This window comes from Corynebacterium sp. HS2168-gen11 (genome assembly GCF_024834075.1).
GTDB lineage: Bacteria > Actinomycetota > Actinomycetes > Mycobacteriales > Mycobacteriaceae > Corynebacterium.
Map to the genome: position 1 here is coordinate 230,687 of NZ_JANUXR010000002.1, position 45,532 is coordinate 276,218.

Annotated in this window: 38 protein-coding genes (1 of these 38 only partly in view); 18 read left to right on the forward strand and 20 right to left on the reverse strand. The window is 47.6% G+C overall.

Annotated elements, in window-relative coordinates:
* The 4 genes from dxs to dut all read right to left on the reverse strand — a co-directional run.
* A protein-coding gene (gene dxs / locus NXS99_RS02370) for a 1-deoxy-D-xylulose-5-phosphate synthase (RefSeq protein ID WP_259287066.1) crosses the window boundary here: on the reverse strand, nt 1-501 show its 5' portion. It extends 1,431 nt beyond the left edge of the window; only the first 501 of its 1,932 coding nucleotides appear in the window; its start codon is at nt 499-501; its stop codon lies off the left edge, out of view.
* Nucleotides 502-664: 163 nt separating this feature from the next.
* Entirely contained in the window at nt 665-1,900 is a 1,236-nt protein-coding gene (locus NXS99_RS02375; RefSeq protein ID WP_259287067.1) for a class I SAM-dependent RNA methyltransferase, read from the reverse strand.
* 224 nt (nt 1,901-2,124) lie between these two features.
* Nucleotides 2,125-2,868 (reverse strand): DUF3710 domain-containing protein, encoded by a 744-nt coding sequence (locus NXS99_RS02380; protein ID WP_259287068.1) that lies wholly within the window; start codon nt 2,866-2,868, stop codon nt 2,125-2,127.
* 58 nt (nt 2,869-2,926) lie between these two features.
* A complete protein-coding gene (gene dut, locus NXS99_RS02385) occupies nt 2,927-3,400 on the reverse strand; it encodes a dUTP diphosphatase (protein ID WP_259287069.1) in 474 nt (157 codons plus the stop codon).
* A 393-nt stretch (nt 3,401-3,793) separates the two neighbouring features.
* On the opposite strand from dut, the gene NXS99_RS02390 reads away from it, so the two are divergent.
* A complete protein-coding gene (locus tag NXS99_RS02390; protein ID WP_259287070.1) occupies nt 3,794-4,288 on the forward strand; it encodes a DUF3093 domain-containing protein in 495 nt (164 codons plus the stop codon).
* A gap of 214 nt (nt 4,289-4,502) precedes the next feature.
* Here the strand turns inward: NXS99_RS02390 and NXS99_RS02395 are convergent, their stop codons facing one another.
* Together NXS99_RS02395 and NXS99_RS02400 are read right to left on the reverse strand one after the other, a co-directional pair.
* Entirely contained in the window at nt 4,503-4,793 is a 291-nt protein-coding gene (locus NXS99_RS02395; RefSeq protein WP_259287071.1) for a DUF4193 domain-containing protein, read from the reverse strand.
* 267 nt (nt 4,794-5,060) lie between these two features.
* Nucleotides 5,061-5,960: an inositol monophosphatase family protein gene (locus NXS99_RS02400; RefSeq protein ID WP_259287072.1), complete on the reverse strand. Its 900-nt coding sequence runs from the start codon at nt 5,958-5,960 to the stop codon at nt 5,061-5,063.
* A gap of 221 nt (nt 5,961-6,181) precedes the next feature.
* On the opposite strand from NXS99_RS02400, the gene ppgK reads away from it, so the two are divergent.
* Nucleotides 6,182-6,937: a polyphosphate--glucose phosphotransferase gene (ppgK, locus tag NXS99_RS02405; protein WP_259287073.1), complete on the forward strand. Its 756-nt coding sequence runs from the start codon at nt 6,182-6,184 to the stop codon at nt 6,935-6,937.
* Nucleotides 6,938-7,521: 584 nt separating this feature from the next.
* A complete protein-coding gene (locus NXS99_RS02410; protein WP_259287074.1) occupies nt 7,522-9,210 on the forward strand; it encodes an RNA polymerase sigma factor in 1,689 nt (562 codons plus the stop codon).
* A gap of 291 nt (nt 9,211-9,501) precedes the next feature.
* On the opposite strand, the gene NXS99_RS02415 is transcribed toward NXS99_RS02410, so the two are convergent.
* The 4 genes from NXS99_RS02415 to NXS99_RS02430 all read right to left on the reverse strand — a co-directional run bounded on the left by NXS99_RS02415 (nt 9,502) and on the right by NXS99_RS02430 (nt 12,707).
* Nucleotides 9,502-9,903 carry a hypothetical protein gene (locus tag NXS99_RS02415; protein WP_259287075.1) on the reverse strand — a complete coding sequence of 134 codons (402 nt, stop codon included), beginning with the start codon at nt 9,901-9,903 and terminating at the stop codon, nt 9,502-9,504.
* A gap of 239 nt (nt 9,904-10,142) precedes the next feature.
* A complete protein-coding gene (locus tag NXS99_RS02420) occupies nt 10,143-10,544 on the reverse strand; it encodes a hypothetical protein (RefSeq protein WP_259287076.1) in 402 nt (133 codons plus the stop codon).
* 217 nt (nt 10,545-10,761) lie between these two features.
* Nucleotides 10,762-12,471, reverse strand: coding sequence for a DEAD/DEAH box helicase (locus NXS99_RS02425; protein ID WP_259287077.1), 1,710 nt, complete (start codon nt 12,469-12,471; stop codon nt 10,762-10,764).
* A complete protein-coding gene (locus NXS99_RS02430) occupies nt 12,471-12,707 on the reverse strand; it encodes a DUF3039 domain-containing protein (RefSeq protein WP_259287078.1) in 237 nt (78 codons plus the stop codon). Before NXS99_RS02430 ends, NXS99_RS02425 begins: the two co-directional genes overlap by 1 nt.
* 58 nt (nt 12,708-12,765) lie before the next feature.
* Here NXS99_RS02430 and NXS99_RS02435 point away from each other — a divergent pair, with 58 nt between their 5' ends.
* The 5 genes from NXS99_RS02435 (at nt 12,766) to NXS99_RS02455 (ending at nt 18,024) form a co-directional block, all read left to right on the forward strand.
* Entirely contained in the window at nt 12,766-13,374 is a 609-nt protein-coding gene (locus NXS99_RS02435) for a DUF3099 domain-containing protein (RefSeq protein WP_259287079.1), read from the forward strand.
* 45 nt (nt 13,375-13,419) lie between these two features.
* Nucleotides 13,420-15,051 carry a methyltransferase gene (locus tag NXS99_RS02440; RefSeq protein WP_259287080.1) on the forward strand — a complete coding sequence of 544 codons (1,632 nt, stop codon included), beginning with the start codon at nt 13,420-13,422 and terminating at the stop codon, nt 15,049-15,051.
* Between the two features lie 7 nt (nt 15,052-15,058).
* A complete protein-coding gene (gene dtd, locus NXS99_RS02445; RefSeq protein WP_259287081.1) occupies nt 15,059-15,493 on the forward strand; it encodes a D-aminoacyl-tRNA deacylase in 435 nt (144 codons plus the stop codon).
* 478 nt (nt 15,494-15,971) lie between these two features.
* A complete protein-coding gene (locus tag NXS99_RS02450) occupies nt 15,972-17,033 on the forward strand; it encodes a sigma-70 family RNA polymerase sigma factor (RefSeq protein ID WP_259287082.1) in 1,062 nt (353 codons plus the stop codon).
* Nucleotides 17,034-17,334: 301 nt separating this feature from the next.
* Nucleotides 17,335-18,024, forward strand: a complete 690-nt coding sequence (locus NXS99_RS02455; protein WP_259287083.1) for a metal-dependent transcriptional regulator — start codon at nt 17,335-17,337, stop codon at nt 18,022-18,024.
* A 335-nt stretch (nt 18,025-18,359) separates the two neighbouring features.
* Here NXS99_RS02455 and NXS99_RS02460 read toward each other — a convergent pair whose 3' ends face one another.
* Nucleotides 18,360-19,433: a DUF4192 domain-containing protein gene (locus NXS99_RS02460; protein ID WP_259287084.1), complete on the reverse strand. Its 1,074-nt coding sequence runs from the start codon at nt 19,431-19,433 to the stop codon at nt 18,360-18,362.
* A 277-nt stretch (nt 19,434-19,710) separates the two neighbouring features.
* On the opposite strand from NXS99_RS02460, the gene NXS99_RS02465 reads away from it, so the two are divergent.
* Together NXS99_RS02465 and NXS99_RS02470 are read left to right on the forward strand one after the other, a co-directional pair.
* The gene (locus NXS99_RS02465; protein ID WP_396124802.1) at nt 19,711-20,835 is read left to right on the forward strand and encodes a PAC2 family protein; all 1,125 of its coding nucleotides are present in this window, start codon (nt 19,711-19,713) and stop codon (nt 20,833-20,835) included.
* A 97-nt stretch (nt 20,836-20,932) separates the two neighbouring features.
* Entirely contained in the window at nt 20,933-23,473 is a 2,541-nt protein-coding gene (locus NXS99_RS02470) for an RNA helicase (RefSeq protein ID WP_259287086.1), read from the forward strand.
* Nucleotides 23,474-23,558: 85 nt separating this feature from the next.
* Here the strand turns inward: NXS99_RS02470 and NXS99_RS02475 are convergent, their stop codons facing one another.
* Both NXS99_RS02475 and NXS99_RS02480 read right to left on the reverse strand, forming a co-directional pair.
* Nucleotides 23,559-24,089 carry a carboxymuconolactone decarboxylase family protein gene (locus tag NXS99_RS02475; protein WP_259287087.1) on the reverse strand — a complete coding sequence of 177 codons (531 nt, stop codon included), beginning with the start codon at nt 24,087-24,089 and terminating at the stop codon, nt 23,559-23,561.
* Complete coding sequence (locus tag NXS99_RS02480) at nt 24,089-24,685, reverse strand: peroxiredoxin (protein ID WP_259287088.1); 597 nt, start codon at nt 24,683-24,685, stop codon at nt 24,089-24,091. The genes NXS99_RS02475 and NXS99_RS02480 overlap by 1 nt, the downstream gene beginning before the upstream one ends.
* Nucleotides 24,686-25,069: 384 nt before the next feature.
* On the opposite strand from NXS99_RS02480, the gene NXS99_RS02485 reads away from it, so the two are divergent.
* The gene (locus NXS99_RS02485; protein WP_259287089.1) at nt 25,070-26,011 is read left to right on the forward strand and encodes a hydrogen peroxide-inducible genes activator; all 942 of its coding nucleotides are present in this window, start codon (nt 25,070-25,072) and stop codon (nt 26,009-26,011) included.
* Nucleotides 26,012-26,355: 344 nt separating this feature from the next.
* Here the strand turns inward: NXS99_RS02485 and NXS99_RS02490 are convergent, their stop codons facing one another.
* Entirely contained in the window at nt 26,356-27,315 is a 960-nt protein-coding gene (locus tag NXS99_RS02490; protein WP_259287090.1) for a hypothetical protein, read from the reverse strand.
* A 145-nt stretch (nt 27,316-27,460) separates the two neighbouring features.
* Between NXS99_RS02490 and hrpA the strand changes: the two genes are divergently transcribed.
* Nucleotides 27,461-31,504 (forward strand): ATP-dependent RNA helicase HrpA, encoded by a 4,044-nt coding sequence (hrpA, locus tag NXS99_RS02495; RefSeq protein ID WP_259287091.1) that lies wholly within the window; start codon nt 27,461-27,463, stop codon nt 31,502-31,504.
* A gap of 299 nt (nt 31,505-31,803) precedes the next feature.
* Here hrpA and nrdR read toward each other — a convergent pair whose 3' ends face one another.
* The gene (gene nrdR, locus NXS99_RS02500) at nt 31,804-32,259 is read right to left on the reverse strand and encodes a transcriptional regulator NrdR (RefSeq protein WP_259287092.1); all 456 of its coding nucleotides are present in this window, start codon (nt 32,257-32,259) and stop codon (nt 31,804-31,806) included.
* A gap of 81 nt (nt 32,260-32,340) precedes the next feature.
* Complete coding sequence (locus NXS99_RS02505) at nt 32,341-32,667, reverse strand: hypothetical protein (protein WP_259287093.1); 327 nt, start codon at nt 32,665-32,667, stop codon at nt 32,341-32,343.
* A gap of 358 nt (nt 32,668-33,025) precedes the next feature.
* Between NXS99_RS02505 and lexA the strand changes: the two genes are divergently transcribed.
* Together lexA and NXS99_RS02515 are read left to right on the forward strand one after the other, a co-directional pair.
* Nucleotides 33,026-33,718 carry a transcriptional repressor LexA gene (gene lexA, locus NXS99_RS02510; protein WP_259287094.1) on the forward strand — a complete coding sequence of 231 codons (693 nt, stop codon included), beginning with the start codon at nt 33,026-33,028 and terminating at the stop codon, nt 33,716-33,718.
* Nucleotides 33,719-34,341: 623 nt separating this feature from the next.
* Nucleotides 34,342-35,124 carry a DeoR/GlpR family DNA-binding transcription regulator gene (locus tag NXS99_RS02515; protein WP_259287095.1) on the forward strand — a complete coding sequence of 261 codons (783 nt, stop codon included), beginning with the start codon at nt 34,342-34,344 and terminating at the stop codon, nt 35,122-35,124.
* Nucleotides 35,125-35,360: 236 nt separating this feature from the next.
* Here NXS99_RS02515 and ptsP read toward each other — a convergent pair whose 3' ends face one another.
* Nucleotides 35,361-37,061: a phosphoenolpyruvate--protein phosphotransferase gene (gene ptsP / locus NXS99_RS02520; RefSeq protein WP_259287096.1), complete on the reverse strand. Its 1,701-nt coding sequence runs from the start codon at nt 37,059-37,061 to the stop codon at nt 35,361-35,363.
* 330 nt (nt 37,062-37,391) lie between these two features.
* Between ptsP and NXS99_RS02525 the strand changes: the two genes are divergently transcribed.
* Both NXS99_RS02525 and NXS99_RS02530 read left to right on the forward strand, forming a co-directional pair.
* Complete coding sequence (locus tag NXS99_RS02525) at nt 37,392-38,384, forward strand: 1-phosphofructokinase family hexose kinase (RefSeq protein WP_259287097.1); 993 nt, start codon at nt 37,392-37,394, stop codon at nt 38,382-38,384.
* A gap of 207 nt (nt 38,385-38,591) precedes the next feature.
* Nucleotides 38,592-38,855 carry an HPr family phosphocarrier protein gene (locus NXS99_RS02530; RefSeq protein WP_259287098.1) on the forward strand — a complete coding sequence of 88 codons (264 nt, stop codon included), beginning with the start codon at nt 38,592-38,594 and terminating at the stop codon, nt 38,853-38,855.
* An 84-nt stretch (nt 38,856-38,939) separates the two neighbouring features.
* Here the strand turns inward: NXS99_RS02530 and NXS99_RS02535 are convergent, their stop codons facing one another.
* From NXS99_RS02535 to hflX, 3 genes are all read right to left on the reverse strand, one after another.
* The gene (locus tag NXS99_RS02535) at nt 38,940-40,517 is read right to left on the reverse strand and encodes an NAD-binding protein (RefSeq protein WP_259287099.1); all 1,578 of its coding nucleotides are present in this window, start codon (nt 40,515-40,517) and stop codon (nt 38,940-38,942) included.
* 203 nt (nt 40,518-40,720) lie between these two features.
* Nucleotides 40,721-42,007 carry a uracil-xanthine permease family protein gene (locus NXS99_RS02540; RefSeq protein WP_259287100.1) on the reverse strand — a complete coding sequence of 429 codons (1,287 nt, stop codon included), beginning with the start codon at nt 42,005-42,007 and terminating at the stop codon, nt 40,721-40,723.
* A 141-nt stretch (nt 42,008-42,148) separates the two neighbouring features.
* A complete protein-coding gene (hflX, locus tag NXS99_RS02545; RefSeq protein ID WP_259287101.1) occupies nt 42,149-43,768 on the reverse strand; it encodes a GTPase HflX in 1,620 nt (539 codons plus the stop codon).
* A 141-nt stretch (nt 43,769-43,909) separates the two neighbouring features.
* Between hflX and NXS99_RS02550 the strand changes: the two genes are divergently transcribed.
* Nucleotides 43,910-44,668, forward strand: coding sequence for a hypothetical protein (locus NXS99_RS02550; RefSeq protein WP_259287118.1), 759 nt, complete (start codon nt 43,910-43,912; stop codon nt 44,666-44,668).
* Nucleotides 44,669-44,753: 85 nt separating this feature from the next.
* Nucleotides 44,754-45,275, forward strand: a complete 522-nt coding sequence (locus tag NXS99_RS02555; RefSeq protein ID WP_259287102.1) for a hypothetical protein — start codon at nt 44,754-44,756, stop codon at nt 45,273-45,275.
* Nucleotides 45,276-45,532: the final 257 nt, after the last annotated feature.

Sequence of the window (45,532 nt, forward strand, 5' to 3'; positions counted from 1 at the left end):
GCGTTTTTCACACGCCGCAATATTATTCAATGCTTCCCAGCACATACCACCGGTTAAGGCACCATCACCAACAACAGCCACAACCGTACGATCCGTTTGGCCGGTAATTTCAAAAGCCTTGGCCAGGCCATCAGCATAGCTTAACGACGCTGATGCATGGGAAGATTCTGTCCAATCATGCTCAGATTCTTTCCGGGATGTATACCCTGATAATCCGCCTTTTTGACGCAAACTATCGAAACCATCTAATCGGCCAGTCAGCATTTTATGCACATAGGATTGATGGCTAGTATCAAAAATGAACGGATCATGCGGCGAATCAAACACGCGATGCAACGCTAATGTCAATTCAACAATGCCAAGATTCGGGCCGAGATGCCCGCCTGTGACGGATACTTTTTCCACTAAAAAGCTACGAATCTCCTCGGACAGTCGCTCGAGCTGAGCATAGTCGAGCGTCTTTATATCTGCTGGCGTAGAAATCGATGACAGAATACTCATGAGCGAGAAGAAACCTATGGTCACTTTCTATAAAGTCGTGGACTGCATCTGTTGAACACAACAAACACAGCGGGCATTAATGTCAATACTACTCGGAATGCTCCAAATTTTTTCAAACTTGAACCACCCATGCTACAAGCGTATGAAACGCTGCGGGCAAGTATTATCGCAACAACAATCCTATTGTTTCAAAGTGGTGTGTACCAGGAAAAGCATTACACAATTTAATCTCCGTTAAAGTATAGCCAGCTTCAGCAAAGCTACGAATATCGCGCGAAAATGTTGCAGGATCACAACCGATATGAATAATCATCCGCGGCGCCGCAGCAGCAATTGCCTGCACCACCTTGTGTCCAGCACCAACCCGAGGCGGGTCAAGCACCACAACATCTGGCGTTGGTAGCGTTGCGACGATGTCTTCAACTTTTCCAGTGTGGAACACCACTGCCTGCTGAAATACTTTCTTACCGGCTTTCGCTGCTTGAGCTGAAAGCTCGACTGAATGAATCTTGGCATCCTGACCAAGTGCGTCGATCAAAGCAGGCGCAAACGCTCCAACACCTCCGTAGAGGTCCCATGCCACAGGCGTTGTGTGCGCAGAAGTTACACGTGCGGCCCATTGGCGAATGATCTCACTATACGTTGGAATAGCTTGCACATGGGCTTGCCAAAATGCTGTCGCGGGTAATTCAAAGCGGTATCCACCAACGGTTTGGGTAATTGTCCCGCTACCTTCGAGTACCTTCAGTGTTTTTTCACTGCGCTTACCACGTGCCGCACGTTGTACTTCTACGACATGGCGGTTTCCGGCGTCGTCAAGCACTACAACGAGTTCAGCAAAAGGCGTAAAGCGTTGGGCATCTCGACCAACAATGCCATCGAGTAAACCATCCACGGCTTGACTACAAGGATGTCCAGTGACAATCGTATGCGCATGAGCGGTACGCATACCTGCTCGACCAGCTGCATCAATACCTAAACGCATGCGTGTACGCCATTTGGTATGCGGCGGCATTTCGAGAACTTCAATGCTTGGATGATCTGGAAGTTTGCCTAGACGCGATAATTGACCACTTAAGATTGCACTCTTGAGCTCAACTTCATGCGCAGGATCATAATCACCATAATCGCAACAACCAGCACCATGTGCTGCAGCTGCACAACGTTGTGCTACTCGATGCTGACTCGGAGTCAGGATTTCAACCACGCTTGCACGAGCAAAGTTCTTTTTCACATGCTCAATCTTGGCGCGAATGGTGTCACCTGGATAGGTATTGGGAAGAAATACTACGCAACCTTCAATCAGTGCAATACCTTCGCCGCCATGTGCTGCCCTTTCAATCGTGCACGTATACTCGGTGCCAACTGTTAGCTGGGCTTCACGCTGTTTGGTGGTCAAAACCACACCTCTTTGTCTTTCTGAATTACAGTATTGCTCGCATATAGAACGCGAATGTTACAGCTTAACTGGTTTTATCCGGTATCACCAACGAGTTCGCTGTACCCGTTGTTGCGGTACCAGCTTCTCACCTGTTCACCTACACAAGCTTCATCGGTGAATATGCTCGGACAATAAGCATACTCACCGATATTACGTCTTCGGTAACTACAGCTAGCGAACTATCATGCAAATGGATTTGGGTTATTTGGCACCTCAATCGCTTGCTGTGCACGTCGAGCCATTTCTTGCTGCACTTGATCGGCAAGAGGCTTTGGCAATGCAACTGGCAAAGAAGATCCTGCCAAAATTGGATCTTGCCCACGGTAGACGAAAGTACGTGCCACAATTTCACGACCAAGTTCAGCCATAGCATCAGCATGCTCTAATGGCGCAGCCAACGTCATACGCAGCATCCAGCGCGGCCCATCAACGCCCACGATACGCACAATGCCACTACCTTCTGGTGCAGTTCCCACAAGTTCACGCCCCCACGGACCTTGTTCTACCACCACCGTGAGACCTTGTTGTTCCATATCAGCGGTCAGCTCTGCAACGGTTTGCTTCCATTGCCCAGGCGTACGTGGTGCAGCAAAAGCGACAGGGGTGCAACGCCCATACTTTGTCAAAATATGCAACATAGTTGGCCCTTCAGGGCCCATCTCTACCTGCACTTCGCTGTTCATTGGCAACGGAATAATCAAAGAACCTAAATTCAGCGCGCCTTGACCAAAGTCCGAAAAATCAAAATCTTCAAACGGTACTGAATCACCATCGAAAGGTCCATGAGCACCAGTAATAGCATCATGGATCGGATCGTCAGGTTCTTCTGTCGCTTGCGCAGCTTCAACTAAGTTTGCGGCAAGCACCTGTTCATCAACGTGCTCGTCTTCTGATCGAGTGTTTTTGGAAAACGGCCAAATTGCCATAATAAATAGTCCTTATATTGTAACGTGCATAAATCAGTGAGCTCGGCGGCGCTACTTGTTATCCTACAGTTCCAGTTGAACCATAGCCGTTGGTTCCACGTTCAGTCTCATCAAGCTCATCCACTTCGATGAAATCAAACAGTTCAACTTTTTGTACGAGCAGCTGCGCGATGCGATCGCCTTTGCGAACGGTAATCTCATTGTTTGGATCAAGATTAATTAAACATACTTTAATCTCGCCACGATACTGTGCGTCAATTGTGCCTGGGGTATTCACAATGGACAGCCCATGTTTAAAAGCATTGCCCGACCGTGGATGCACCAGACCAACTGTGCCAACTGGCAATGCAATCGCAATACCTGTGCCGACAAGATCACGCTGCCCAGGCCGCAAGATGCAATCATGTGCTGCATATAAATCCACACCAGCATCGGCAAAATGAGCACGTGTTGGAATTGGTAAAGATGGATCCAAACGTTTCAGTTGCACACTGGTCACTGGGCGACAAGCATCATCACGCTCATAGGTCATATTCTAGGTCCGTCCTTACTCTCACAAACATTAAAATACTCATCTGTGCTGCTGTGTGAAGCTGTACTCATTATGCTGCCAAGATAACATAGGCACAACATCTATTCATCACTGCATTGCGATAATGCCAACCTGATCGAATTGAAATTATCCGGTAAACATCGCCAAGCTACACTCAGTTCCGCAATCTTGTACAGGTTGAACTGGAACACAGATGATGTCGCACTACTTACCCGCCAACTATACAACTTCGGCGATGGTGGCGTACAAGTATAAAAGTACGTGACAAAACACTGGTTGTCAGATCTGAAGCACTGCACAAATATTGCATGCAGGCACAGAATTATCCTCTCCTTAGCATCAGACTCAACACACACGCTAGACTAAGAAACTGTGAGTGAAAAGGAAACAAGCAATCCAGTAGTTTTATATGCCGAACGCCAATGGGTTCCCTGGTATTGGTGGCTCATCGCCGCATTCTTAGTAGCGTTGATTTCTGCTCAATTAAGCTTTAATCGCTCGATTATTTGGCTCTATGTACCAGCCGTGATCTTAACGATACTTGCAGTGTGGATCTTGTTTTCTATGTCCAATACACGCGTGCGGATTGAGCAAGAATCTGATGGCACACGCTGGCTTGTCACAGGTCAAGCGAATTTACCACACACAGTAGTGGCACGTTCCTTAGCCGTACCAGCAACTGCAAAGCGCAATGCCATGGGACGTCAGCTTGATCCTGCCGCATTTGTGGTGTCTCACGGTTGGGTTCCAGAAATGGTCATGCTTGTTTTGGATGATCCAGAAGATCCAACTCCCTACTGGTTAATTGCTTCCAAAGATCCTGAAAAACTCTTGGCTGCATTTGTTCCCGAGCATCAACAAGGATAACGACTGCTCAGGCCAATGGATTGGGATAGAGAAATCATACCTGCATGACTTATGTGAATGTGTTGGGGTATTGACGTGCATTGAACCCCACAACACACCATATACAAAACTCGGTGGTGATCATGAAAGATGATCACCACCGAGTTTTTGTTCATTGTCATGCTTCACGAGAATACATGACACGTGATTGCCGTATGCTGCACACTCACAGAGATTATGCACAGTCCTTACAGATAATGGTGCCATCATCTTCAACATGATCAATGCGGTTATTCCGCTGTACTAAGAAGCATGAAGAACAGGTAAACTCATTCGCCCGTCGCGGAATGACGGTAACGTTGAGCTCCTCACCAGTTAAGTCAATATTTGGGAGTTCAAAAGAATCAACAATTTCATCATCATCTAAGTCGTTTGATGAGTGTTCTGCTGCTTTGAGTCCTTCTAAGGAATCCGCCTCTAATTCGTCTTCAGCGCGGCGACGTGGTGCATCATAATCGGTTGCCATGTCGTAGACTCTCTCACTTTCTCGTGCACTCGTTGAAGGAAACGATGTCGTGTTTTCAGTGTTTCCCACGGTTGCGTGTGTATAACTGCCGATAGTTATACACGCATTTACCCCCGTTGTCACACGAACACGATAACAAATAATCAAACAAGTATAGAAAAATATTGCGTACGCTGCTATAATGTGCAAAAAATAACTGAACAACTAAGCACACATACCTGCATTTTAAAGGTTCTCGTTGCACGTATTATTCGCGATATCCAACCTTTAGATCTGCGTCGGCAAGCGCTCAAGCAACGCTCGATATTCTGTATCTAAACTTCGTGCCCATGCCGCGGTTAATGCACCGCTTGCGCCTAGAGTACTCATCGGTGGCATATGAATCTGCGCGCCAGCTTCTGCTGCAATTACAATACCGGCAGCATAATCCCATGGATTGAGACCATATTCATAAAAACAGTCCACCTGACCACTGGCAACGGCACACAGATCCAAGGCTGCACTTCCCCGCCGTCGAATATCACGCACCTGCGGTAAAACTTCTACTAACAACTCTGCTTGGCGACGTCGACGCTGTGCGTTGTAGCTAAATCCCGTAGCCAGTAATGCCTGCTGTAATGATTGTTCTTGCGTGACAAATAGTTGCTCGATCTGGCCATCTGCATGCTGTAGCCATGCGCCATATCCTTGCGCAGCAGCCCACATATCAAGGCTGTTACATTGACAGACGACTCCAACCACAGGTTCTCCATTGATAACTGCTGCAATTGACACTGCAGAATCAGGTTGCCCGTAAATGAAATTCACAGTGCCATCAATTGGATCAACAATCCATGTCACTCCAGATAATGACGTCGTATCTGAGCCTTCTTCACCAATCACACCATCTTCTGGACGCTTCGCCGCAAGCTGCTCAACGATATACTCTTCTGCCAAAGTATCCACGATAGTCACAGGATCAACACTACTAGTTTTCGTTTGCGAATATTGTCGCAAATCGCCAAGTTGAATACGTTTAGCAGCAATTTTTTGGGCCGTTTCGTAGGCGATTGTGGTCGCGACCGTCAAGAGTGTTGCGGCAAGATCCGCTGTGAGAACCCTATTGGTATGTTCTTGTGGGGTGGGATTTGCAAAGATTGTCGCAATGAAATTTGAATGATCGGACACCAAGGAAACCATCCTGTTCGTAAGTTCGAAAATGCTAGGCCTAAAGTTCGTAAGCGCTGGAGTTTGGAAACCAGCGCGAGAATCTTCCAGCAGCGCATGCTGTCTGTGATTCTAATTCACACGCAGATCACACCGAAATACAAGCAGGTTTGCAGAAAAGGCGATCTTTATCACGCCTGTACTCACGTCGAATTGTTGAAAACTGTTTTATGATTATCGGCATGAGCACTATTGGATTTGGTATTGACGTAGGAGGCTCAGGCATTAAAGGTGCCCGAGTCGATCTTGAAACAGGTGAATTTGTTGGCGATCGCATTAAAATTGCAACCCCCAAACCGGCAACTCCTGACGCAGTGGCAGCCACCTGCGCAGAAATTCTTGCAATAGCCGAATGGGAAGGCCCAGTGGGCATTACACTTCCTTCAGTCATTCGGGATTCGTTTGTGCTTTCAGCGGCAAATATTGATCCGACATGGATCGGTATCGATGTGCGTGAGTTGTTTGCACGTCACCTCGGTGCACAGCGAGAAATCAGTATCCTCAACGATGCTGATGCTGCAGGCTTAGCAGAGGTAAACTTTGGTGACCCAGCTGCAGCAAAAGGCGCAGTTATTCTCTTAACGTTCGGCACCGGCATTGGTTCAGCATTGCTTGTCGACGGTCAGCTATTCCCAAATACCGAACTTGGCCACTTAATCATCGACGGTCAAGAAGCAGAAAGCTTCGCTTCTTCTGCAGCAAAGGATCGCGAAGAACTTGGATTTACCAAATGGTCAAAGCTAGTTTCGATAGCATTAGCTGAATACGAGCGTTTGCTGAACCCATCATTATTTATTGTTGGCGGCGGCATCTCCCGCAAAGCAGATAAATGGGTACCAAAGCTCACTGTCACTACTCCGGTGGTGCCAGCCCAGTTACGCAATCGTGCTGGAATTGTTGGTGCAGCAATGGCCGTACAGCAGCATCTTCATCCTTAACAATTCCATTGCCTGTTTGACACTTTCGTAATCTTTCACTCAACTCTGTACTGAGCTTCGAATTAAAAGCCCAGTACAGAGTTTTTCTTTCACCACAATAGAAATCATTCGACCTGGTACCAACCTGCACCTTTCTTCAATAAGGGGCAGGCATATCCACATAAAGATTACCCCCAAGCCTTGACTAAATCGTGATTTTCGGCATTTGCTGAATAAATGTTTTATAATGGCACTTTGTTCAAGTAACCTGCTGGCAACAGCGGGATCACCAACGCATGACTTCATCGTCAGCCAACATAACGCGAGTTACTCTCAGGACTCCTGACAGACTCACCTACAGCAAACATTTCGGCTCGAGAAGATGTCAACGTTATCAACGCATTTATACTCTACCCAGAGGTAATTGCCACCGATAACGATAAATAAAAACAGTGCCTGTTACCGCTTTTGCATGTAACTACCATTGTTTTTCATGAAAGACATGACAAATTGTCAAACATTGCAAGCTCCTCGCCACATACGCTCAGGGCTGCTGTTATCTGACAATTGATCGAACGCGTACTAACGCCGAAGAAGGGGCATTTGTGACTGAAACTGCGAAGAAGGTAGCCAAGAAGGTTGCTAAAAAAGCCGTACGAAAAGCAACTCGTAAGGCAGCAACCCCACGAGCAGTCACTCCTGTTGAGGCTACACCCGAGATTTCTCACGATCCCGCACCAGTAACCACTGGTGACGCGACCGCTACAGCAGAGGCTTCCGAGCCAAAGACTCGTGCGAAGAAAGCAGTCGCGAAAAAGACCACCGCAAAAAAGGCGGTCGCGAAGAAAGCGGTCGCGAAAAAGACCACCGCGAAGAAAGCAGCGCCGAAAAAGGCTGCGCCTGTTGTCGATGACGAAGCAGACGCACCTGTGAAGAAAGCAGCGAAGAAAGTTGCGAAGAAGGCTACCAAGAAAGTAGCGAAAAAGGCAGCGAAAAAAGCCGCCAAGAAGACTGCGCCAAAAGCGACGACACAAGCCACTGCAGATGATGCGCCAGTCGTCATTGATACTGACCTTGATCTTGATTTAGATGCAGATTCACTCGACGATGATGACGACTTCCCTGTTGTCGATGATGATGACGAGGATACGTTCAGCTTCGACGATGACGATGATCTCGACGACGATTTAACGCCAGCACTTGACGATGATCTCGACGACGATGACGAAGACGATCTCGACGACGATGATGAAGATGATGACGACGAAGACGAGGATGACGAAGACGGATCTTCTGTCTGGGATGAGGATGAATCTGCAGCGTTACGTCAGGCTCGCAAAGATGCCGAATTAACTGCTTCTGCTGATTCAGTGCGCGCGTACCTGAAACAAATTGGTAAGGTTGCCTTGCTCAATGCCGAAGAAGAGGTGTTCTTGGCAAAGCGGATTGAAGCTGGTTTGTATGCAACGTATCGCATGGAGCAAATGGAAGAAGCGTTTAATAATGGCGATAAAGAAGCCAAGCTCACGCCTGCTGTGAAACGTAATCTTCGTGCGATTGCGCGTGATGGCCGCAAGGCAAAGAATCATCTGCTTGAGGCAAACCTGCGTCTCGTGGTTTCTTTGGCAAAGCGCTATACCGGTCGTGGCATGGCATTCTTGGATTTGATCCAAGAAGGTAACTTAGGTTTGATTCGTGCCGTCGAAAAATTCGACTACACCAAGGGCTATAAGTTCTCGACCTATGCAACATGGTGGATTCGCCAAGCTATTACTCGTGCGATGGCCGACCAAGCTCGTACGATTCGTATCCCTGTACATATGGTCGAAGTGATTAATAAGCTTGGACGCATTCAGCGTGAGTTGCTTCAAGACTTAGGCCGCGAGCCAACGCCGCAAGAACTGGCAAAGGAAATGGACATTTCCGAAGAAAAAGTTCTTGAGATTCAGCAGTATGCCCGTGAGCCGATTTCATTGGATCAAACGATCGGCGATGAAGGTGACTCGCAACTTGGTGACTTCATTGAAGACTCCGAAGCTGTGATCGCTGTTGATGCAGTCTCCTTCACGTTGCTGCAAGACCAGCTCAAGGATGTCTTACATACCTTGTCTGACCGTGAGGCAGGTGTGGTAAAGCTGCGCTTTGGTTTGACTGACGGTATGCCGCGCACCTTAGACGAGATCGGCCAAGTCTATGGTGTGACACGTGAACGTATCCGCCAGATCGAGTCGAAGACTATGTCGAAGCTGCGTCACCCATCGCGTTCGCAGGTACTTCGCGACTACTTAGACTAAATTCATTGCTTCAAATCCTCTTATGCCATCGATATATGCGCATAAGAGGATTTGTCGGTTTCAAGGCTGCTTCAAAATCTGGATCCTAGCATTGCAAATCCGATTGCAGACTTGATGATGCATCCATCTTGTGCAGCATCACGATAGCAATGCGCAAACTGGTATATGAAACAACGATATTTGCGCAACGTTTGGTTTTCATTTGAAAACACTCAACGCAGCAAAAATCGCTAGTACAAGAACGGAAAAATTGTACTAGCGATAGATAAAGGTATCTGCGATATCACACGATTATTGCAGTTTGGCATCAACTCGATCGGAAACGCACTGCTCGATTGCAGCTTGATCTTCCAATGTACCGCAATCGCTAGTGACGCTATACAAAATGTAGCTTAGATATCCAACAAAAATGCCAATAGCCACTGCACACGAAGATAAAACGACACCCAAAAATCCGAATAATTTGCGCGCTTGATCAGGATCATAATTTTTCGCCTTGAGTAAACCAAGCACCGAAATGACCAAACCTACGATCGCTACTGGAACACCGATAATCGAAAGTGCAATTGTAAGTGAAGCAGCCAGTCCCACAATGGAGAAAATAAAACCGACTAATGCCAGGTTGTTTTTCTCAGAGAGGCCAGCATCAGACGTGTAAGCGCTTGGCAAATCAGAGTTCGATGTATCTGACATAAATACAAATCCCTTTCAAGTATTGTTCAGTAGCTTCAGCTATTCGAAATCTAAGCTTGACGACGCAGCTGGCTTTCACAGTATCAAGATAACAACGCAAGAACTGGCTTGCCGTGAACACGGATACTTTGCTGAGCATTTGGTTTTCATTTGAAAACACCCAAGACCGCAAAATCGTGAGTAAAATAACGGATGAACTGTACTAGCGATCTGTCAGGGGTAACAGCACTCTCGAAAGATTATTGCTGTTGTATCTCGAGCTTCTGGGTAATGCACTGTTGGATTGCAGCTTGGTCGTCCAAGGTTAAGCAATCGCCACTGAAGGTATAAACAAAGTAGCTTACATATGCAAGAACAGCGCCAATCACCACTGCGATTAAGGATGTAACGATACCAATGATTGCAAATGTCTTGCGCGCATGTTCAGGAGCATAGTTTTTCGTCTTGAGTAAACCAAGTACCGAAATAACCAAACCAATGATAGCTACTGGCACACCAACAGTTGCGAGGACGAGCGTAATTGAAGCAAGCGTGCCCACAATGGAGAAAATAAAACCGACTAATGCCAGGGTGTTTTTCTCAGGTTCGCCGACATTCGATATGTGAGCGGATGGAACATCGAAATTAGATGTATCTGACATAAATAAAAATCCTTTTCAAGTATTGCTCAGTAGCTTCAGCTATTCGTCGAACAGCCTTAAGTAACCATAGTATTGCGATTATTACATCTCAATGACTGTTCTTTGTTATGCACACATAGGTAGAGCACGAGAGCATCACCTCTCTACGACATTGTTCAGCGCAGAGCAAAACAGTTATGTTTAGCATAGCAAAACACAGTGAACAACAATAGAGTCCTTACCAGCGCCGTAAGTAATCGATGCGTGCTTGCAATTGTTCAGCTGAGCACATTGCAGTTGGCGGTCCTCCACAACGGGCACGTACTTCTGTATGAATCGCACCATGCGGACGACCAGTACGTTGAGCGGTAATCGCGACAAGGGCATTTAATTCCTTGCGAAGACGTGGAATCTCCACACTCGCGAGTCGATCAATTGCTTCTTGGCGTCCTTTTGATTCATGAGCAAGCTGTTGTTTTTTCTGGCTTTCTTGCAATTGCCGTTGCCGTGCATTGAGCTGTTCTTCTTGACGTTTACGTAACAGTTCTCGCATCTGTTCTGCATCCAACAATCCTGGAAGGCCTAAGTAATCAGCTTCTTCGTCACTACCTGCCAGTGTTGCTGTGCCATAGGTAGAGCCATCATAGATCAAAGAATCAAGCTCTGCTTCGGCACCAACAGATTCAAAGCTTTGCAGTAAATCCGGTTCCGAGGTTTTGCGATTCGCCTGAGCCAATAGATCATCATCCCAGCCATCGGCTTCTCGATGTGGTTTACCAAGCACGTGGTCACGAGAAACCTCTAATTTCGATGCTAAATCTAAAAGCACCGGCACCGATGGCAAAAACACACTGGCTGTTTCCCCGGCGCGGCGCTTACGCACGAAACGACCGATAGCCTGGGCAAAGAATAATGGCGTTGATGATGATGTGGCATATACACCAACGGCAAGACGCGGGACGTCCACGCCTTCGGAAACCATGCGCACGGCTACCATCCACTCGTCGGTGTTGTCATTGAATTGTTCGATACGGCTGGAGGCTTGGGGGTCGTCGGAAAGCACGACTGACACAGGCGTGGATGACATGGTTTCTAAAATACGTGCATAGGCACGAGCGGTGGTTTTATCAGTTGCGATGACCAGACCTCCGGCGTCTGGAATGACTTTACGGAGTTGCTGGAGGCGTGTATGTGCTGCACGTAGGACTGCTGGGATCCAGTCGCCTTTGGGGTCGAGTGCCGTTTTCCAGGCACGGGAGGTTTGTTCTGGGGTTAAGACTTCACCAAGGCGTGCTGCATATTCTTCTCCAGCACTGGTGCGCCATCTTGCTTCGCCGGAATAGGCAAGAAAGACAACTGGGCGTACGACGTTGTCTTTAAGTGCTTCGGAATAGCCATAGGTGTAATCCGATTGCGACACAAGATGTCCTTCGCCATCTTGTTCGTACCTGACGAATGGGATGGTGGAGTCATCGCTTCGAAATGGGGTGCCGGTTAAGGCAAGGCGGCGTTCTGCGTGACGGTAGGCTTCGCGAATGCCATCTCCCCAGCTTTTAGCATCACCGCCGTGGTGGATTTCGTCGAGGATGACGAGTGTGCGTTTACTCGTGGCCACGGCATAGTGTTTGTACGGGTGCATGGCGACTTGGGCATAAGTCACCGCGATGCCATCGAATGCGGAATTCATCGCATCGGTGTTTTTGAAGTTGTCGTTAATTGCAAGTCCGACGCGTCCTGCTGATTCTGCCCATTGAGTTTTGAGATGTTCAGTTGGGACGACGATGATAATGCGATCGACGACGCGCTTCGCCTTCAGTTCAGTTGCAACACGCAGTGCAAATGTGGTTTTACCTGCTCCTGGTGTTGCGACTGCTAAAAAGTCTTGGGGTTTTTCGATGAGGTATTTCGTCAGTGCTTGGCGCTGCCAGACACGTAGATCATTACTCACTATTTCCTAAGGCTCCTATATGCTTCTTCGCAGTCTGGACACACTGGTGATCCTGGTTTCGCTTGTTTTGTCACAGGAAATGTTTCACCGCACAGGGCAATAACCATGCGTCCAGAGACAGCGGATTCAACGATTTGGTTCCGCTTCACATAGTGGAACATCTTAGGGGTGTCATCGTCGATGGTTGAGTCTTCCCGAATGTCGGGGCGTTGAATGGTTTCTGTACTCGTAGTCACCCCACCTATATTGCCCCAGATCCTTCATTTCCGCTAAGTCCAGAGTAGATTAATTTTTATGCATTCTGACGAGTCCGCGTTTCGAAATCGAAATTCCCACGCTCCCGGCGCCGCTGCCAATGGCGATCGTATTCCATTTGTCATTGATGCTGAGCATGCAGAACCAGCAGGAACAGAAACACAAGTGCCGGATTCAACGTGGCGGAACAAGTCGCAGCTATCGAGATTACGGTTACGCCAGAAGAAAAACGTGGCATTAGTCACTACTGCTTCGTATTCTGCGAGTGAGAATCGACGGAAACGGCAACGCCAATATGCGATCATGCAAGGTGCTCGCATTCCGTTTATTTTACTTTCTGCGTTTGCGTATATGTATTTGCATAATGTGTTACTCGCGACAGTGCTGTTTATAATTTCCGTCCCACTGCCATGGATTTCGGTCGTGATAGCCAATGGTGTGGGTGAGCCTCGTGATTCTCGCACACCGAATGTTTATAAACCAGCGGCTGCACGCTATGCCGCTGAAGCACTTGCAACCGCGCAAGCAGCTGCCATTCACAATAGCCAAGACACTGTGTTGGAGATTGAAGCGTCTCCTGCCTCCTCAGGTACAGTCGAGAACACGTCTGTCATCATTGATGTTGATAATGAAGATTTCATGGCATAGGAATAATCGACTTATTGTTGGTTGGGTGAGAAAAGGAGCACACGCATGGTTTCGTTGGTGAGCAATGACCTAGTTCAACAGTCTGTTTATACCAAAGTGGCACCGAAATTAACTGCTATCTTGCAGCAGCATCGCTTTACTGCTGCAGGTATTCAGGCTTTTTTGGGCATTCCAGTATACGAGGCGTTACAACGTGGTGAGCCAGCGGCAGTACTGTTTCACTTACAAGAACATGCCAACAAGCCACTTGCGGTATTACTTGAATTATTTTCGCTTCACGAGCCAGTTGCACCTGCACGCATTATTGAAGTGTTTGGCGCTGATTTTACACAAGAGCTTATTGATGCTGGCGTTCTTGGTCACCGCAGTCGATTGGTATCTGATGATGACTCTGACGTCGAAAAGCTAACTGCGCTTATCGACGTCACTGCGCATGTGATTCAGCACCATAACCAATGGGTTTTTTCTGATGTAGATGCCAGCCAGTTAGATAATTATATTCCCGGCACGGACCATGTGCTCGGAGTCGGTGCAGCCAGTTTGTCATTGCTGAAAACTACACCTAAAACCTTTGTCAATTCTGTCTTGGATTTAGGTACTGGTTCAGGCATTCAGATTTTAGGGCAGCTCGATTGCAGTCGCACGATTACGGCAACTGATATTCATCCGCGTGCGTTAGATTTTGCTGTGGCAACATTACTTGCAGCCTCTGATCATGCAGATGCGCCTGAAGATGAACAGCCACGTGGGGCAACGGTTGAATTACTCCAAGGGTCGTGGTTCGAGCCAGTGGCCGGTCGCAGTTTTGATCGCATTATTGCCAATCCCCCATTTGTCGTTGGTCCTGGCGTAATTGAGCATGTGTACCGCGATTCGGGTGTTGCACTTGATGGTGCAACGGCATTAGTCGTGAGCCAATCCATCGAATATTTACGCATTGGTGGTACCGCCCATCTATTAGGGGCTTGGGTACATCAACATGGCCAGTCTTGGCAGCAGCGAATTGCAAGCTGGTTGCCCGATTACGGTGTACGTGCGTGGGTATTACAGCGAGACGTCGTTTCTCCGCAGATGTATGTTGGCACATGGCTGCGTGATGAGTCGATTGATCCGCGTAGTCGGGCTGGACGAGCAAAAACCACACAGTGGCTCCAGCATTTCCGCGATGCGAATGTTGCTGGTGTGGGATTTGGTTTTATTGCATTAGAGCGCTTAGAAGATACTGTTGCATCTGATATTGTGGTCGAGACCCTAGAGCACAGCTTTGATGGCGATCTCGGGCCGGAAATTGAAGAATATTTCTTAAGGTCAGAATGGTTAAGCCATCAAGATACTGATCGAATGCTGGATACACAATATTTTTTGCGTCCATCGGTGGCGAAAGAAGATATTTATGTGGCTGATAAAGGCAATGAACAAGGGTTTATCGCTGAACTGATCCGTTTGAGTCGCATGGATGGCCCGCGTTGGAGCCACGAAATTGATGAACATCTCGCAGCAATTATTGCAGGACTGCATCCGCATGGGTTGTCTTTGCGAGAAATTATTTCATTATATGCCTATGGGCATCAATACGATGAAGCTGAGTTACAAGCTGCGATTATCGCGCCACTTGTCGATCTGATTCGACATGGTTTGATCCTGCCAACCGAATTGCTTCGCGACGGAGAATACTAGCACAATCATGAAAGCAGTCATTACCAGAGTAACTCAAGCAACAGTTCGAGTAGATGGAACAGTGGTAGGAGCTATTCAATGTCCCGAAACAACTGGACTCCTTGTGCTTGTCGGAGTAGGCCGTGAGGATGCCCCTGATGCGTGGATAACTATGGTGCGCAAGATTGCAGAACTGCGGATTTTGCGTGATGAACACAGTGTCGAAGAAATTGGTGCACCAGTACTGTTGGTGTCGCAATTTACCCTCATGGGTCGCACTGCCAAAGGACGACGACCTTCGTGGTCTGATGCAGCGCCAGGTGCGGAAGCTGAGCCAATTATTGAAAAAATTGCAGCGGGATTGCGCCAACGAGGCATTCATGTAGAGCAAGGACAGTTTGGGGCGATGATGAGTGTTGAGAGCATCAATGATGGGCCTTTTACTGTGCTCGTTGAATGCTAGCTGTTGGTTGTTCGTCAGCGCCGAGCGCGGCGCGGGTCTCGAGCGCGGAACTGAAGTGAGAGTTTCAGGTGCGGGTGAGGCGCCGAGTGCGACGATTATATTTCATGTATCAACGGTGCCGGCTGTACGAATGTTTATCAGTCAACACAGTATCAAATCAGATGATTGCTATTTACTTGAGATGTTTCCAACGCTTGTTTCACCTCCGCTACTCCTGAGCACCGATGGATGATGCTTCATCCAATTGCGTCGAAAAATCTTTGCTCAGATAAACAACCCGTAGGCAGCCAAGGTATATCTGAGCATGAAATATAGTCGATTTCATCGATACGATCTCACGTGTGGCTTACAACGCTGTAATCTTCAATATCGCCAATGACCACCATGTTTTACACTTTCACACCCATTCAGGAACTAAAACAGCTCTTGAGACGTTGAATAGATAGAACAAACTAAAAGTTGGCGAAGGAGCCTGATTATGACCACTCAGCAACAGTACAACGAAGATACCACTGACAAGCTTACGGTTGATCCTGCTCCCCTACGGGCTTTAGAAACAGTTTTGGATGACAACGTCACCATTGAAAATGTTGATGTAGGTTCACGCCGTGGCCATTCAAATGACAATCCTTCAGCAGATCTAGTGCGTGTGTATCTTAACGGTATTGGTAAAACCGATCTGCTCGAAGCGGAAGATGAAGTATATCTTGCGCAAACTATTGAAGTAGGCCTGTACGCCGAATACTTACTCACCGAATCAAACCGACACCTCACACGAGCAATGAAGCGTGACTTAAAAGTACTGGTGAAAGAAGGCAAAAAGGCACGTTCTCACCTGCTCGAAGCGAATTTGCGCTTAGTAGTCTCCCTTGCAAAGCGCTATACCAATCGTGGTATTCCACTGCTTGATCTTATTCAGGAAGGCAATCTTGGTTTAATTCGCGCAATGGAAAAGTTTGACTACTCTAAAGGGTTTAAATTCTCCACATATGCAACATGGTGGATTCGTCAAGCAATTACCCGTGGCATGGCTGATCAGTCACGCACGATTCGCCTTCCAGTCCACCTAGTTGAACAAGTCAATAAACTTTCACGAATCAAACGAGAGCTGTTTCAGCACCTTGGTCGCGAAGCAACACCAGAAGAACTTTCTGAAGAAACTGGTATCGAGGTTTCCAAGATCGAAGCACTGCTGCGCCAGTCACGCGATCCAGTTTCTCTTGACATGCCAGTTGGTGCTGACGAAGAAGCTCCACTTGGTGATTTCATTGAGGATTCTGAAGCAACCGATGCCGAATCTCAGGTGGTTGCCACGTTAAGACATGAAGATATTACAAAAGTAATTGCCACCTTAGAAAAGCGTGAACAAGATGTGATCAAAATGCGTTACGGCCTTGCTGATGGCATTCCACATACGCTTGATCAAATTGGCAAACACTATGGTCTCTCACGTGAACGTGTTCGTCAGATCGAACGGGAAGTCATGCGTAAGCTGCGCGTTGGCGATCGCGCTGACAAACTTCGAGCATACGCACAATAATTATTGTGATCTGCTAGACACTTGTATATTCACACTCTAAAGTGAACAGTAGCGAGCGATTTAGTACTTTCCAGCAATTAAATAGGTAATATTTATTCGCTTCGACTAGTTCTAAAAACATAGGCTATAATTTAATGAGTGTCTGATATACCTAAACTTGTGCCACCGAAGTTTGGTGATAGGCCAGTCATTCTTAAACATAACTATGGCCTAGATTTGCAGTTCATCAGCACAACGCAATAGATAACGCAGCTTCGTAAGTAGCTTACTTACAACGCAATACTCGAGAAAGGTCATGCACGTGAAGGATTTGGTCGATACCACTGAGATGTATTTGCGTACTATTTACGAGCTTGAAGAAGAAGGTATCACCCCACTTCGTGCTCGCATTGCAGAACGTCTCGAGCAATCTGGCCCAACTGTAAGCCAGACCGTCGCACGCATGGAACGCGATGGGCTCGTAGTTGTCGCACATGATCGCAGTCTTCAAATGACTGATCAAGGACGCGCCTTGGCAGTTGCTGTTATGCGTAAGCATCGTCTGGCAGAACGACTTTTAACTGACGTGATTGGCCTTGATATTCATCGCGTTCATGATGAAGCATGCCGCTGGGAACACGTCATGAGTGAAGAAGTTGAACGCCACATCGTAGCACTTTTAGACTCAGTTGATCGTTCTCCATTTGGTAATCCAATTCCAGGACTCGAGGAGCTCGGTGTCTTAAACCAAGATGAAGTAAAACCTGGTATCCGTAGCGTTGATCTGCCAGAAAGCGATCTGCGTCGAAAAGTACGCATTGTTCAGGTCAACGAAATCCTCCAAGTTGATCCAGATCAGTTCAAGCATCTGCAGCGTGCAGGGATACATGTTGGGACGATCGTAGAAATGGAACATCGCGATGGACGAGTCAAGCTTTTCCTTGAAAACAACGTCGTAGAACTCCTCGATGATCTTGCACATGCAGTGCGAGTTGAACTTCTCGACGACTAACCCTTGGACAAATTTCACACACGAGCATGAACACTTAGAAAAATTTGGTCGAATGATGCCAGGTTCATGTCTATTGTGTCATTACTTTCTTCACACTGAGAATCAGTACACAAGATCCTCTATGTTGGCCTTTTCAGTAAAGGTGGCAAGAAACTCTTGCCACCTTTACCCTATGGTTGCTCTAGTTGAATATTGAAGGCGTCACACACAAGCGTCGTATCACGCGTTGATGTACGAATTGTGTCCAGCGATAACGTGCATGACGTGCCATACGCCACCACCATTTTTGTCGCAACAAACCTACAACAACTTGCATGCAAGGTTGACGTAACATCTCACGCCGGAACATCGAGATACTGCTTTGTCATGATACTGCCTTGCTCCAAGACTCCCATGATGTCGATTTTCTTCTCCGGTTTGCGATATACCTGCATCACTAACTGCGCCAAGCGATGATCAGGGGTGTCAAATAATGCGGCTTCCAATGCAAACAATGCACGCGGCGTTGGCTTATGCACTAAAGCAGTTAAGGCATAGACGCATAGTCCATTACTGCGCACATCTCCTGCAAAGTTTCGTGACACCATCAAACCAATTGCTTTTGCAGCAGCCATATTGCCAACCAGCTCGTGCATATAAATATCACGTAGCCGTTTATTCGATAACAATGCAGCCAGATATAGCCGATCTTCTTCATTGGGCTCCCAATGCAATTGACTTGCTTCCTGCATGATTGCTTGCAACCGCAGCATATTATCATGGACAATAGCAGGCTCATCTGTGATTGCTTTTAACAGCACATTTCCATATTGTTTCGCCTTAATCGTTTGAGCATCAATCACAGACGCAGAAACATCATGCGGAGCCTTGAAATAATCAAGGGCATCGTCTTTTGAAAGCTCTGGTAAATAACCATCCGCGAGCAACTCTTGGGTGCTTTTTGCTTGACTAATCGCACCAACTTCTCCTTGTTTCCAAGCAGGCGAAGCAGCCAGTTTACGGAACACACCACTTAATACCTTAGCGGTGTATGGATGATAAAACTTCAATTCATACGGTGCTTGGGTATAGATTTCTGATACTTGCCAGCATGCTGCAACGGGACATTCACCTGTGATACTTGCAGTTTCAATAGCATGCAGTACCTCTTGAATAACGTCTCGATCTGTATTGTCAGTGACAATCACTGCAACAGTGACTGCAGATTGCACTGCGGCTAAGGCCGCTCCCGCATCTGGCAGATAGCGCAGCTTGTCAAAATCGATACGCAAAATTGGGCCAAGTGAAAAATAGTCGTCAGCTTTTTGGACAAACGAGGCAAACACAACAGATTCTCGAGGGAAATAGCCCAGAATACCTGGAATATTTGCCATCAGATCTGCTGGTAAATGTTCAATTCTCAAATTCATGTAATGATCATGACGGGAGTACACAATAAAGAAAAGCAGCAAATGTGCTACTTCGCAAATATGGAGATGTTTGATACTCTCATGCACCTTACATACGTCAGAAATTCGAAAATTTCATATCATTACAGTTGCTTTTGCTTGGAAAAGTATGATTCGATGATGCTCAATTTCGATTCTCTCGACAACTGCGCCCGTACCACTGCGCCCGTACATTTGCGTGAAAGTTCAGGTAGAATCGAACCCAGCTGAGCCAGTGACGACCAAGGAAGGACACACGATGGAGTACCCGCATAATCGCATGTATGACCTTGAATATCCAACCCCAGAAATCGGCTCAACACACGATACCGGAGTCAGTTTAATTATCGCGCTGCAAGGCTACGCGGACGCTGGCCAGGCAGTTACACTCGCCTCTGAACATCTACAAGCAGCACTTGATCACCGAGTAATCGCAAATTTCCATTCAGATGAACTCATCGATTATCGTTCACGTCGTCCTTTAGTGACTATTGATCAAAACTCGATTGCAGATTTCGAGCGACTTGGTTTAACAATGCACGTCATGCATGATGCCAAGGAACGTCCATTTTTATTGCTCTCTGGCCCCGAACCTGATCTTCGCTGGGATGCATTTTCAAACGTGATTGTAGAACTCATCGAACGTTTCCACGTCACACAGACTATCTGTCTATATTCTGCCCCAATGGCGGTACCGCATACTCGCCCTATGATTGTCAGTGCACATGGCAATATTGCGGAAATTTTGCAAACCTACCACACCTTGGACTCGAAATTTCAGATCCCTGGCGCAGTCTCACTCTTGATTGAAAAGAAACTGCAAGATAAACATCTGCCATTTGCGGGTATCACCGCACATGTGCCACATTATGTAGCCACAACCTCCTACCCTTTGGCTACGTTGCGTTTGCTCTCATCGGTGGAAGAAACTGCTGGTATTTCAATCCCTTTGGAATCTTTGGAACAAGACATCGACAACGTCGCAAAGCAAATTCAAGAACAAGTTGGTCAATCTGCAGAAATCGGCTCTGTTGTAGAACTACTCGAGCAACAATATGACGAATCTTTAGAACAACTCGAACAGGCACGACGCGAACAAAAAGCTCTCGAATCTGACGATAAAGATCCGAAGCATATGCCATCAGGCGAGGAACTCGGTGAAGAATTTGAACGATTCTTAGCAGATCTTCATGACGAAACGAATACGGATCCTCAGTATGCCGTAGCATCCGAAGACTCCCCTGCTGATGACACTGACAAAGCATCCGATGATACAGCGCGCGATGCACGACACGAGCATGATTCCACACCGCCTGCTGCTCATAAGCACGATTCTGAAAGCACTCATCCGCAGGACTCGTCACCGAACGACGAGCAATCTTAATCACTTCATTACCCTATGCTGGCACTACCCTCCTTGGAATGTGTCCATAAACCTGAAGATAGATGCACTTTTGCACACTGCCGACTAGTGTTAAAGAGTGACTTTATCTCGTTTATTGCCAGACCTTGCCGATGTTCCAGAAGATTATATCGATGAATCTATCTATGATTCATTCGTTGCTTGGACACGGCAACGAAATATTACGTTGTACCCGGCGCAAGAAGAAGCAATTTTAAATATCTTGGCCAATGACAACGTTATTTTGGCAACGCCTACTGGCAGTGGAAAGTCAATGGTGGCAACAGCTGCACATTTTATTGCGTTAGCACGTGGGCAACGCAGTTTTTACACGGCCCCTATTAAGGCTTTAGTTTCGGAAAAGTTTTTTGCCCTGTGCGATATTTTTGGACCAGAATCCGTGGGCATGATGACAGGTGATGCCACTGTGAATGGCCGTGCACCAATTATCTGTGCGACAGCTGAAGTTGTTGCCAATATTGCCCTACGTGATGGTGCCAATGCGGATATCGATCAAGTCATCATGGATGAGTTCCATTATTATTCGGAACCTGACCGTGGTTGGGCATGGCAAGTGCCATTGCTTGAATTGCCAAAAGCGCAATTTTTATTAATATCGGCAACGCTTAACGATACGCAGAAGTTGCAGGAAGATTTATCGGCGCGTACGAATCGTGAAACGCATTTGGTTGGAAGTGACGCCACACGTCCTGTTCCTTTGGAATTTGAGTTTGTGTACACCCCAGTGCATGAAACTATTGAAAACTTACTCAGCAGTAAAAAAGCACCAATTTACGTGGTGCACTTTACTCAAAAAGAAGCTGTGGAGCGGGCACAATCACTTCATGGTTTAAAGGTGATTACGGCTGAAGAAAAACAACGCATCGTCGATGAAATTGGAAACTTCAAGTTCACCACCACTTTTGGTAAAACGCTTTCAAGTTTGTTGCGTCGTGGTATTGGTGTGCATCATGCTGGGATGTTGCCGAAGTATCGTCGGTTAGTTGAAAAATTATCGCAAAGTGGATTGCTGAAGATTATTTGTGGCACAGATACTCTCGGCGTTGGTATTAACGTTCCAATCCGCACAGTACTGTTTACTGGTTTAGCAAAATTTGATGGCGCGAAGATGCGCATTTTAGCGTCTCGTGAATTTCATCAAATTGCAGGTCGCGCAGGTAGAGCTGGTTATGACACGGTTGGTACTGTGGTAATTGAAGCAACCGAACATGAAATTGAAAATTGGCGATTGCGGCAACGCGCAGGTCACGATCCTCAAAAGCTGAAAAAATTGCGGAAAAAAGCTGCTAGAGATGGTGAAATAACTTGGACTGAGAAAACGTATGAACGTTTGATCAACGCCGAAGCTGAACCGTTGATGAGTCAATTTCGTGTGTCTCACTCAATGTTATTGAATGTCATCTCTCGTCCAGGTGATGGTTTTGAGCATATGAAGCATCTGCTGCGCAGTAATCATGAAACTCGTGCGAAACAAAATACGTTGATTCTTAAAGCCCTTGAGATCTTTCGCAGCTTAGTCAATTCAGGTATTGTGGTGCGTCTCGAGCAACCAGATGCAAGTGGGCGTCGATACGCAATTACCCAAGAATTACAGCGAGATTTTGCGCTCAATCAGCCACTTACACCATTTGCCATCGCAGCTCTCGAACTGCTGGATCCACAAAGTCCAACCTATGCCCTTGACGTAGTAAGTGTGTACGAGGCAATTTTGGAAGATCCACGCGTGGTATTAATCGCACAGCAAAAACAAGCACGCAGTGAAGAAATTGCTACCTTGAAGGCTGAAGGCGTTGAATATAGCGAACGCATGGCGATTCTCGAGGAAATTACCTGGCCAAAACCTCTCGAAGATCTGTTGGAGCACGCTTTTGAGCTCTATCGTCAGCAACTACCATGGGCGCGCGAATTCGATATTCATCCGAAGTCAATTGTGCGTGACATGATTGAGCATGGCATGACTTTCTCAGATTTGATCGCAACTTATGGCATTGCTCGCGCTGAAGGTGTGGTTTTGCGGTATCTAACCGATGCCTGGCGAACACTTTCCCACTCAGTTCCAGAAGAATTCCGCACTGAACAGCTCGATGACATCATCATTTGGCTCGGAGAAGTGGTTCGGCAAGTTGATTCTTCCTTGGTTGATGAATGGGCACAGATGGCAGATCCCGATGCGCCAATTTCAGAAGAAACGCTGCAACGCGAATTGGCCTTTGGCATCGAAGACCCAACCGCACTTTCTGCGCAGCGACGTGCGTTTACGATCATGATTCGCAACACAATGTTCCGCTTGGTGCAATTATTTGCCTTTGAACGTGAAGAAGAACTTGCCCAAATGCTTGAATATTTAGACCCACAACCAGACTTTGCTACAGCACTCGATGATTATTTCGACGAATACGCCGACGTTGATCTTGGTCCCGATGCTCGAGGCAGTGAGTATTTCCGATTAGAAACAACTGGCAGGCTTTGGACAGTGCAGCAAATCATCAAAGACCCTGCTGATGATCACGCATTTAGTTTCAAGGCAACAGTCGATCTTGATGCTTCAGATGCAGCAGGTGAAGTACGCTTTGCCAATCTTGAGATTCTCTCCTCGTAACGTTAAAAAAATGTGCCAGTCATCATCAATCATGACTGGCACATTTAACTTTCAGTGTATCACCGAGCTGAGCACAATGAATTGCTTAGAGTGACAAAGCATCTTCAATTGCTAATGCCTGTGCGACACCAGTCACCACGCCTGCAATCTTGACTGTTTCAAAAATGGCGTCTTTCGTCACACCTTCAACTTCGACAGTCTTTTGATGTGCAATGGTGCAAAATTCACAACCATTCATGCTGGAGACTGCAAGTGCCCACAATTCAAAATCTTGCTTTTCGACGCCAGGGTTACCAATGATATTCATACGCAACCCCATACGGATTTGCGCAAAATCGTCGCCAAGCCAGTGCTTTGCACGATAGACCACGTTATTCATTGCCATCACCGATGCAGCAGCAAATGCGGCGCGCAGTGCTTCAGGGCTTAAGTGGTCTTTCGCTTCTGCAACAATTTCTTGAATGACCGTGGCATTTCGTGTTGCTGCAGCACAGGCAACAAACGTGCCCCATTTTTGCTGGTCAGTCAGCACAGTTGCTCGTGCGAGAGCATCAATATTGAGCTTGAGGTCTTTCGCGTACTCCGGCAATGCCGACTTCAGTTCCGCAATCGACATTACTTCAGGCCTTCTTTCATCTCACTGAAACGGTCGATGTTCTTGGTTGGATCGTTTGCTTTCCAGTTACATGCGCAAACTTCTTCAGACTGCAGCGCATCCAGCACACGCAAAACCTCATCGACATTACGGCCAACTGCATCTGGAGTGACGGACACAAATTGAATAATGCCATCTGGATCGATAATAAAGGTCGCACGATCAGCAACACCACCCTCGTTCTCCACGCCAAGGGCACGAATGAGTTCATGCTTGATGTCAGAGAACATTGGGAATGGGATCTCTTTCAACTCTGGATGCTGTGCACGCCAGTTAAAGTGAGAGAACTCATTATCAACGGAACCGCCGAGAATCTGAGTATCACGGTCTGCGAAATCTTCATTCAATTTGCCGAATGCTGCAATCTCAGTTGGGCAAACGAAGGTGAAGTCCTTTGGATAGAAGAACACAACCTTCCATTTGCCTGGATACTTATCAAGGGAAACTTCTTCGAAATAATCTTCTGGCTGGCTAGCATTTACGCTGTGCAGATCGCCGCCTTTGAGTGCAGTGAGCTTAAACTCTGGGAACTTATCGCCAATGGTAAGAATTGCCATGATGCCTCCAAATTGTTCAGTGCCGCTTCTGAATTTCACAAAAAGATAATCTTCGGATTCGCACTCGAAGTTTCTCATGTACTGATGAATCAAGAAGTCGACGCGATTGCTAAACGCTCATGAGTTAAGGCATTTTTATAACCTTAACCACATGCTGCATCCATACTAGACCATAATTTCCCTATTAGCAACGATTGCCAATATCATCCAAAACAGCTTCGCGAAACTGACGGATTTTACCCCCGTATTACCCCATTAGTCACACGGGCAAAAATTACATAACTAAAGTTAGCGGCACATAATTCATAATCTGGCTTTTTATTAATCCAAAATATGAAATTTGCTATTATAAGTAAATTCAATCCTTTGCTAAAGTTTACGTATATGAGCAATAAAGAATATCGGCCAACTCTCGCACAGCTGCGTACTTTCGTTACGATTGCTGAAAATAAACACTTTGGCACTGCCGCAGCAAAATTAAATATTTCACAACCTTCTTTGTCGCAGGCACTTGTTGCGCTCGAGACTGGATTAGACGTTCAACTCATTGAACGCTCGACCCGACGTGTGATTATTACTCCAGCTGGCGAGAAACTGCTTCCTCTTGCAAAAGCTACGTTAAATGCCGCTGATAGTTTTCTTACTCATGCACAAGGCGCGTCTGGAACGCTGGCGGGTTCGTTGACTGTTGGTATGATTCCAACGATTGCACCATATTTACTTCCAGAAATTATTGCGATTCTGCGCGAAGAATACCCTGACCTAACTTTTAACATCATCGAGGATCAAACAAAGCATTTGATCACCGCTTTACGTGACGGTGCAATTGACTGCGCTTTAATCGCATTGCCAGCAAATGCTTCTGGACTGAACGAAGTTCCTCTGTATACAGAAGATTTTGTCATGGCAATGCCACCACAACACGCCTTAGCAGGGCGCACCGACCTTACCTTGAATAATTTACGAGATGTTCGTCTACTTTTGCTTGACGACGGCCACTGCTTACGAGATCAGGTAGTAGATTTATGCCGCCAGGCGGAGTTTAACCCTATTCTCAGAGCTGATGCTGGTACCCGTGCATCGTCTTTAACCACTGTGTTAGAACTCATTCGTGCCGACATGGGTGCGACGTTAATCCCTGAATCAGCACATGCAACCGAATCCGAGCGCATGGGTCTTGCCACTGCAACCTTCGCACCGGATACAACTGCTTCACGCCAGGTCGGCATTGTGTTCCGTTCTTCTTCAACCCGAGGTGATGATTTCAAATTATTTGGTGATGTCGTTGTACGTTCCTTCCATAAGGTAGTGGGACGTCCTGAATAGGCTGCGAAGATCTTACGGGCCTTCTCAAACCTGAATAACTCCGGTGAAGAAACCTGCTTCACCGGAGTTTTTCAATGCTCAGAACTAGGAGATCCCTGCAAGTCTTCGCAGAAGCGATTACCACTCCCCTTGCCAATCTTTTCCCATGCTCACCATACAATCTGCCAATGCAATCGCTGGTAATCTCGGTACACACATCACAGATGTTTTTTTGACAAGAATTGTCTGTACAGAAATATGGCCAACACTCTGTATCATAAGGAAAACTGTCTAAATAAACAGTGCATATCTGTTTATTTTTCCCAATCTGTTTCCACTTGTGTGCATAAATTGCAGAACATTTACTACATCTGTGGGTAGCTCTTGTGTGCAATCTGACGATACAAATGAGTTGTTGCATGTACCCTAAACGGCACTGCAATGATCAAGCCAATGGTGAGCGTCAACCCTGTCATAAGAGCAAAGATCAAAGTAATCACGATCATAGTACCCACCACCGGGAAGTAGTTCTTGGCTACCAACACGGCACTGTTACCAAGTGCAGTCAAGATCGATTCATCAGTATCAATGACGTGTATGACCACAAACATGAAAAAGACATTGATAAATACCGCTTGAAGCATATTGCTCAGTGAGACTACGACAACCGCAATCATGCCATTTTCAACGAGCGAGAGCACAGCAATTAGCACCACAAACGACAACACAACCTGAATAATTCCAACTAATAAACCAGCAAGCAGTGAACGCATATATTTTGCATTCTCCCACACAGTGCTTAAGGAAAGCTGCTTGCCTCGGATCTGTAATAACGTTGCCGAATAGATCAGTGGGGTAACTAATGCTGTCAATCCATTGACCACAATTGTCATCGTAAAATCGCTTTGATTTTCCAGATTCGCTGTTGGATCAGCTGCATTTGCACCAGCTTGTAGTGTTTCAGGATCCAGGTTCGACAACGTGTAGTACGCCATCACGCCCACCCCAATAGCAACGAAAATGTACAACACGATAGCAGGAATCACCCACCACTTAGGCAATGCGAAGGTTGCTTTAAAGCCATAGGAGATAACCGAACTAAAATCAATCCCGCGTTCGCGAGTGGTCATTCGCGTTTGTGTGTATGGATTCTCAGCGGATTCATCCGAATGAAATGTAGATGTCCACGATGTTTCCGCTGCGCTGCCATCACCGTAAAATCCTTGGGCCTCATTACCATAGCGTTGCGCAAAAGCGGCTTGATCTTCTGGATGTGGTGTTGGCTGATAGCGAGGAAACTCATTGTCTTTTTGATCTTCAGACATCTTTATTCATCCACCTTTCGCTGGTCGATTATTGAAATCCATTCTTAAGTCACTTTAACAACAGTGGCCATAAAATGCACTGATAAGTCACCATTTCTCTTTAGTAGCGCAAAAGCTTTGACCGCAGGTAAAGTGGGCTCTAACTATGTCTGAAACATCCCATCCTCGCCCTCGCAATCGCCGCTCGGATCATCGGCGCAGAAACCTTGATTCCAAACTACAAGCACGCCGCACGCAGTGTCTCGAAGCATTGCAAACCACCACGCTTTACGACGCCGCCAAACTGCGCAATCGCGTGAACAAGGCACGTACGGCTCAGGCTTTTACAAGCCTTGAGCGCGATATTCGTGTGGCACAGCAACGCTATACAACTCGTATTGAGCATCTTCCAATTCCTGACTATCCTGCAAACTTGCCAGTTAGTGAGCGCAAAGACGATATTGTTGCGGCAATTCAAGCCAATCAAGTTGTGATTATTGCTGGTGAAACTGGTTCTGGTAAAACCACGCAAATTCCAAAGATATGTTTGGAATTAGGCCGCGGCCGGCGTGGGTTGATTGGACATACACAGCCGCGTCGATTAGCAGCACGTACAGTTGCTGAACGCATTGCCGAAGAATTGCAGCAACCAGTTGGTGAATCGGTAGGCTATGCGATTCGGTTTGATGATCAGGTCAGTGATACCACTGCGATCAAATTAATGACGGATGGCATTTTGCTTTCAGAGATGCAACGTGACCGTTTACTGCTGCGCTACGACACCATCATTATTGATGAGGCCCATGAACGCAGTCTAAATATCGATTTTTTGTTGGGCTATCTCAAACAGATTTTGCCGAAGCGACCTGATCTCAAGGTTATTATTACCTCCGCAACTATTGATCCGGAACGTTTTGCGCAGCATTTCGCGAGCCCAAGCGGCACACCGGCTCCAATTATCGAGGTTTCAGGACGCACCTTCCCTGTTGAGATTTTGTATCGTCCGCTCGAACGAACTGTTGGTGATACAACTGTAGATATTGATCCGGTTGATGGCTTACTCGAAGCATTAGAAGAGCTGATGGGCTATGGCGATGGCGATATCTTGTGCTTTTTTGCAGGTGAGGCTGATATTCGTGAAGCAATGGAAGCCATTGAAGCAAAACATTGGCGCGGTATTGAGGTAGTCCCCTTATTTGGTCGCTTAAGTAACCAAGAACAACACCGCGTATTCCAGCCGCATAGTTTGCGTCGCATTGTGCTTTCGACAAATATTGCTGAAACCTCCTTAACGGTTCCAGGTATTCACTTTGTTGTCGATGCCGGTACCGCTCGTATTTCTCGTTATTCAGTGCGCACGAAAGTCCAGCGGCTGCCAATTGAGCCAATTTCCCAAGCATCGGCAGCGCAACGAAGTGGTAGGTGCGGTCGTGTTGCAGATGGTGTTGCGATTCGGTTGTATTCAGAGCAGGATTTTGACTCGCGTCCGGCTTTTACGGATCCAGAAATTTTGCGTACCAATTTAGCCCAAGTTATTTTGCAAATGGCAGCGCTACAACTTGGTGATATTGAAGATTTTCCTTTCTTACAAGCCCCCGATACCAAAGCCATTCGAGATGGCATGGTATTGCTGCATGAACTTGGTGCCTTAGAGCAATTAGAAACCCGTGCGCACACACCACGTTTGACTCGAATCGGACGCGATATTGCGAAAATTCCACTCGATCCTCGAATGTCTCGCATGTTAGTTGCTGCCAATGAACTGGGATGTTTACATGAAATGCAAGTTATTGTTGCAGCATTATCCATCCAAGACGTTCGCGAGCGTCCACTTGAATTCCAAGCACAAGCTGATCAACTGCACGCTCGTTTCAAGGATCCCACCAGTGATTTTTTAAGCTACCTCAAACTTTGGCACTATATTACGACCACTCGACAACAGCTCTCGAGCAATGCATTTAAAAAACAGATGCAACGTGAATACTTGCATTACATGCGAATTCGCGAATGGTTCGATTTAGTCCGGCAACTGAAATCGATCAGCGAACAGCTTTCGTGGTCAACGCAGCAAGGCTACGCTTTAGATCCCATCGTGCCAAGCCAACCGCGAGCTACTCGTCACACCAACGACGATGACGGATTAAACTTTGCGTTAGAAACCGACCAGGCCACTGCTATTCACCAGTCCCTGATTACAGGATTACTCTCGCATATTGGCATTCGTATTGGCCAAACCAAGGAATATCAAGGCGCACGGAACACGCGTTTTTATATTTTCCCTGGCTCAAGTGTGGCAAAAACCAGTCCGCAATTTATTATTGCCTCGGAACTGGTAGAAACTTCCCGACTGTTTGGTCGAGACGTTGCAAGTATCGATCCGATCTGGGTGGAACGCTGTGCTCAAGGATTACTGAAACACCAGTATTCCGAACCGCACTGGTCGAGTAAAAAAGCAACAGCAATGGTCTATCAGCGCTCTACCTTATATGGTGTGCCAATCGTGGCTGATCGATTGGTCGCATACCAGCGCATTGATGCGCCAGCAGCTCGAGAAATGTTTATTCGTGAGGCGTTGATTGCAGGGCAATGGACTACCCACCACAAATTCTTCCACCGTAACGTCGAAAAGCTGCAAGAGGCAATGGAACTCGAGCATCGTGCACGACGTCGCGATATTGTGGTTGACGAGGAAACGCTATTTGCGTTTTATGATGCTCGTCTGCCGGTATCGGTCACAAGTGGACGTAATTTTGATCATTGGTGGAAGCGTCAGCAGCAACGCAATCGTACCTTGTTGGATTTTGATCCTGAGCATTTGGTCAACGATCAAGCGTCCGTAGTTACGGAGGAGGCATTTCCAACAACCTGGCATTCAAAAACCTTAAGTTTCGAATTGTCGTACCAGTTTGAGCCGGGTACTGAATTCGATGGTGTGACCATTCACATTCCTATTCCGATTTTGGCAGGTCTGGATGATACGGAATATCACTGGCTTGTGCCTGGCATGCGTGAAGAACTGGTCACTGAACTCATTCGTGGTTTGCCAAAGCATGTACGACGTCAAGTCGTTCCTGCGCCTGAGTACGCCAAGAAGGTCCTGCCGTTACTGCGACCACATGCACCTGAAACGTTGTATCAACAGCTTGCAACCATTTTGCAACAATTTGGTGGTGTGGGTATTGATGCCGGTGATTTTCAACCGGCGAAACTACCTGCACATTTACGAATGACCTTCGCTGCAATTGATAAACGCGGCAAGATTTTGGATCACGATAAGTCGCTGATCCAACTCAAACAACGCAAACAGCAACAAATTCGAGCATCTGTGGCTAAGGTGACTCAGGTTGTTGAACAACATACGACTGGCCCTTGGACTGCTGAAACACTGGGCACTATTGAATCCGAAGTGACTACAATAGTCGATGGTCAGCAGGTCACGACGTATCCGGCGTTGGTCAAAACTGCCAAAGGCCTGGCTATTAAGGCAATGGGTACCCAAGCAGAAGCTGATGCTGCGATGCTGACAACTACATTGACGCTGCTTCTGGAAACAATTTCGGTAAATACGCAGAAGATGCTCAATGGTTTATCGCTACAACAACGCGTAGGTATTGAAAATTATCCACACGGCGGTGCTCACGGCTTTGTCGAAGAAGCGCGTATTGCCGCGATTCGTGATCTGATGATGGAAGCTGGCGGGCCGGTACGTGATCCAGCAAAGTTTCAGAAGTTACTGGAAACAGTGCGGTCACAGACACCGACCAAAGTACGTACCTTTGTCACAACCCTGGCACCGGCGTTGGTGTTATATTTACAAACCGCGGATCAGGTTGCGACACGAAACGGTCCCGCTTGGGACGACATGCGTGAACAATTAGCGTTCTTATTGCCACGACATGCCTTAGTTCGACACGGCATGGCTCGTTTGCAGCATTTGCCACGGTATATACAGGCGATGCATATTCGTATTGAGGAGCTGGGCTATTCTACGACCAAAGACTTACAGCGGATGGATTCAATTCATGCTGTGGAAGATCGATTGTTCGACAAACTTGCATTGCTGCCAACAGGAAGAGAAAAAACCACTGAGGTGAAAAATATTCAGTGGTTGATTCAAGAGTTGCGTGTGAGTACGTTTGCTCAACGACTTGGTACCTCACAAAAGGTTTCAGAATCTAAAATCAACAAACTCATCCAGCAACTGCGTTAGGGCAATACACACAAACGTAATGCAAAAAGTGGAGTTTCATGGGAGTTTGACGCCATTAATCACATTATGCTGTTGCATTCCTAGAACATCATGAAAAGTGGCACAGCTCCACTATGACTGCAAGCGGTCATCAGCGTACATTGACTGTATTTATACCATGCATGCACGTGTCTTGAATTGTCTCCTGCATGCATCATGCGTACGAGACTAGCGCAACTGACGTGCCGCCGGCGACTGATGTTATGCCGGCATCATGTGCACGTTTGTATCGCAAGAAGATACGTTGCACGAAATCGCGTTTATAGTGTCCTGTCGAGTCGATGCATGAGACGAATTTCAGATTCAAAATCTTGCGCTGATTCAAACGACTTATACACAGACGCAAAACGGAGATATGCGACTTCATCAAGTTCTCGAAGCGGCTCAAGAATAGCAAGACCAATTGCATTGGCATGGATCTGAGACGAACCATTTTGACGAACTTTTTCCTCAACCTGCTGCGCTAAACGTTTCAGAGAATCATCACTAACATCACGTCCTTGGCACGCACGGCGTACACCAGACACCACTTTATCGCGGCTAAATGGCTCAGTTAAACCATTACGTTTCACAACCAATAGTTGAGCCTTTTCCATCGTTGTGAAACGACCTTGGCATGCGCTACATTCACGACGACGTCGAATAGCTGTTCCGCTATCAACAACACGAGAATCAATAACTTTGGAATGCTCGTGTTGACAAAATGGGCAGTGCATAAGACAAGACTCTTTCTCTTTGCAGACAAATTCTCTCTCTTATTATGCCAAGAGATATCAAATTGTCAGATATAGTCGAAGTTACATGCCTGTATCAGCGATAACTTGCATATACTCTGCATCAAAGAAAGATGTCTCTTGTGGATCATTAGCAAGCAGCATGGAGATACCCGCACTAAACAACAATGCGGAAATGATCACAAGAGAGTAGCGTTTCAAACTTTCCAGCAAATATAGGCTTGCATGAGCAACTGTTCTACGCAATCCAACTTGCTGTGACCGTGATGTCGACTGGGAGATGGCGGATTGAAAAGCCAACTGCATGCCACCATTCCACACTGCAGCAGGTGGCACAACAACTGGGCACAGCTCCGATGCTTGTACTCGTCGAGGTTGAAGAGCAGTCATAGTCGTACTTTCTCGTTAATGTTGCACAGAGATTCGGCATTGAGCTTCAAGATATCGAAATACTTTAAGTTACCAATACCAACTTCGCTCAATTGTTCGAAATAGGAATTATGTTTAAATTATTATGGCGGTTACAACATTTGTCAAACTCGAACATCTATTCGATATGGATATATTCTTAAAAACCCATGACTAGCTCTAATAATAACGAAAAAGTAGACCATGTCTCCTACACGATCATCTCGCCAATAGCAGAAAATCTTCGATGAAAGATTCGACACATCTTGTCGAACTAATTGAAGTCAATCGAAAACCTCTGCTAGTATCAGAGAAAATGCCAATTGGAGGAAAACAAGCCATGTCGAGTAAATCCAGCAAAAAAGATCAACGCGAACCGTTAACATCTCGTCAAAGCCAAGTATTACAAGTAATCATTGACGCAGTTCAATTGCGCGGATACCCTCCAAGCATTCGCGAAATTGGTGATGCAGCTGGATTGCATTCCACATCATCTGTTTCGTACCAGCTTAATGAATTGGTTCGAAAAGGCTATGTAGTTCGAGACTCAAACAAGCCACGTGCAGTTAATATCACTACGTTGCCAACCGAACACACAAAAAAGACTGGTCCAAAACCTAAGAAACAAGTACAAGATCCAGAAATCAACCTTGACGACTACTTTACTGTTCCTCTGGTTGGCACGATTGCAGCAGGTGTTCCAATTACTGCCGAAGAACATGTAGAAAATAAATTTTTGCTTTCCCGCGAGATTATCGGTGAAGGCGAACATTTTATGCTTAAAGTCAACGGTGAATCTATGCGTGATGCGGGCATTCTGGATGGTGACTATGTGGTTGTTCGTGCGCAAAATGTTGCAGAAAATGGAGAAATCGTTGCAGCGCTTATCGACGGCGAGGCGACTGTCAAAGAATATGCGGTTACATCCTCAGGTTCGTGGCTTCTCCCCCACAACCCAGAATTCGACGACATTCCAGTTACAGCCGATACTCAAATTCAAGGCAAAGTCGTAAGCTTGCTCCGCAGTTTCTAACGCAATTCATGCATATACCCTGCATGGTACGGCCAATTTATCGTTCAGGCCTTGTAGATCTTTCACTTTGCGCTCTAAGCGCAGTTGTGAGCCACCACGTGAATGCCAACTAGTCCATGCGGACATTCAGGATAATTGTGCGAACCATCATTGACAATTGCCAATCTTCACATCTATTGGTGGCAAAATCGCGACGATACGTAAGCAAATACATCAGTCAGTGTTGTATGACGTCTGACAGGTTTGCTTGTTTTTAGTACATTCTAAGCTCTCAATACCCCCAAAGTTCTACCCCTATTTCTTAATGTGGGCGTTTTCACGTTTACCCCGATGTCACCAAAATATGGCAAAACCCACAGGTCATCGACTTACTCGGATTTTAAGAGTGTTTTCCTACACGCTTGAAGCGCCACATTACGATGAAAAAGCAACATTTTTTCCCACTCAAACTCACAAATGTGGGAAGATGATGAGTGACTTTCAAACATGAAGTTCGTATATCTGCGAATACTTCAGAAATAACAGAAACATCTCGTTTTTGTTTCACTTCTTTTCGCTTCAGCAAATGTTTGATTGCCAAATGCAAACTCAACACATACTGATTCAAGGAGATCCGTGTAACAATGTATTCAGAAGAACGCCGTCGTCAGATTGCCTCACTGACTGCAATTGAAGGACGCGTAAATGTTACGGAACTCGCTGCACGTTTTGACGTTACCGCAGAAACCATTCGCCGTGACTTAGCAGTGCTTGACCGAGAAGGTGTGGTTCATCGCGTTCATGGCGGTGCAGTAGCAAATCAAACTTTCCAAACCACCGAATATCCACTCGATGCTCGAGCACGCTCCGCATCGACTGCTAAAAATTCGATTGCACAAGCAGCACTTGCCTTTCTCCCCGATCAACAAGGTGGAATGTTCTTAGATGCAGGTACAACAACTGCTGCTCTAGCTGAGCTAATCTCATTACAGCCAACAGCGAAGCATTGGTCGATTGTTACGAACTCCTTGTCTATTGCTCTTACTTTGGCGAATGCCAATCTCGATGAGGTGCAACTGCTTGGCGGCAGCGTGCGCGGCATTACTCAGGCTGTCGTTGGTGCACCAGCACTTCGTACGCTCGCTCTTATGCGTGCTGATGTTGCGTTTATCGGCACTAACGCTTTAACACTCGATCATGGGTTATCAACTGCTGATTCTCAAGAAGCAGCGATTAAGTCAGCTATGATTACCAATGCCCAAAAAGTTGTGGTGTTGTGCGACTCTACAAAAATGGGAACCGACTATCTCGTAAGCTTTGGCGCTATTTCTGATATTGATGTAATTGTCACCGATGCAAACGTGCCAGACAGCTTCGTGAAAGCCCTTCGTGATCGTAATATCGAGGTTGTCATCGCACCAGCCTAGAGTTTCATCGCTGATAATGCGTACATGTGGTGCTTCTGCTCAAGAAGTACCACATTTTTACGAGGATCTGAGTCTTATACCCTGAAATTTTGTACTGATACGCAAATGCCGCAGCGTCGATAAGCATTGCAATACTTGAACGAGTGCGGCAGGGTGTTGTGGAATCGAGAAGGCATAGAAAAAGCCACTATCTTTGGTAACTTCTCCAAAGACAGTGGCCAGCTGTTTTCTACGGATTAACTGCTCATCAGGATCTTTCGTACTGTTGCTCGAGCGTCTTTTGCGCCTTCAGCATCAAGTGCGGCTGCGGCAGCACGCTTGCAAGTTTCAAAATCGACTGCAGCAAGTTGTGCACCGACGGCTGCAATTGCAGTTGAGGCCGCTGAGAGTGAGTTCACGCCCAGACCAGTCAAGACACATGCCAGCAGTGGATCCGCTGCTGCTTCACCACAAATACCAACAGGCGTATTAAAACGCTGACCTTCCTTACAGGTGTGCTCAATCAAACGCAGTACCGCTGGCTGCCAAGGATCCGTCAGATATGCCAATTGTGGTGACATGCGATCGGCTGCCATTGTATATTGCGTTAAATCATTCGTACCGATCGAGACGAAGTCGAGATATGGCATGATCTTATCTGCCATCAATGATGCGGCAGGAACTTCGATCATGGCACCAGCAATTAAGCCACGTTCTTTACAGAGTGCCGAGAACCACTTCGCTTCGCGTGCAGTTGCCACCATTGGCGCCATCACCCACGTCGGGCTGGAAGCATCGCGACCCAATTGCTGTGCTGCAAGCGCAATAGCGTCAAGCTGACGAGTCATAATTGGCTCATTCGCACGCGCAACACGAAGACCGCGTACACCTAGTGCTGGGTTGATCTCATCTGCCATATTCGCAAACGCCACTGGCTTATCAGAACCTGCGTCTAAGGACCGCACAACTACTTTTGCGTCTGGGAACTGTTCAAGCACTTTCTTGTAGACAGCGGCTTGTTCTTCGACAGATGGTTCCTCGGTAGCGGTTAAGAAGCACAACTCGGTACGGAACAGACCAATGCCTTCCGCTTGGCTTTGCGTTGCTGCTACACGTGCAGAATTGCCGTCTTGTACATTCGCGAGCAGTTGAATACGGTGACCATCTTTAGTCTGCGCTGGACCGCGCCACTGTGCAATTCGTTCTGCTTGCATATGAGATTCTTGCTCGGCAAGAAGTGCCGTCTCGGCATCAGCTTCAAGGGTGATTGTGCCCAATGAACCATCCACTAAGATCATCTCGCCAGAAGCAATGTTTTGGATACTTGATCCTGCTGCAACGATGCACGGCACGTTGAGCTGACGCGCAATAATTGCAGTATGCGAGGTAGGTCCGCCAAGTTCAGTTACAAGACCGACAAAATATTCGGTATCTAAAGCAGCTGTATCGGCTGGAGAGAGATCGTCGGCGAATAGCACTACCCGTTCAGTTACTGCCGGCAGACCCGGCTCTGATTCACCGCGCAGTTCTGCGATCACGCGATCACGGATATCACGCAAGTCAGTTGTGCGTTCAGCCATCACTCCGCCGGCGGCCTCAAACAAAGCAACAAATTTGGTCGTTGCTGCAACAACGGCATAATCAGCCGGATGACCTCCAGTGATACCCTTTTTCACAGCCTTGCGCCAACCACGATCATTAATCATGCCGGCAGTAGCTTTCAACACTGCAGAAGCATCACCTACTGCTCGCTCGGAACGCTCAAGCAAACGTTGAGCGACTGTATCAGCGGCGATAGTAAAACGTTCCAACTCCGCTTCACGCTTTGCTTCGTCGACGACATCACCAGCTTGCGGTAACTTTGGGCGCGGACTGATCCACACTGCCTTTGCATAGCGTACGCCTGGTACAACAGCCGTACCCTTATAACCTGTGCCACTTGTCACATCATCGAACATAAGAAGCGTTCCTCACTTTCAAAAAGGTATTAGTTCTAGAACACCACAAAAACAACATTTTCGCAATAAACCAAAAAATCAAATTTGGTTTCTATGCCCTATTCTTTTTGGTTGTGCACCTACAAACCGATCGTCGAAATGTCCGGATCTTTGCCAGTAGTAGCAAACTTCCGAAACATCGATTCACAAGCAATTTTAGCACTCAATTCAAAACTCCCGCAGGTAGTCCGTTAAACTACTGAGTGAACAAAGTGACACAGCAAGAACGCGCCCGAAAAGGCACATGAGAAATATTTCATCTTTTTGATGAAACGTGAGGCAGGTGAAAATGTGAACAAGACCAAACACCAACCTCTTATTGTCACAGTCACTCCTAATCCGAGTATCGATACCACTTTTCAACTTTCGGAACTATTCGTACCTGGCAACGTACAACGTGTGTCCACTACCTTGCATTCTGCCGGTGGCAAAGGCATGAATGTTTCCCATGCACTGCACAAAGCAGCCATTGCAAACTTGGCAATTTTCCCCGCACATGCCCACGATCATTTTTTACAGCTCGCACGTAAAACGGGCATTTCTTTCGTCAATACGCCAGCAACGAATAGCGTACGCATCAATACCACCATCTGCGAACCAGATGGGACAACCACGAAACTCAATGGTGCAGGCGCAGAGCTGACTGCTGAGGATCAAAAAAGTTTAGAATCAGCGATTTTACAACACAGTCCACTAGCGCAATGGGTTGCCCTCGCTGGCTCCCTACCACCGGGCCTCACCGCAGATTGGTATTGCGAAATTACCCAACTCCTGCGCAATTATGCCCCAAATGTGAAAATCGCAATCGATACTGCCGATGCCCCGCTGCGTGCAGTTTACGATCGCCTCGATCAGTGCGCACCAGATCTTTTATCGCCGAATAGCTTAGAGCTTGGTCAGCTTGTCGGTATTCCAGGCGAGATTTTAGAAAACGAAGTCGAAAACGGTAATTTTTTGCCATTACTGGCTGCTTGCGACAAGCTGCTTCACAAAGGATTACCTGAGGTTTTAGTGACGCTTGGTGCGGCAGGCGCTGTCTTAATAAATTCAGAAACTGCCTTGTATGCAAGGTGTTCCCCTGTCAAAGTGTTATCCACTGTTGGCGCAGGTGATAGTACTTTGGCTGGATACTTACGCGGCATTGTTGAAGGATATTCAGCCTCTGAGGCATTACAGCTTGCTGTGGGATATGGCACAGCTGCCGTAACACTGCCAGGTACTGCCATTCCAGGACCAGTCCATGCAGCGTCATATCCTGTCACCGTTGAGGAAATTCGGTACTAAGACTTGTGTATTTTGCTAAAAATCTCACATTCAAAGAAAAATGTTGGCAGTTTTACATAAAACCACATACAATCGGACATAGGTACGCTCTTCCTATTTGTAGCGGCACCTCGTGTGCCCTCGCTACTGCAAAGAGCAGAATGTCACATGTTGCTGTCAGCAAATGATCATGCATCGTTTCGCTGTGAATCGAAAGGACCATTAAAAATGGCTTCCAAGACCGTTACGGTCGGCTCTGCAGTCGGCCTTCATGCTCGCCCTGCTTCCATCATCGCTGAAGCTGCTGGTGAATACGACGAAGATATCTTCTTGACTCTTGAAGGTGAAGACGACGACGAAACTGATGCAGCATCTTCTTTGATGATCATGGCTCTTGGCGCTGAAAAGGGTGACAAAGTGACTGTGACCTCAGATAACGCTGAAGCAGTGGAGAAGATCGCCGCCCTTATCGAACAAGATCTCGACGCTTAAGTAAGCTTGTTTTTCACCAACCGCTGGTTGTGTTCCAATGAGAGTTTGGAAACGTACCAGCGGTTGTCGCATTGGTAGGTGTCGTTAAGTATGCACCAATTGGCCATCGTCAGAGAAGATTTTTGCTTGCACTGCCAAGCGCTGCGCGCGGCTATCCCCCATCGCGCACCTACGCAACACAGTAATCGATGGATCTGTGGCAAACAACACACGAATCTGATCCTCAGCACGCTGAGAACCATCGGCAAGAATCACATAATGCAAAGACTTCGACCCAACATGGACCCAATCGGCGCCGCGACCGCTCGCAGCCATTGCATATAACGCAACCGCCGATGCATCATAGGCGCCAACCCCCGTTTCACGCGCATACGGAAATGGCGACACTCCAATTGCAATTGGCGTGTCAATCACCTTATCACGCACCAGGGCATTCAACGCCAAAGCCACTTTTAATTGCTGGCCGAATCCTAAATAACACGTGCGCGCAGGATACCGCTGCACCGGCAAACACGAATCCGCAAAACTCAGCCAGGTTTCCAGTCCCACATGTGGCTGCACAACCGCGCGCAGTGCCGCAACTGTCGCATCTAAAGCTTTTATCGCCTCCCGCTTCCTACGGCCGCCTAATAGCACCCAGCTAAACTCACTCGCCCCCTGATTACGCAACGCAGCAACATGCTCGTCATGCCGCACCACCAGCTCCGCAGCACGTGACACGCCACGCTCTAGTGCAATCTGGCGCACTCCCCGCTGCAAATCAAACACCAGCGCTCCAAAATCCTGAAACGCCAACAACGATTCCACATACTCACGACACACATTCCACGACAATTTTTCCGCCAGCACTGAATCCTGCAGCCGCGTATACCGCCATCGAACAGGCCGAATATGTCGTGGCACAAAATCGGTCACATTCGGCAAAGGAATACGATGAAATACTGCAGTGATAGGCAAATCACCGGAAAGGTGGCAGCTGAGTGCCTCGGCAATCGCGTTGGTGGCATGGGCATGTACCCCCACTATTAAGGAAATATTCGCAACTTTTGCCTCTGCAGCAGTTGCAATGGCTGTATGCATATCTTCACAAATAACATTGACATACTGCTTATCGACGGCGTCTTGCAACACTTCCCGATCGACATCAACCACAATACTCACCCCACCAAAGGCCTTCACCAGCTGTGCTTGTGCCCGCCCATGATCACCACAACCAAGAATCAATGTCACAGTATCAGTGAAATCGCCACCGAGGTGTGTTTTCGCCAACCTATAACAAGTCTCAAAAGACTCCAACATGTGTGCCTGGACATCATCAAGAAACCAGGCAGGTTCAGCTTCAACGCTGCTGTGAGAGGCCAGAATACGTGGTCCAAATGTGGTACCGGGAATCACGCCTAGAAAGCGATCGCGCTCATACAGCATCGTTTCATTATCCGCTAACGTATCCACCGCAGTGGCTTCTGGCCCATACACATGACGCAGCAACGGATACAACCACAACGCATAGCCAGTAGGCTGCCCAAAAGCACTAAGGGTAGCTTCAGCAGTGAATGTGTCCGTGCTTGCAGGTGAGGTTGGGCGCGTACTTGTTTCCAGCTTGCTGTTGTTACTTGATGCTACATCCGCGCCGTGCATGAACGTCGATATGGTCTCGGTCACAGCTTCTCCTTTTTTTGTTTTGCACTGGAGCAACCTGTCTATGCTGCTATTTTTCCTTAATGTTGGGCATAGACTAGCGCAAAACACCACCTCACACCAGCAATTACCTCAAGTCATAGGTAATGACTTCCGGTGTGATTTAGGCACGAAAAAGCTGGACCCCTATTAAGGAAATCCAGCTTGTGATGATTCACGCTTAACGCTTAAAATCTTGCGTTTTTGCCTTCACCGAAGGTTACATACATCCACTTCAACAGCGGGTAGCCTGCGATCACACCGATTGAACCCCATGCGATGCCTTCAAGCGTGATACCAAAGACTGTCAGCGAAAGGTTACCAATACCGGCGACCAATGCAACTGCTGCGGCAGTGAGGTTCACAGGATTATTGAAGTTGACTTGATTGTCTTGCCAGATGCGCACGCCGAGCATACCGATCAAACCATAAAGCACCAATGCTGCACCGCCAAGCACGCCAACTGGAATGGTGAAGATCAGCACGCCGAATTTCGGAATGAATGCCAACACAACTGCAGTTGATGCTGCTACCCAATACGCTGCGGTGGAATAGACGCGAGTTGCTGCCATCACACCAATATTTTCAGCGTACGTAGTGGTACCAGAGCCACCGAAGCTACCGGCAAGTGCAGTACCGATACCATCTGCAATCAAGGCATCACCTGCAAGATCATCAAGATCGCGACCAGTCATTTCCGACACTGCCTTCACGTGACCAACGTTTTCTGCAATCAGGACGATAACAACTGGCAAAGTAATCAAGATAGCAGGCACTGTAAATGTTGGTGCATGGAATTCAGGCAACCCGATCCACGGAGCTTGCGCAATTGCTTCACTGGCACCCTCTGAGAGATTGCCGGTGACAGCAGCAAACACCCAACCAGTGATAACACCGAGTAAGATGCCCAAACGCGCAATCATGCCACGACATGCCACGGTAAAGGTCAAGATGGCAAACAGGGTGACGGTCGCAACCAGCGGCTGCTCCTGATAGTTATTGACCGCAGCCGGTGAGAGGTTCAAACCAATTAAAGCCACAATCGCGCCAGTCACAGCAGGTGGCATGACCAGATCGATAATGCGCTTGCCTAATGCCTTGACCGCAAAACCTACCAGAATCAATGCTAGACCAGCTGCAACTACGCCACCAAGCTGAACCGCAATGCCTTCACCTTGGCTTGCCATCAGTGGCGCAATGAAACCGAACGACGATCCCAAATAAGAAGGCAACCGGTTGCGAGTCACCAACAAGAAAATCATGGTGCCCAAACCAGAGAATAGCAACGTGGTATTCACCGGGAAACCAGTCAGCGTTGGTACCAACAAGGTGGCACCGAACATTGCAATCACATGCTGCATGCCGATGCCAACCGTGCGCGACCAGCTCAAACGTTCATCTGGCGCTACCACGCCACCTGGCTCAATTGATTTTCCATCACCGTGCAGGGTCCAACCCCAAGAAGAATTATTCACGAGTCTTTATTATCGACGCCGAATCATAAAAACACCAATTCCAGCCTTCTGCCAATCCCAATGGCACCATCGGCTTTTTCGGTGATGAAGAACGAAGGCGAGCGTCGTCAAGCATTTGCGTATCGACGCTTACAGGTACTTCTACTCCACCGTATCAGGGGAAATGATGAACTCAGCCAGTTCCTGTGCCAGCGAGTGCGGCAATCGAACGTCCATGATGGTGCCTTGATCGGTGTACTCCTCAGACAACACCGTGCCGAATTTATGTAACCGCGAGACCACATCTCCGCGCGTGAACGGAATCAGCAGATGGCTATGCGCATCTAACGAATTTAAGAACAGCTCGACGCGGGCTTCCAGCTCAGCAATGCCTTCACCGGTGTGCGCTGAGACAAACACCACATCGTCGAGCACATGCCGCAGCTCTGCGAGTGTTAATGGATCAGCCGCGTCAATCTTATTGACCACCACGATCTCAGGCGGAGCATCCACTCTTTGCTCACGGACGATTTCCCTAATAACGGAATTCACCGCCTCGATCTGCTTCAGTGGAAACGGATCCGAGCCGTCAACAACGTGCAACACCAAATCAGCTTCCACGACTTCTTCCAACGTGGAACGAAACGCCTCAACCAGCTGCGTTGGCAAGTGACGCACGAAGCCAACGGTGTCGGTAAACACAACGGTGCGGCCATCGGCGAGCTCTGCGCGTCGAGTTGTTGGGTCAAGGGTGGCAAAAAGCGCGTCTTCGACCAGCACACCTGCCCCGGTCATCGCATTAATTAAGGAAGATTTCCCGGCATTGGTATATCCGGCAATGGCAATTGAGGCCACCGTAGAACTTCGCCGTTGCGCGCGTTTAACCTCGCGAGCGGTTTTCATCCCCGCAATTTCCTTGCGCAATTTCGCCATATCGGTACGCAGCCGGCGTCGATCAGCCTCGATCTTGGTTTCACCCGGACCGCGCAAGCCTACGCCACCATTTGAACCAGCGCGGCCACCTGCCTGACGCGACAACGCCCCACCCCAACCACGCACACGGGTAATCAGATATTCCATCTGCGCTAATGAAACCTGGGCCTTACCTTCTTTGCTCTTAGCATGCTGGGCGAAAATATCGAGAATCAGCATCGTGCGGTCGATAACTTTTACATCCAGTGCCTTTTCCAGCGCAATCATCTGACCAGGCGATAACTCACCGTCGCACACAACCGTGTCCACGCCCGTAGAGACCACGATTTCCTTTAATTCCTTCACCTTGCCGCTGCCAATATAGGTGCCAGGATCCGGACGATCACGCTTTTGATACAGCATATCGACGACCTCAGAACCCGCAGTCTCGGCAAGCGCCGATAACTCCATCATCGTCGCCTCAATTTCGGCAGTCGTCCCCTCGGTCCACACACCAACCAAGATCACGCGCTCCAGGCGCAGCTTACGGTACTCAACGTCATAGCCATCGTCTTGATCAGTCGCGTGAATATTGGACCCACGAGCTAATCGACGCAGCGAACTACGCGCCTCCAGATCCAGCTCACCAACCGTCGGGGTGGCATTGGAGGCGAAATGACTATCGGCCGAGGCTGCAGGATCATGGCTTTTACCTGCGCTAGTGTCTACTGAGCGTTCCAAACCAGAGAAATCGACTCCGGGGTGCTCATCAGGGCTAAGAGCCGTTGGCGTATGATCACGAAACGTTTGCTCTATTAAGGCGTCATGATCGCGCTGAGAATGCTGGGGGAAATTCGGTAAATTATTCATCGTTGCTGACTATTGTCTCACTTTCCACCGAAGTTTGCCTATTCCCTATTAAGAAAATTTTTCTTAATAGGTGGTACGTCACAGGCGATCGCCGGCAACGAACCTGCGCGGCCTACCTTATTAAGGGTAAACTCTGGTGGTATGAGTACAGACTTAGAAGCATTGGGAATGAACTATCCAACCTGGCAAGCTGCAGTCGAGGCGGCCATTGCCACCGATCAGCTTTCGGTCACCGGTGAAGTGCGTGGTGGCCAGCTGATTCAGTATTCGGATCCTTCAGGCGCCCAATTAAATATTCTCGCCGTCGAGCCTTTTGCCACCTATGCCGGTTTTGATGCAGTGGCAATGAGCTTTGCACACATTTCTATGCTCAATGATGTGCTCGCACTTTGCGAAATCGTCGATTACAACGGCCAAACAGTCACAACTTTGACCTGTAACCTAGCCCAAGGCCCACTGCTTGTCGACGAACCCGAGCAGCGTTGGCAACAGCTTTCCGTCGCCCTGCTTGCAGACGCCCAAAGCCTCACCTATTACGAAAATTCAGAGGCATACAGCAACGCCACCGGTGAGCAACCAGGTTCGCTGCAATCATTCGGCGCCGAGATCGTCGCAAAGGGCACTGGCAGCGAAATCCCAGATGCAAGTGCTGAATTTAGTGCACGTATTCTCGAAGCCGATTATCGCACCAATGGCTTGACCGGCCAGCGATTTATTCACGCAACGGTTGACGGTTCTTTCGCCTACGATGTCTGCTTGCCAGACTCCCCTGATCTGCCAGAGAAAAACTCGATCATCACCGGCTCAGGCATTTTGGTCGGCTCCGTGCTGGCACCGCAAGGTTGCGGCGGCGATGGTGGCGGCTGTGGTTCGGGTGGCTGTGGTTGCGGTGGCCATTAAGGAAAGCGGCATATTTGATCCGCAAACAACAAATGTTCTAGGCTAATAAATTCTAACTGCCCAATCAACGCTAAAGGCTTTTGTTATGAACGAGATCATCGAGTACGATCGGGGTTTTTCATCGCCTCGATGGCCGTGGTTTGTCATTGGCACCTGCTGTTTAGCGTTGATTTTCTTTCTGAAATATGAAGGCGTTGTTTTAGCAATTCTCATCAGCGCCTTGGCGTATCTCGCAATCCGTTTCCAGCCAAACAGCGCCGAAGCGACCGCACTGCAATCGTCAATTTTGTTGTCCTTAGAAGACATTGACGCAGTGCTCGATGAATTCCACAAATTCCTCTATAGCTCCGAGGCAGACTACGTCGCCGATCGTACTCTCCAACGACCAGCTCTCGCAGAGGCCAACTCAACAGATCCAGACATCGAACAATTCTGGCTGCTGGCAAAATCCAGCAAAAACTTCACCAAAAAGATACGCCTCCGCCTGCGTCGACCACTCCAAGTCGCTCAATTAGAACAACTGCTGATGCTTACCGACGCCCGTGTCGAGGAGCTACAGGCCGCTTGGAGCGCTGCGCGTCGAGCAGCATTAAGGCGCGGGCTTTAGGGTGTAGTGTTGGGGGCACCCTATTAAGGGAATCAGATTCCTTTTCCCCAGCACGCCTCGCCGAACACAGACGCCCGCTTCTTATTAGACTCTCGGAAGACCCAGTTTGGTTCCCATTTCCGACTGTGAGATTTCACCTACCGTTTCGCCTCGCATGACGTGTGGATTGTTTGTACGCTGCAGGCTATGAACATTCTGGGCACCGTCGCAAAGCTTGCCAGCGAAGCTGTGGCATTAATCCAAGCTGTCAGCCGCAG

Bases quoted from the DNA above. Each gene is read 5' to 3' on its own strand.
- NXS99_RS02380 (WP_259287068.1), bottom strand. From the start codon at position 2,868: ATGGCAATTTGGCCGTTTTCCAAAAACACTCGATCAGAAGACGAGCAC.
- dut (WP_259287069.1), bottom strand. From the start codon at position 3,400: ATGACCTATGAGCGTGATGATGCTTGTCGCCCAGTGACCAGTGTGCAA.
- NXS99_RS02395 (WP_259287071.1), bottom strand. From the start codon at position 4,793: ATGGCAACCGATTATGATGCACCACGTCGCCGCGCTGAAGACGAATTA.
- ppgK (WP_259287073.1), top strand. From the start codon at position 6,182: ATGAGCACTATTGGATTTGGTATTGACGTAGGAGGCTCAGGCATTAAA.
- NXS99_RS02415 (WP_259287075.1), bottom strand. From the start codon at position 9,903: ATGTCAGATACATCGAACTCTGATTTGCCAAGCGCTTACACGTCTGAT.
- NXS99_RS02420 (WP_259287076.1), bottom strand. From the start codon at position 10,544: ATGTCAGATACATCTAATTTCGATGTTCCATCCGCTCACATATCGAAT.
- NXS99_RS02435 (WP_259287079.1), top strand. From the start codon at position 12,766: ATGCATTCTGACGAGTCCGCGTTTCGAAATCGAAATTCCCACGCTCCC.
- NXS99_RS02440 (WP_259287080.1), top strand. From the start codon at position 13,420: ATGGTTTCGTTGGTGAGCAATGACCTAGTTCAACAGTCTGTTTATACC.
- dtd (WP_259287081.1), top strand. From the start codon at position 15,059: ATGAAAGCAGTCATTACCAGAGTAACTCAAGCAACAGTTCGAGTAGAT.
- NXS99_RS02450 (WP_259287082.1), top strand. From the start codon at position 15,972: ATGACCACTCAGCAACAGTACAACGAAGATACCACTGACAAGCTTACG.
- NXS99_RS02460 (WP_259287084.1), bottom strand. From the start codon at position 19,433: ATGAATTTGAGAATTGAACATTTACCAGCAGATCTGATGGCAAATATT.
- NXS99_RS02465 (WP_396124802.1), top strand. From the start codon at position 19,711: ATGGAGTACCCGCATAATCGCATGTATGACCTTGAATATCCAACCCCA.
- NXS99_RS02475 (WP_259287087.1), bottom strand. From the start codon at position 24,089: ATGTCGATTGCGGAACTGAAGTCGGCATTGCCGGAGTACGCGAAAGAC.
- NXS99_RS02480 (WP_259287088.1), bottom strand. From the start codon at position 24,685: ATGGCAATTCTTACCATTGGCGATAAGTTCCCAGAGTTTAAGCTCACT.
- NXS99_RS02485 (WP_259287089.1), top strand. From the start codon at position 25,070: ATGAGCAATAAAGAATATCGGCCAACTCTCGCACAGCTGCGTACTTTC.
- NXS99_RS02490 (WP_259287090.1), bottom strand. From the start codon at position 27,315: ATGTCTGAAGATCAAAAAGACAATGAGTTTCCTCGCTATCAGCCAACA.
- hrpA (WP_259287091.1), top strand. From the start codon at position 27,461: ATGTCTGAAACATCCCATCCTCGCCCTCGCAATCGCCGCTCGGATCAT.
- nrdR (WP_259287092.1), bottom strand. From the start codon at position 32,259: ATGCACTGCCCATTTTGTCAACACGAGCATTCCAAAGTTATTGATTCT.
- NXS99_RS02505 (WP_259287093.1), bottom strand. From the start codon at position 32,667: ATGACTGCTCTTCAACCTCGACGAGTACAAGCATCGGAGCTGTGCCCA.
- lexA (WP_259287094.1), top strand. From the start codon at position 33,026: ATGTCGAGTAAATCCAGCAAAAAAGATCAACGCGAACCGTTAACATCT.
- NXS99_RS02515 (WP_259287095.1), top strand. From the start codon at position 34,342: ATGTATTCAGAAGAACGCCGTCGTCAGATTGCCTCACTGACTGCAATT.
- ptsP (WP_259287096.1), bottom strand. From the start codon at position 37,061: ATGTTCGATGATGTGACAAGTGGCACAGGTTATAAGGGTACGGCTGTT.
- NXS99_RS02530 (WP_259287098.1), top strand. From the start codon at position 38,592: ATGGCTTCCAAGACCGTTACGGTCGGCTCTGCAGTCGGCCTTCATGCT.
- hflX (WP_259287101.1), bottom strand. From the start codon at position 43,768: ATGAATAATTTACCGAATTTCCCCCAGCATTCTCAGCGCGATCATGAC.
- NXS99_RS02550 (WP_259287118.1), top strand. From the start codon at position 43,910: ATGAGTACAGACTTAGAAGCATTGGGAATGAACTATCCAACCTGGCAA.
- NXS99_RS02555 (WP_259287102.1), top strand. From the start codon at position 44,754: ATGAACGAGATCATCGAGTACGATCGGGGTTTTTCATCGCCTCGATGG.